Genomic DNA, 57,124 nt, shown 5'->3' with positions numbered 1-57,124 from the left:
CAGCTGCGGGTAGAATCGCTCCAGGGCCACCCGCAGCGCCCGGTCCAGCGCGTTGACCGGGCCGTTGCCCTCCGCCGTGGCGACGATCCGCTCGCCCTTCGCCCACAGCTTGACCGTGGCCTCGTTGGCGTGGGTGCCGTCCGGCCGGTCCTCGACGATCGCGCGCCAGGACTCGGTGCGGAAGTACTTGCGGGCGCGGCCCTCGACCTCGGCGCGCAGCAGCAGCTCGAAGGAGGCGTCGGCGGCCTCGTAGGTGTACCCGGAGAGCTCGCGCTCCTTGACCCGCTCCACCACGCGGGCGACCAGCGCGCGGTCCCCGCCGAGGTCGACGCCGAGCTCCTTGCCCTTGAGCTCGATGGAGGCCCGGCCGGCCATGTCGGAGACGAGCATCCGCATGGTGTTGCCGACGCGCTCGGGGTCGATGTGCTGGTACAGGTCCGGGTCGACCTTGATGGCGGAGGCGTGCAGGCCCGCCTTGTGCGCGAAGGCGGAGACGCCGACGTAGGGCTGGTGGGTGGAGGGGGTGAGGTTCACGACCTCGGCGATGGCGTGCGAGATGCGGGTCATCTCGGCGAGCGCCCCCTCGGGCAGGACCCGGCGCCCGTACTTGATCTCCAGCGCGGCGACCACCGGGAAGAGGTTGGCGTTGCCGACTCGCTCGCCGTAGCCGTTGGCGGTGCACTGGACGTGGGTGGCGCCGGCGTCGACGGCGGCCAGGGTGTTGGCGACGGCGCAGCCGGTGTCGTCCTGGGCGTGGATGCCGAGGCGGGCCCCGGTGTCGGCGAGGACGGTGGAGACGACCGCGGTGATCTGCGCGGGCAGCATGCCGCCGTTGGTGTCACAGAGGATCACCACGTCGGCGCCGGCCTCGTGGGCGGTGCGCACGACGGACTTGGCGTACTCGGCGTTGGCCCGGTAGCCGTCGAAGAAGTGCTCGCAGTCGACGAAGACGCGGCGGCCCTGGGCGAACAGGTAGGAGACGGTGTCGCTGACCATGGCGAGGTTCTCGTCCAGGGTGGTGCGCAGGGCGAGTTCGACGTGGCGGTCGTGCGACTTGGCGACGAGGGTGATCACCGGGGCTCCGGACTCCAGCAGGGCCCGCACCTGCGGGTCCTCGGCGGCCGAGCCGCCGGCGCGCCGGGTCGCGCCGAAGGCGACGAGCTGGGCGTGCTTGAAGTCGATCTCGGTGCGGGCCCGGGCGAAGAACTCGGTGTCGCGGGGGTTGGCGCCGGGCCAGCCGCCCTCGATGAAGCCCACTCCGAACTCGTCCAGGTGCCGGGCGATCGTCAGCTTGTCCGCGACGGTGAGGTTGATGCCCTCACGCTGGGCGCCGTCGCGCAGGGTGGTGTCGAAGACGTGGAAGCCGTCGCCGGGTCCCTGCGCGGGCGCTGTCGCCTCGGTCGTCGTCATGCTGTCTGACTCCTGTCGGATGAGTGGTTCCGGATGCCCGGGCCCCACTGCCCCCATCATGCGCGCGCACCGCCGTCCCGGCAGGAATGGGGGCCGGTAAACGAAAAGACCCCTCGCGGGTGCGAGAGGTCTGCGCGCGGGTCTGGGGCACGGTGGCCGCCGCCGCGGAGGTCGTCCACGGTTCAGCGGTCACTGCGGACCGGCGCGCTGCTGCCGATAATCATGAGCTGAGCAAGCACGTCCGCAGTGTGTCACAGGGGGCCTCCGCCCGGCCGGGCCGTCTCACGATACGAGAGACTGGTCCAGGAATTCCGAGACGTGGGCCAGGATGTCCGCCCGCCCGATCCCGGGCAGGCCGACGGCGACCTGGATGCTGAACCCGTCGAGCAGGGCCCGCAGCCGGGCCGCGTACCGGTCGGGGTCCACCGGGCGGAACTCGCCGCGCGAGACGCCCTCGGCGAGGAGGGCCACCAGGTCGCGGTGCCAGGCCCCCTCGATGGCGGCCTGCCGGTCGCGTTCGGCCGGGCCGGCGTTCTGCGAGCGGTTCCAGACCTCCAGCCACAGCGTCCAGTGCGGGTCACGGGCCTCGTCGGGGACGTAGAGGTCCACGTACGCCTGCAGCCGCTCGCGGGCCGTGCCGCGGCGGCCGAGCAGCGACCGCCGCTCGGCGCCCAGGGCCGCCTCGCTCCACTCCAGCGTCTGCAGCAGGAGCTCGTCCTTGCTGCCGAAGTAATAGAGGAGGTGGCCGCTGCTCATGCCGACCTGGCGGCCGAGGCCGGCCATGGTCAGCCCGTCCAGGCCGCGCTCGGCGATCGTGGCCATGGCGGCGGCGAGGACCTCCTCGCGCGGCGGCGCGTTCTTCCGTGCCGCGCGTACTCCACCGGCCGCCATGGTCCACTCCTCGTCGATCGGCCTCGGCTCACACCTTCGGCTGCTGCTGGGTGATGCAGTGGATACCGCCACCCCCGGCGAAAATCGTACGTGCGTCAACGAGGGTCACGGTCCGCTCCGGGAACAGAGCGCGGAAGATCTCCGCGGCCTCCTCGTCGCGCGGGTCGTCGAACGCGCACAGCACCACGCCGCCGTTGCAGAGGTAGTGGTTGATGTACGAGTAGTCCACCCACTCGCCGTCCTCCTCCAGCACGGTCGGCGCCGGGATCTCCACGACCTCCAGCCGGCGGCCCTGCGCGTCGGTGGCGGCGCGCAGGAGGGCGGCGATGGTCTTGCAGCGCTCGTGGTCCGGGTGGGCCGGGTCGGGCTGGGTGTGGACCATGACCACGCCGGGCCGGGCGAAGGCGGCCACGATGTCGACGTGGCCCTGGGTGCCGTAGGTGCCGTAGTCGCCGGCCAGGCCGTACGGGAGCCAGATCGCCTTGGTGGTGCCGAGGTGGGCGTGGATCTCGGCCTCGACCTGCTCGCGGGTCCAGCCGGGGTTGCGGCCCTGGCCGAGCTGCACGGTGTCGGTGAGGAGCACGGTGCCCTCGCCGTCGACGTGGATGGCGCCGCCCTCGTTGACCAGGGAGGTGCTGTACGTACGGGTGCCGGCCAGGTCCGAGACGTGGCGGGCGATCTTGGAGTCGTGCTCCCAGCTGGCCCACTCCTGGGCGCCCCAGCCGTTGAAGGTCCAGTCGACGGCCGCCAGGCCGCCCCGGCCGTCGGTGACGAAGGTCGGGCCGATGTCGCGCATCCAGGCGTCGTCGAGCTCGCGCTCGACGACGGTGAGCTCGTGTCCGGCGCCGGCCCCGGCGATGGCGCGGGCGCCGTCGGCGTCGCCCGGGGAGACCACGAGGGTCAGGGGCTCGTACGCGCGCACGGCGCGGGCGACGGCGCCCCAGGCCTCGCGGGCCTCGGCGAGCTCCTGCTCGTCGGTGAAGGTCGCATTGGGGCTGGGCCAGGCCATCCAGGTCCGCTCGTGGGGCGTCCACTCGGCGGGCATCCGGAATCCGTCGGCAACGGGCTTGGTCATGGGAGGGTCCTTAAAGGCTGGGCCGGCCGGGAAGTCGTGCCGGTCGGAGGCTGGGCCGGTTCAGAGGCAGTGCCGGATCAGAGGAAGTACAGGCGGTTGAGGGAGACCGATTCGGCCGCTTCGGAGCGCAGCGGGTCCCCGTCGAGGGTGACCAGGCCGCTGCGCGCGTCCACGTCGACCGCGCCCACCCGGGAGTTGAGCAGGAGGTCCGCGGGGCCGATGCCACGGGTGCCGCGGACGGCGACGCGGCGGCGCCTGGTCGGCATCGCGTCGCTGCCCAGGGCCGCTGCGGCGGCGGAGACGAAGGCGACGGAGATGTCGGCGGCGGTGGCCCCGTACGAGCCGAACTGGGGGCCGAGGACCAGCGGTTCGCAGGTGTCGGTGGCGGCGTTGGGGTCGCCGGTGACCCCGTACGCCGGGAAGCCGGACTTCAGGACGAGCTGCGGCTTGGCGCCGAAGAACTGCGGGCGCCACAGCACGATGTCGGCGAGCTTGCCGACCTCGATGGAGCCGATCTCGTGGGCCAGGCCGTGGGCGATGGCCGGGTTGATGGTCAGCTTGGCCATGTAGCGCAGCACGCGGGCGTTGTCGTCGCCCTCGCCGTCGCCCTCCAGCGGGCCGAGCTCGCCCTTCATCTTGGCGGCCATGGCGAAGGTGCGCCGGATGGTCTCCCCGGCCCGGCCCATGCCCTGGGCGTCGGAGGAGGTGATGCCGATCGCGCCGAGGTCGTGCAGGACGTCCTCCGCGCCCATGGTGCCGGCGCGGATGCGGTCGCGGGCCATGGCCGCATCGCCGGGCAGGTCCGGCTTGAGGTCGTGGACGGAGACGATCATGCCGTAGTGCTCGGCGACCGCGTCCCGGCCGAAGGGCAGGGTCGGGTTGGTGGAGGAGCCGATCACGTTCGGCACGCCCGCCATCTTCAGCACGTTCGGCACGTGCCCGCCGCCGCAGCCCTCGATGTGGAAGGCGTGGATGGTCCGGCCCTCCAGGACGCGCAGGGTGTCCTCGACGGAGAGGCACTCGTTCAGGCCGTCCGAGTGCAGGGCCACCTGCACGTCGTGCTCCTCAGCCACCCGCAGGGCGGTGTCCAGCGCGCGGGTGTGCGCGCCCATGTCCTCGTGGACCTTGAAGCCGGAGGCACCGCCCTCGGCCAGCGCCTCCACCAGCGGGGCCGAGTCGGAGGAGGAGCCGCGCGCGAGGAAGCCGATGTTGACGGGCCAGGCGTCGAAGGCGTTGAAGGCGTGCTTCAGGGCCCAGGGGGAGTTGACGCCGACGCCCCAGACGGGGCCGAACTCCTGGCCGATGATCGTGGTGACGCCCGCGGCGAGCGAGGCCTCCATGACGCGCGGGGAGAGCAGGTGGACGTGGGTGTCGACGGCGCCGGCGGTGGCGATGAGGCCCTCGCCGGAGACGATGGACGTGCCGGTGCCGACGACGACGTCGACGCCGTCGAGTGTGTCGGGGTTGCCCGCCCGGCCGATCGCGTGGATGCGGCCCTCGCGGATGCCGATGGACACCTTCTTGATGCCGAGGACGGCGTCGATGACCAGGACGTTGCTGATCACCACGTCGCAGGTCTCGCGGACCGCCGCGGCCTTCAGGTGCAGTCCGTCGCGGGCGGTCTTGCCGAACCCGGCCAGGAACTCGTCGCCGGGCTTCTGGGCGTCGTGCTCGACGCGGACGGTGAGCCCGGAGTCGCCGAGCCGGACGCGGTCGCCGGCGCGGGGGCCGAAGACGGCGGCGTACTCGTGCGGGTCGATGTGCCGGCTGCCCGGCGCGCAGTGGTCGCTGTGCTTGGTCTGCCTGCTCACGCCCGGTCTCCTTCCGTGCTGGTCGGGCTGGTCGGGCTGGTCTCGGTGCCGAGGTAGCCGCAAACCGCGGCGCGGCGCAGGGCCTCCTCCTTGGCCCCGGGGGCGTCGAGCGGGCCGTCGACCAGTCCGGCGAAGCCGATGGCGATGCGGTCGCCGCCGATGGGGACGAGGCCGACCTCGCCCTCGCCGTGCGGGTCGAAGCGCACCGAGGAGCCGGCCGGGACGCACAGGCGCATGCCGTAGGCCGCGGCCCGGTCGAAGTCGAGGCGGGGGTTCGCCTCGAAGAAGTGGAAGTGGGAGGTGACGCTCACCGGCACGGCGGCCGTGTTGCGCACCCGCAGGGTCACGGCCGGCTCGGGCTGGGGGGCGCCGGGGCCGGGCACGACCGCGCCGGGGGCGTCCTCGCCCAGCGGGACGGCGCCGCGGATCGGGGCCGAGACCACCGCGAGCCGGGAGCCGTCGTCGAAGACGGCCTCCACGTGCACCTCGGTGACCACGTCCGCCACGCCGGGCAGGACGTCGTCGGGGCCCAGCACGCTGCGGGCCTCCTCGATCGCCTCGGCCAGGCGCTTGCCGTCGCGTGCCGCCTCGCAGACCGTGTCCGCGATCAGCGCCGTGGCCTCGGGGACGTTGAGCCGCAGCCCGCGGGCCCGCCGGGCCCGGGCCAGTTCCGCGGCGCTGCGCAGCAGCAGCCGGTCGCGCTCCGTTGGGGTCAGCCGCACGCCGATCCACCACCTCTTGAGTCGATGGGTTAGAGCATCACTCTAACTCTTCATTTCTCGGCAATGAAGCATTGACCTCGCACCAGGGCTTAGGTCACATTGAGTGTCGCTCAAACAAAAACGGAACTACATCTTCCGCCTGCCAAGGGAGCCCCCTATGCCCATCGAACAGCGCGGAGTCGACACGATCCCGGAGGACGAGCGGACGAGCAGCCCCAAGGACCTGCTGTCGATCCTGCTCGGCTCCAACCTCTGTCTCGGCGTGATCGTGTTCGGCTGGCTGCCCCCGTCCTTCGGCCTCGGCCTGTGGCCCTCGGTGACCGCCGTCCTGGCCGGGACCCTCGTCGGCATCGCCTTCACCGCGCCGCTGGCACTGGTCTCCCTGCGCACCGCCACCAACCTGTCGACCTCCAGCGGCGCCCAGTTCGGCGTACGCGGCCGGCTCGTGGGCTCGGTGGTGGGCCTGCTGCTCGCCCTCGGGTACACCGCGCTCACGCTGTGGATCGGCGGCGACGTGATGGTCGGCACCCTCGCCCGGCTCGTCGGACTGCCGGACACCGGCCTGACCCACGCCGTGATGTACGGCGTGCTGGCCGCGTTCACCGTGATCGGGGCCGTGTTCGGCTACCGGCTGCTGCTGCGGATGAGCAAGGCGCTCTCCCTCGGCATGGTGGTCCTGCTGGGCATCGGCGTCTACGCCTACGCCCCCGGCTTCACCACCGCCGCCCCGCCGGACACCTCGTACCTGCTCGGCTCCTTCTGGCCGACCTGGATCCTCGCCGCCGTCGCCGCCGGGCTCAGCGGGCCCGTCGCCTTCATCACCCTGCTCGGCGACTACACGCGCTACGTCTCCCCCCGCCGCCACAGCCCCCGCAAGGTCTACTGGGCCACCTGTCTCGGCCTGCTGGCCGGCCTGCTGGTCCCGCAGCTCTTCGGCACCTACACCGCCCTCGCCGCGCGGGCCGGCGCCGACTACGCCGGGCCGCTCGTGCAGGCCTCGCCCTTCTGGTACCTCCTCCCGCTGCTGGTCGCCGCCGCGGCCGGCTCGGTGGGCAACGCCGGCCTGATGCTCTACTCCATGGGCCTCGACCTGGACGCCATCGTGCCGAAGGCCACCCGTACGAAGGCCACCGTCATCGCCGCGGCCGTCGCCACCGCCTTCGTCTTCTTCGGCTCCTTCGAGTGGGACGTGCAGTCGGCGATGACCTCCTTCGTCCTGCTGCTGACCGCCATCGGCACGCCCTGGGCCGTGATCACCCTGATCGGCTACGTGCGCTGCCGCGGCGAGTACGACGCCGATGCGCTCCAGGTGTTCAACCGTCGGGCCCGCGGCGGCGTCTACTGGTACAGCGGCGGGTGGAACCTGCGCGCCACCGCCTCCTGGGCGGCCGGTGCGGCGGTCGGCCTCGCCGCGGTGTCGACCCCGCTGTACGAGGGCCCGCTGCTGGCCCTCACCGGCGGAGTGGACTGCAGCTTCATCCTGTCGGGGCTGGTCGGCGGTGCCGTGTACGCGGCGCTGACGGTGCGGTCGCAGGCGCCCTCCGCCGAAGCGGTGGCCGCCGAGCCGGCGGAGCGGACAACGGTGGCGGTCGGACAGTAGGCCGCAAGGAACGGCACGGGGAGACGTCGTGGAAGAGCTCGCAGAAGTGGCGGCGAAGATCGTCAAGGGGGTCGCGGGCCTGGCCTCCATGGTGGGCGACGGCCTGTCGGCCGTGAGCGGCCCGGACGGCCCCGCCCAGGGGCGTCAGAAGGAGGACGACGAGGCGGGCGGGGAGCGCTGACCACGCTCCCGTCCCCCGCCCGCAACGGCCGAAGGCCCCCGCGCTGCTGCGCGGGGGCCTTCGGGTGTTGCGTGGGGGGTGCGCCCTAGCCGAGCGGGTGCATCCAGCCGTGGGTGTCGGCGCGGTGGCCGGTCTGGAGGTCCAGCAGCGCCTTGCGCAGCTTCATGGTGACCTCGCCGGGCTCGCCGTTGCCCTGGGTCCAGTTCGCGCGCTCGGACTTGACCGAGCCGACCGGGGTGATGACGGCGGCCGTGCCGCAGGCGAACACCTCGGTCAGGGTGCCGTTCTCGTTGTCGCGCTTCCAGTCCTCGGTGGAGATGCGCCCCTCCTCGGCGGTGTAGCCGAGGTCGCGGGCGATGGTGAGGAGCGAGTCGCGGGTGATGCCGGGCAGCAGCGATCCGGTCAGCTCCGGGGTGACGATGCGGTCGCCGTACACGAAGTACAGGTTCATCCCGCCCATCTCCTCGATCCAGCGGTGCTCGACGGCGTCGAGCCAGACCACCTGGTCGCAGCCGTGCTCGGCGGCCTGCGCCTGGGCGACGAGCGAGGCCGCGTAGTTGCCGCCGGTCTTGGCGGCGCCCGTGCCGCCCTTGACGGCGCGGACGTACTCCTCGGAGAGCCAGACGGAGACCGGCTTGACGCCGCCGGGGAAGTACGCGCCGGCCGGCGAGGCGATGACCATGAAGAGGAACTCGTTGGCCGGGCGGACGCCGAGGCCGACCTCGGAGGCGAACATGAACGGCCGCAGGTAGAGCGAGGCCTCGCCGGAGGACGGCACCCAGGCGCTGTCCTGCTTGATGAGCGCGTCGCAGGCCTCGATGAACAGCTCGGTCGGCAGCTCCGGCATCGCCATGCGACGGGCGGAGGCCTGGAAGCGCTCGGCGTTGGCCTGCGGACGGAAGGTGGCGACGGTGCCGTCGGGCTGGCGGTAGGCCTTGAGCCCCTCGAAGATCGTCTGCGCGTAGTGCAGGGTCATGTTCGCCGGGTCGATCGACAGCGGCGCGTACGGGACCAGCTCGGCGTCGTGCCAGCCCCGTCCCTCGGTCCACTTGATCGTGACCATGTGGTCGGTGAAGTGGCGGCCGAAGCCGGGGCTGGCCAGGATCGCCTCGCGCTCCGCATCGGACAGCGGGTTCGAGGAGGGCTTGAGCTCGATCGTGGGCATCGTCATGAGTGCTTGTCCTTCACCGGTTGTGTATGACGGACCGCGCTCACGGCGTACCAGGACGTCCGAGCTTCCCCGCATTCCGCGGTCTCGCGTTCGATTATCGCCCGCGCGATCGCTTCGGTGAAGCGGGGAGTTTGCGGCCCAGGGGAGATGGTGGCACCCGGGGCCGCACAGGAAAAGCCGCCGGGTGCGGTGATCGCGCGACCCGGCGGCTTCCTGGGGTGGAGCTGCCGGGTCAGCCGGCTACTCGTGCGGCGAGCGCGTCGCCGATCTGATCGGTGGTGCGGAAGGTGCCGTCGCGCTCCGCGAGGTCGGCCGAGACGGCGTCCTCGATGCGGGCGGCCCGGTCCTCGTGGCCGAGGTGGCGCAGGAGCAGGGCGACCGAGAGGATCGTGGCGGTCGGGTCGGCCTTGCCGGTGCCGGCGATGTCCGGGGCCGAGCCGTGGACGGGCTCGAACATGGACGGGAAGGCGCCGGTGGGGTTGATGTTCCCGGAGGCGGCCAGGCCGATCCCGCCGGTCACGGCGGCGGCGAGGTCCGTGAGGATGTCGCCGAAGAGGTTGTCGGTGACGATGACGTCGAAGCGCTCGGGCTGCGTGACGAAGAAGATCGTCGCGGCGTCGACGTGCAGGTAGTCGGTGGTGACCTCGGGGTACTCCCGGCCGACCTTGTCGAAGATGTTCTTCCACATGTGGCCCGCGTAGACGAGGACGTTGTTCTTGTGGACCAGCGTCAGCTTCTTGCGCGGGCGGGCGTTGGCGCGCTCGTACGCGTCCCGCACGACGCGCTCGACGCCGTATGCCGTGTTGATGCTGACCTCGGTGGCCACCTCGGCCGGGGTGCCGGTGCGCAGGGAGCCGCCGTTGCCGGTGTACGGGCCCTCGGTGCCCTCGCGGACCACCACGAAATCGATCTCCGGGCGGCCGGCCAGCGGGGTGGCCGTGTTGGGGAAGAGCTTCGAGGGGCGCAGATTGATGAAGTGGTCGAAGGCGAAGCGGAGCTTCAGCAGCAGGCCGCGCTCCAGCACGCCGGACGGGACCGAGGGGTCGCCGATGGCGCCGAGCAGGATCGCGTCGTGCTGCTTGAGGGACTCGAGCTCGGCGTCCGGGAGGGTCTCGCCGGTGCGGTGCCAGCGCCGGGCGCCGAGGTCGTACTCCTTGGTCTCCAGCTTCACATCCTGGGGCAGGACCGCGGTAAGGACCTTGAGGCCCTGAGCCACGACTTCCTGGCCGATGCCATCACCGGGGATCACTGCGAGATTGATGCTGGTCGACATGTCGGAACCGTACTCCGTGTCCCAGCCCGTAGACATATGACGTCCACCATGTGGACCAATGCTGCGGGCTGGGCTGGTGCGGGAGGGGGCGGGAGGGCGGCGGGAGAGGGTTCGGCGGCGGCTCAGTGGCCGGTCGCGCCGCCGTTGTCGCGGCGGTCCAGGGCGCGCTGCAGCGCGGCGGCAGCGTTCTTGCGGTCGGCCTCGCCGGCGGAGGAGCGGCGGACGCGGCGCGGTGCGGCGGGGGAGGTCTTGGTCATGGTGATCGACTCCTTGAGATCACGGCGTGGCGGGGCCACGGATGAGGGGTTCCTTCAAGGCGCCGGAAGGGGCGGGAGCGCTGCGCCGCAGGGGTTGCCTGCGCGGGGCGCGCGTCATCGGCCGCCATTCGCCGGATCAGCGAGACGTTCGGCTCCTACAAAGCTAGGACAGGTCCCGCTGTATGTCTCCGCAATTACTCGGACTTCCTACTATCTGAGACGCGCCGCCCGCCCGGGAGCCCGCGGCGCGACTCCGCTATCGGGCCTGCTCGGAGCGGAGTTCCCTGATCAGGGCCCGTACGGCGAGGGTGGCGGCGGATTCCGGGGTGGTGACGTATCCCACCTGCCTCACCGGCCCCGCAGGGCCCAAATCGGTGATGTCGACCGCGTCGCCGGCCTCGCGCAGCGACAGCTCCGGCATGATCGCCATGCCCAGGCCCCGCCCGACCATCGTCAGGACCATCCCGTCGTCCTCCGCCTTGACGGTGGCGCACGGGATCCAGTCCTGGGCCCGCCACCAGGCGCGGGTGTACGAGCCGCAGTTCTCGTCCCAGTCCAGCAGCGGCAGCGACTTCGGGTCGGGGTGCCCGGCCGGGTGGACCAGGGCGTACGACTCCCGTGCGAGGACCCCGGTCAGCACGCCCGGCGGCAGGCCCGTGCCGTCCGCGTTCAGGGTGGCGATGCCGAGGTCGGCCCGGCCGGCGGCCACCTCTCCTGCGGCGCCGGCGCCCAACTCGCGCACCACCCGCACCTCCGGGCGGATGCCCGGGTGCCGGGCGGTGAGCCGCTCCAGGGCGGGCGGCAGCAGGTGCAGGGCCGCACTGCGGAACGCCGCGATGCGCAGCACGCCCTCCGGGGCGTCCCGGCCGGCGGCGCGCGCCTCGGCGCCGAGGACCTCGTACAGCCTGAGGATCCGGCGGCCGAGGGCGACGGCCCGCTCCCCCGCCGGGGTGGGCGCGGCGCCGGAGCGGCCGCGCTCGAAGAGGACCGCGCCGAGCTTGGCCTCGCTGCCGCGCACCGAGTGCGAGACGGCGGACTGGGTCACGCCGAGGCGGGCGGCCGCGGCGGAGAAGCCGCCGGCCTCGGCGACGGCGACCAGGACCCGCAGTTCCTGCGGGGCGAGTTCGGTCGGTCCTGCGGCTGCCATCGGGGCGTTCACCTCGGTCTATGAGCGGTGTTCATGGGTCGGCGCGTTCCATGAGCCAAACCCCCTGCCCGGCCCCCGGATTCCTTCCTACCGTCTCGATCATGACCGAGAACACCGCTGTCGCCGTCCACCTGACCGCCCGCCCCGCCGGCTTCCCCGACCCCGCCGGCTTCGCCCTCGTCCGCACGCCCGTCCCCTCCCCCGCCCCCGGCACCGCCCTGGTGCAGAACCTGCTGCTCTCCGTGGACCCGTACCACCGCGGGCTGATGGACGGCGGCGAGGGCGGCTTCGCGCTCCACGCCCCGATGGAGGGCCGGGCCGTGGGCCGCGTCATCGCCTCCCGCGACCCGGGTCTGCAGGAGGGCGACCTGGTCTTCCACCGCGCGGGCTGGCGCACGCACGCGCTCGTCACCCTGGGCGCGGACGGCACCCGCAGGCTCCGCGGCCACGAAGGGGTCCCGCTGGAGGCGTACCTGAGCATCCTCGGCGGCACCGGCCTGACCGCGTACGCCGCCCTCACCCGGACCGCGCGCCTGCGCGCGGGCGAGGACCTGTTCGTCTCGGCCGCGGCCGGCGGCGTCGGCACGGCCACCGGCCACATCGCGCGGCTGCTGGGCGCCCGCCGGATCGTGGGCAGCGCCGGCTCGGCGGCGAAGGTCCGCCACCTGACGGAGGTGCTGGGCTTCGACGCGGCCTTCGACTACCACGACGGGCCGGTCGCCGAGCAGCTCGCGAAGGCCGCGCCCGACGGGATCGACGTGTACGTGGACAACGTGGGCGGGGACCACCTGGAGGGCGCGATCGAGGGGCTGCGGGAGTTCGGGCGGATCGCGTGGGTCGGCGGGATCTCGATGTACAACGGCGACCGCTCGCCGGCCGCGCCGCGCAACCTCTTCGAGGTCGTCCACAAGTCGCTCCGCCTGGAAGGGGTATTGGTCCGTCATCACACCAATCTCCAGGACGAGCTGGAGGACTTCCTGGTCCCCCACCTGCGCAGCGGGCGCGTGGGCACCGACACCACCGTTGTCCAGGGCATCGAGCACACCGTGGACGCCTTCCTGGGCATGCTGCGGGGGGAGAACCTGGGCAAGATGCTGGTCCGCCTGGACGCCTGATTCCGGCCACCCGGATGTTCACGGACTTCTTACTGCACGGGCGTAGACCTTTGGCCCGGTGCCCGTCACGCTGTCCGCCGATGTGCCGCAGGGGCACGGGAGTTGGAGGCGGGAAGCCAGTGACACCGATCAGCCGCAGGGGCTTCGTGGGAATCGGCGCCGGGCTGGTGGCCGGGGCGGCCCTGCCCGCGGCCGCGCCGGCCACGGCGGCAGCGGCCGCCGCGACCGGCACCCTCACCGACGTGAAACACGTGGTGATCCTGATGCAGGAGAACCGCAGCTTCGACCACTACTTCGGCAGGCTGAAGGGGGTCCGCGGCTTCGGCGACCGGGCCGCCGGCAACATCCCGGGCGGCTGGGGCACCTTCAACCAGCCCGACTGGGTCGGCCGCCGGTACCCGTGGAAGCTCAGCGCGACGCCTCCGGCGGGCGGCGCGGACGGCGCGACCCTCGCCCAGTGCAACGGCGACCTGCCGCACAGCTGGTCCTCGCAGCACGCCGCCTGGAACAACGGCCGGATGGACAACTGGGTCATGGGCGTCGGCAACCACCGCACCCTCGGCTACCTGGACCGCGGGGACATCCCCTTCCACTACGGCCTCGCCGACAACTACACCATCTGCGATGCCTACTTCTGCTCCACACTGAGCGCAACCGGCCCCAACCGGACGTTCCTGTGGAGCGGCACGGTCGACGCCTCCAGCAAGGACGGCGGCGACGAGTCCGGGCTGACCTGGGAGACGTACGCCGAGGCCCTCCAGCGCGCCGGCATGACGTGGAAGGTCTACCAGAACGCCCAGGACAACTACGGCGACAACGGCCTGGCCTACTTCCGCACGTTCACCGACGCCGCCCCCGGCGACCCGCTGTGGGACCGGGGCATGGCCTCGGTTCCGAAGGCCACGGGATCCACCCCGGACGACATCGCGGCCGCCATCCGCGCCGACGCCGTCGCCGGAACCCTGCCGCAGGTCTCCTGGGTGGTGGCCAACCAGGCCTTCTCCGAGCACCCGTACGCCCCGCCCGGCGACGGCGCGCACTTCGTGGACCTGGTCTACCGGGCGCTGGCCGCGAACCCGGAGGTCTTCGACTCCACCGTCCTGTTCCTCAACTACGACGAGAACGACGGCTTCTTCGACCACGTCCCGCCGCCGGTTGCCCCGCCGGGCACCCCCGGCGAGTACATCGACGGCGTGCCGATCGGACTCGGCTTCCGGGTGCCGATGCTGGTCATGTCCCCCTGGACGCGCGGCGGATGGGTCAGCTCGGAGGTCTTCGACCACACCTCGGTGCTCCGCTTCATGGAGACCTGGACCACGGCGCTGGGCACGCCCGCCCTGTGCCCGAACATCAGCGCCTGGCGCCGCAGGGTCGTGGGCGACCTGACGGGCGTCTTCGACTTCGCGCACCCCGTGTACGGGGTCCCCGCCGGGCTCCCGTCGACCGCCAAGGTCATCGGGCAGGCGACCTGCGGCCCGCTGCCCAACCCGGTGCCGCAGGACAACGCGCTTGCGGCCCAGGAGCCCGGGACGCGGCCCGCGCGGGCCCTGCCGTACCAGGTGAACGGCAACCTCGACCGCTTCGAGTTCGGCGCGGCCGGGAAGATCCTGGCCTGGTTCTCGATGACCAACCAGGGCCCGGAGGCCAAGCGGGCCGCGCACTTCTCGATCCACCCGCACCAGTACCGGGACACGGCAGCCTGGCAGTACACGGTCGACCCGGGCGGCACGGCGAGCGACTGGTTCAGCATCGGCCTCGGCAGCGGATCGGGGAAGTACGACATCTCGATGTACGGCCCGAACCGGTTCCTGCGGCGCTTCATCGGCGACGCCACCAAGGCGGGCAGGGCGATCGAGGTCGCCTCCCGCTACGCCGTGGAGGCGGGCACCGGCAAAACGGCGATCTGGTTCAGGATGACCAACAGCTCGGCCTCCGCCGTCACCTTCACGATCCGCTCCAACGCCTACCGCACGGACGGGCCGTGGACGTACACCGTCCCGGCAAACTCCTCCCGCGAGGACTGGTTCAACGCCGTCGCCTACACCAAGGGCTGGTACGACTTCACGGTCCTGGCCGACATCGACGGCACCTGGTCGCGCCGCTACACGGGCCACATCGAAACGGGCGCCCCCAGCACCAGCGGAAGCTAGGGCCCGGCTACAGCACGTCCCCGTCGCGCCAGTCGAACCACAGCCCCTCGGCGGGATCCGGCAGGGTCCCGCCGGGAGGCGCCCACACGTAGGCGGAGCCCTCCTCCTCGGGCAGCGCCACCGGCCCGGCCGGCGAGAGCGCCCCGATCCGCCCGCCCCACACGGTCCAGCCGCGGGCGGCGTACAGGCCGGCACCCGCCTCGGAGGCGGAGAGCGCGCCGAGCACGTACGCCCCGGCGACCACCTCCTCCAGGGCGGCCATCACCTGCCCGGCCAGCCCGCGGCCGCGCCGGTCCGCGCGGACGGCGACGGCTTCCACGTACCCGGTGCGCAGCGCCCGGCCGCGGTGCACGACGCGCCGCTGCACGACGCTGCCGTGCGCGAGGAGGCCGGACCCGTCCCGCACGAGGACGTGCATCCCGCCGAGGGCGTGCTCGAAGTCCTCCGCGCCGAAGTCCCCTTCGAAGGCGCCGACGAGGAGCCGCCGCACCTCGCCGAGCTCCGCGCCGCCGAGCGCACTGGTGTGCCGGACCACGATCTCCATCCGCCGACGGTATCAACGCCCCCGCAACCGCGCTTCGAGCCGCCGCAGCGCCCGCGCCTGCATGCCCGCGGCCCGCGGGTAGGCTCCGGCGTCCAGACCTGCGGCCGCCTCCCGGGCGAGCGCGTGCGCGGTGGTGCCGAGCCCGGCGAGGTAGGTGTCGATCGCGGCGCTGTCGTACGGGCGGCCCTGCGCGGCGTGCATCGCGCGCACCCGCGGCTCGCTGAGCGCATGGTCGTCGGCCACCTCCTCGGGGCTCGCGCCCGCCAGGCGCAGCAGCACGAGCGCGATGATGCCGGTGCGGTCGCGGCCCAGGCCGCAGTGGAAGGCCACCCCGCCGGGCGGCGCCTCGGCGACCGCGGTGGCGACGGCCGCGACGCGGTCGGGGAAGCGGTGCAGGAATGGCCGGAAATAGGCGGGTGTCGCGAAGCCCGGGGTGCCCCACCAGTGGTCTCAGAAGTCGCGGTGCTCGATGCCGTCGAGCGGGATGCGGACGGTGGTCAGGCCCGGCGGACGCGGGGCTCGGTCCGCCTGGACCTCGTCGTCGTTGCGCAGGTCGACGACGGTGCGGATGCCGTGGGCGGCCAGGCTGGTCCAGCCGCGGGCGGTGAGCCGGTCGAGGGCGTCGGCGCGGACCGCCGCGCCGGGCGCGATCCCGCCCGGGCCGCCCGGCTCGCGCACGTTGAAACAGCCTTCCCACTCCAGGAAACGACCGGTGCTCGTCACCGCCATTACCCCCCTGTTGACACAGAACGGACAACCGGGCAGGACGCCCCGCTGGCCCGCGCGGTTCCCCCGTCGGCACACTCGGCCCATGTCGCCTACCGCCTTGCAGTGGACCCCGACCCACGGCGAGCCGTACCGGCCCGTCGCCTACCGGCCGGCGCGCATGCCGAGCAGCGAATCCCTGGCCCGCTCCGCCGCGTTGCGCACGCGGATGGACGAGCGGCGCACCGTTCGCGCCTTCTCCTCCGACCCCGTACCCGAGCAGGCGGTCCGCGACGCCATCGCCTGCGCCGCGACCGCACCCTCCGGGGCCCACCAGCAGCCGTGGACGTTCGTCCTGGTCAAGGACCCGGCCGTACGGCAGCGGATCCGGGCCGCGGCCGAGCAGGAGGAGCGGACCTCCTACGACGGCCGGCTCGGCGACGAGTGGCTCCAGGCTCTGCGCCCCCTCGGCACGGACGCGGTCAAGGCCCACCTCACCGACGCCCCGGCCCTGATCGTCGTCTTCCAGCAGCGGTACTGGCTGGGCCCCGACGGCACCAAGCGCAAGCACTACTACGTCGACGAGTCGGTGGGCATCGCGGCCGGCATGCTCCTGACCGCCCTGCACCTGTCCGGCCTCGCCGCCCTGGTCCACACCCCGAGCCCGATGCGCTTCCTCTCGCAGGTCCTCGGCCGCCCGCAGAACGAGAAGGCCTTCGCCGTCATCCCGGTCGGCTACCCGTCCGACGACTGCACGGTCCCGAACCTCGTCCGCAAGTCCCTGGACCAGGTCCTGGTCGAGGTCTAGGGGGCGGGCGGCGCGGTCCCGTCCGGCTGCTCCGCCTGCCCGCCGATCCCGTGCAGCGCCCCGGCGAGACGAAGCCCGATCCGGACCCTGTCCTGCGGTGTACAGGTCTCCATGGCGGCCCGGACCTGCCGCAGGATCAGCCAGTCGCGCACCACCTTGGCCACACCCAGCACCGCCGCCGTCACACACGCCACCGACAGCATCAGCGGTACCTCGCACGATTCGCCTCGGTGATCGACTCGGCGGTGATCGAGGACGCCCCCGCATCGCAGGATCCCAGGGCGCGCACCACCACGTAGGCGTCCTCGAGGGCGATGGTTCCGCGCGCCCGCGGTTTCGCCTTCGCCGGGTCCAGGGGGACTCCGGCCGGTGGGGGTGCTGCCAGCCCGCTCCTGCGCAGCTTCCGTTCCACCTCGTCCCGGTCCCTGCCACAGCACCATTCGATGACGAGGTCGGAGTAGCCGTGGCTGTAGGCGTTGGCCCAACCGTGGGCGGCTCCGGCCTCGTTGACCACCAGCGGACGCCTCAGCAGCCGACTGAGCATGATGTCCCGCAACAGCGGCCGCGGGACACCGCGCCCGCTGCGCCAGAGGGTCAGTTCCTCTGCTTCCGTCCGGTCGAGAGACGCGGGCTTGCCGCGCCACAGCTCCGTCAGCAGCTCCGTGTCCTGCGGAAGGCGTGGTGTCCAGCCCGGGTCCGGGTGGGTGAGCCGGATCCGCGCAGGGCTCCCCACGTCCTCGAGCAGCCATTCCCCGGCACGGCCGACCAGCCTCAGTCCGGGAACGCCGCGCAGGCCGCCGTATCCGCGGTCGAAGGCGGGCAGCAGTTCCGCGACGACGCGGTGGGCCATCTCCGGATGGAGCTCCAACACCAACCCGTCCGGGGTGGGCACAGCACCCGTCACGCCGAGAACGGCCCCGTCGATCTGCTCGTCGCGCAGGGCGTTGGCGAGTACGTTGACGACCCGCGCCTCGAAGGCCCGCTGGGCCGTGGTGCGCGCGTCCGGAACGGGCTGGTGGCGTGTGATCAGGCCGTCTGCGGCCCACTGGGCGCACCGGGTGTAGCGGATCCCCGTCGCCCTGGCACAGAGGGTCGCGGTCCGGTGTCGATTGCTGCCGTGCGTGGACATACGTCTCCCCGAAGCCCCGTCCCGGCACGGCGCACAGAGGTTTCGTACATCCGGACAAGCTGCACAGTCACATGTACGGGAACTCGTGAGAGCCCTTTCCCCCCTCGGGTTACCGGGCCCGAGTCTGTGGAGCGTGTCTCCGTACCAACACCCCCGAGCGTAGCAGGGGTTGGGGCTCCCGGCTGTCCACTGTGAGGCCTCGGGGAAGATCGAAAACAGGAGGTTGCCGTGCTGCGGATCCGGTACGAGGTGCCCGGGGGCCGCGGGGTGTTGTTCCGGAGGACGTGGCGGTGCCGGAGCCGGAGCCCGGGGAGGTGCTCGTCAGGGTCGAGGCCGTCGGCGTCACCCTGCCCGTGGTGCGCAAGGTGCGGGAGGGCGGGGAGGCGATACCGCTCGGCGGGGAGGTCGCCGGGACCGCCGCCCCGTTCGTCTCGGCCGTGCCCGAGGGGGCCGGCTGCGTGGAGGCCGTCGCCCTGGTGCGCAGCGGGCTCGTCGCCCGCGGCGCCGTGGCGGCCGGGCAGGTCCGGGCCGGCGAGTCGGTGCTGGTCACGGCCGCCGCGAGTGGGGTCGGCAGCCTCGCGGTGCAGCTGGCCCGGGCCGAGGGGGCGGGGCGCGTGGTCGCCGCCGTCTCCCGCCGGGACAAGGCGGACTTCGTACGGAGCCTCGGCGCCGACGAGGTGGTGGTGTACGACGGGACCGAGGGCTGGGGCGCGCCCTACGACGTGGTCCTCGAAGTGGAGACCGCCCCCGCTCCGGGCTTGGGGGTACCGGAGCGGGGGCGGGGTTCGGCGGGGCGGTCAGCCCCTGTGGGGGGTCAGCCCATGTGCGGGTAGCCGTACTCGGTCGGCGGGACCAGCGTCTCCTTGATGGAGCGCGTCGAGACCCAGCGGGTCAGGTTGCTGGCGGCGCCGGCCTTGTCGTTGGTGCCCGAGGCGCGGCCGCCGCCGAAGGGCTGCTGGCCGACGACGGCGCCGGTGGACTTGTCGTTGATGTAGAAGTTGCCCGCGGCGAAGCGGAGCTTGTCCATCGCGTGCGCGGCCGCGTAGCGGTCGCCGGCGATGACCGAGCCGGTCAGGGCGTACGCCGAGACGGACTCCATCTGCGCGAGCATCTCGTCGAACTTCTCGTCCTCGTAGACGTACACGGCGAGGATCGGGCCGAAGTACTCGGTCGTGAAGACCTCGTTCTCCGGGTCGGTGCACTCGATGACGGTCGGGCGCACGAAGTAGCCCTCGGAGTCGTCGTACGTGCCGCCGGCGACGATGGTGCAGGTCGGGTCGGCCTTGGCGCGGTCGATCGCGGCCTTGTTCTTGGCGAAGGAGCGCTCGTCGATGACGGCGCCGATGAAGTTGGTCAGGTCGCGGACGTCACCCATGGTGATGCCGTCGACCTCGGCCGCGAACTGCTCCCTGAAGCCGTCGTTCCAGATGGAGGCCGGGATGTAGGCGCGGGAGGAGGCCGAGCACTTCTGGCCCTGGAACTCGAAGGAGCCGCGGGTCAGGGCGGTCTTCAGGACGGCGCGGTCCGCGGAGGGGTGCGCGACGACGAAGTCCTTGCCGCCGGTCTCGCCGACCAGGCGCGGGTAGGACTTGTACTTCTCGATGTTGTTGCCGACCGTCTTCCACAGGTACTGGAAGGTCTTGGTCGAGCCGGTGAAGTGGATGCCGGCGAGCTCGGGGTGGTTCAGGGCCACCTCGGAGACGGCGATGCCGTCGCCCGTCACCAGGTTGATGACGCCCTTGGGCAGGCCGGCCTCCTCCAGGAGCTCCATGAGGAGGACCGCGGAGTGGGTCTGCGTCGGGGACGGCTTCCACACGACCACGTTGCCCATGAGGGCGGGGGCGGTCGGCAGGTTGCCGGCGATGGCGGTGAAGTTGAAGGGGGTGATCGCGTAGACGAAGCCCTCGAGGGGGCGGTGGTCGCTGCGGTTCCACACGCCGGCGGAGTTCGCGACCGGCTGCTCGGCCAGGATCTGGCGGGCGAAGTGGACGTTGAAGCGCCAGAAGTCGACGAGCTCGCACGGGGTGTCGATCTCGGCCTGCTGGGCGGTCTTCGACTGGCCGAGCATGGTGGAGGCGGCCATCTTCTCGCGCCACGGGCCGGCCAGCAGCTCGGCGGCGCGCAGGATGATCGCGGCGCGGTCGTCGAAGGACATGGCGCGCCAGGCGGGGGCGGCGGCCAGGGCGGCGTCGATCGCCTCCTGGGCGTCGGCCTGGGTGGCGTTGGCGTAGGTGCCGATCACCGACTTGTGGTCGTGCGGCTGGACCACGTCGAAGCGCTCGCCGCCGCCCATCCGCTTGACGCCGTTGATCGTCATCGGCAGGTCGATCGGGTTCTCGGACAGCTGCTTGAGCTGCTGCTCGAGACGCGCGCGCTCGGCGCTGCCGGGGGCGTAGGTGTGGACCGGCTCGTTGACCGGGGCGGGGACCTGGGTCACAGCATCCATGGGGCTGGTAACTCCTTGACCTAGTTCTTGGTGATCATCGAGCGGAGGAAGAAGAGCAGGTTCGCGGGCTTCTCCGCGAGGCGGCGCATGAAGTAGCCGTACCAGTCGGTTCCGTACGCGGTGTAGACGCGCATGCGGTGGCCCTCGGCGGCCAGGCGCAGGTGCTCCTCGCTGCGGATGCCGTAGAGCATCTGGAACTCGTACTCGTCCAGCTTGCGCCCGGCCTTGCGGGCGAGCTCCTGCCCGATGGCGATCAGACGCGGGTCGTGGGACCCGATCATCGGGTAGCCGGCGCCTTCCATCAGGACCTTCAGGATGCGGACGTACGCCTTGTCGATCTCGGCCTTGTCCTGGTACGCGACCTCGGCGGGCTCCTTGTAGGCGCCCTTGACGATGCGCACGCGGCTGCCGGCGGCGGCCAGGCGCCGGGCATCGGCCTCGGTGCGGAAGAGGTACGCCTGGATCACGCAGCCGGTCTGCGGGAAGTCGCGGCGCAGCTCCTCGTGGATGGCGAACATCGAGTCGAGGGTGGTGTGGTCCTCGGCGTCGAGGGTGACGGTGGTGCCGATGGCGGCGGCGGCCTCGACGACCGGGCGGACGTTGGCGAGGGCGAGCTCGTGGCCGCCCTCCAGCGCCTGGCCGAACATCGACAGCTTGACCGACATCTCGGCCTTCTCGCCCAGGCCGAGGTCCTTCAGGCGGCCGATGAGCTCCAGGTAGGCGTCGCGGGCGGCGTGGGACTGCTCCACGGTGGTGATGTCCTCGCCCACCACGTCGAGGGTGACCTCCAGGCCCTTGGCGGCGAGGTCCTCGACGATGGGGATGACCTGGTCGACCGTCTCGCCGGGGATGAAGCGGGTCACCACGGGCTTGGTCACCGGGGCGGCAGAGACGATTCGGCGCATCTTGTCGCTGCGCGAGGCGGCGAGGATCGCGGGACCCAGCACGGGGACCTCCAACAGGTGGCAGAAGCAGTCACACGGTCACCGCGGGGGTGGGCGGAAGCCGTAGGGAAAACGCATGTAAAACCACCGTGAAATTTAAGGATGGCCTCGATCCTCTGCCATCGACAGCTGTCACGCATCCGTGTCCCGGATCTCATACAGGTGTCTGAAGACCGGGTGTGCGGGTGGGAGAATGTGCGGGTGAAGGGCGATTACCAGGACCTCGTGGACGAGATCTCGGCGCTGCTGGGCGCCCCGGCAACGCTGGAGAACCGGGACTTCCGGCTGATCGCCTTCGGCGCGCACGACAGCGACGACGACCTCGCCATGGATCCGGTGCGCACCCGCTCGATCCTGACCCGGCAGTCGACGGCCGCGGTGCGGGCCTGGTTCGAGGGCTTCGGCATCGCGCGCGCCACCGGCCCGGTACGGATCCCGGCGGCCCCGGAGGCAGGGGTGTTCCGGGGACGGCTGTGCCTGCCGGTGCGCCACCGGGGGATCGTGCAGGGCTACGTGTGGCTGCTGGACCAGGAGCCCGGGCCGGGGCCGCAGGCGCTGGCCGCGGCGATGGAGGTGGCCGACCGGATCGGGGTGCTGCTGGCCGAGGAGGCGAAGGCGGGGGCCGACCTGTCGCGGGAGTTCCTCGCGGCGCTCACGGCCGGGCGGGGCTGGCAGCAGGACATGGCGGTGGCCTCGCTGCGGGCGGCGCTCGGCGCCGCGGCCTCGGACGGGCTGCACGCGGTGGTGTGCGTGGCGCCGTGGCCCGGGGAGGCTCCCGCGTCGGTGCCGGGAGCGGCGGCGGTGTGCGTGGTTCCGGGCGCGGGCGGCGGGGGCGCGGCCTCCGGGCCGGATGCCGCCGGGGAGGACGGGGCCGGGGGGCCGGGCGGCTCCGGGCCGGCGGGTGCGGGCGGCGGGGCGGCGCTCGCCCTGCTGGTCAGGCTCCGCTCGGCGGACGTCCTCGCCCCGGCCGAGACGGTGGCGGCCCGGCTGCTCGGGGCCCCGGGGGGTACGGGATCCGGGCAGGGCCCCGGTGCCGTACCCGGCGCGGGGCCTGGCGCGGCCTCCGGCCCGGCGGCGGGGGCACGGCCCGGGACGGGACCGGGGGCAGGGTCGGGCGCGGGCTCCCGTACGGCGTCCGGGACGGCGGCCGCGGCAACGGCCCGTACGGCGCCCCGGCCCGCGGCGGCTCGGGCGCCGGCCGCCGGCATCGCCGAGCCGGGCCGGGGCCTCGGCGGCCTCGGCGCCGCCTGGCTCCAGGCCTCGGCGGCGGCGCGTGCGGCGGCGGCCCAGCCGCGGCTCGGCCCGGTGGCACGCTGGTCGGCGATCGGTCCGTACCGGATGCTGTCGGCACTGGCGGCGGCCGACCCGGCGCAGGATCCGGCGGCGCGCGCCCTGCTCGCCCCGGCCCAGCGGGAACTGGCCCGCACGGCCGAGGTGTTCCTGGACTGCGCGGGGCAGGCGGGCCGGGCCGCGGCGGCGCTGGGCGTCCACCGGCAGACCCTGTACTACCGGCTGGGCCGGGTGGAGCAGCTGACCGGCCTGGACCTCGACGAGGGCGAGGACCGCCTGCTGCTCCACATGGCCCTCAAGGCGGCCCGTCTGCAGGCGGCCGACGCGAGCGGCGGCTGACGCGAGGGGCGGCGGGCGGCCCGGCGGCGGCTCAGGCGGCAACGGCTCAGCGGCAAGGCAACGACTCGGTACCCGCCATCGCCTCAGCGGCGGCGCCGGCCGCCACCTCGCCCTCAGGCCTCGTTCTTGCGCAGGCCCTCGGCGATGCGCCGCAGCCCCTCGGTCAGCTCCTCGGCCGTGATCGCCCCCTCGGGGTTGGACAGCCACTGCGCCATCACACCGGTCAGCAGCGCCTGGTACACCCCGCCGAGCGTGCGCACGTCGCGCTCGTCGAGCTCGTCCTCCGGGATCCCGGTGAACATCGAGGCGAGCCCCCTGCGCCCCTCCGGCTCCGCGGCCAGCAGCATCTCCCGAAGCTGGGGCAGCCGGTCCCGGTCGAGGACGATCTCCATGCTGGCCGCCCACATCGGCGCCGACTCGGCCTGACGGCTGATCACGCCGTCCCAGACCGACCGGAACCGCTCCAGCGAGCCGCCCTCGCCCGCGACCTCCGGCCGGAAGGCGTCGCCCCATTCCTGGGCCAGCTCCACGTAGGCCTGTGTCAGCAGGGCGTCCTTCGAGCCGTAGTGATAGCCGATGGACGCCAGGTTCGCGCCCGAGGCGTTGACGATGTCCCGCGCGGTCGTGCGCGCGAAACCCTTCTCGACCAGGCACTTCTTGGCGCCTTCGAGCAGATCTTCACGGTGTCCCATGCCCGACACAGTATCAAGACGACCGTCATAGACAGCAGTCCCATACAGTCGTTCTATACAGTGGTTATGACGTCTGTACCTTGCTTCTCATGACGAAATCCGCCGCACGTCCCGCCGGCCGCCGGGAATGGATCGCCTTCACCGTCCTCCTGCTGCCCCTGCTCCTGGGCGCGGGCACGTTGACCAGGAAGACCGAGCCCCACCAGAAGTGGTCCAGCATGATCCCGCGGTGGCCATCGGCGCCGCCGCCCCCGCCGCCGCGGCCCTGGCCCGCACGATCGACCGCGCCCACGTCGTCGCCGGCGGCTTCGTCCTCGCCGCGTCCGGGTTCGTCCTGATTCCCTGGGCGGCGCGGTCGCCGGCGCCCGGCGGCTCGGCGGCCCCGCGGGCGAGCAGCTGCTGGCCCTGGCCCGCGAGGCCTTCGTCCACGGCATGCAGGACGCAGCCCTCGGCGGCGCCGCCCTGCTGCTGGCCACGGCCGTGCTCGCCGCGGCGTTGCTCCGCCGGAGCGCGGGCCGCCTCCCGGCCGGGGCCACGGCCGCGGCGCCCGCCCTCACCGGGGCCGACTGCTGAGCGGCCCCGCCGGGCGGCCGGCGGAGCCCGTACGGACCGCACGCACCACGCAGACACGGCAAGGGCCCGGGGAAGCAGTTCCCCGGGCCCTTGCCGTCGTGCCATGTGCTGCGGTGCGGCGGCGGTCAGCCGACCAGGTTCACCGAGCGGGCCGAGGTGGCGCCGATCTCCTCCGCGATGTCCGTGAGCACGGACTGCGGGACGGTGTCGTCCACGGTGAGGACGGCGAGCGCCTCGCCGTGCTCCTCCGCCCGGGCCACCTGCATGCCCGCGATGTTCAGGCCGCCCTCGCCGAGGATCCGGCCGACGGTGCCGACCACGCCGGGGCGGTCGGTGTAGCGCAGGACGACCATGTGGTCGGCCAGGGCCAGGTCCACGTCGTACGCGCCGACGCCGACGATCTTCTGGAGGTGCTTGGGGCCGGCCAGGGTGCCGGAGACCGCCACTTCCTGACCGTCCGACAGGGTGCCGCGCACGGTGACCACGTTGCGGTGGTCCGGCGACTCGGAGCTGGTGGTCAGGCGCACCTCGACACCGCGCTCCTGGGCGAACAGCGGCGCGTTGACGTAGGAGACCGTCTCGTCGACGACGTCCTCGAAGACACCCTTGAGCGCGGAGAGCTCCAGCACCTTGACGTCGTGCTGGGTGATCTCGCCGCAGACCTCCACGTCGAGGCGGACCGCGACCTCGCCCGCGAGGGCGGTGAAGATGCGGCCGAGCTTCTCGGCGAGCGGCAGGCCGGGGCGCACGTCCTCGGCGATGACGCCGCCCTGGACGTTCACGGCGTCCGGCACGAGCTCGCCGGCGAGCGCGAGGCGCACGGACTTGGCGACGGCGATTCCGGCCTTCTCCTGGGCCTCGTCGGTGGACGCGCCCAGGTGCGGGGTGCAGACGACCTGGTCGAGCTCGAAGAGCGGGGAGTCCGTGCAGGGCTCCTTGGCGTACACGTCGAGGCCGGCGCCGGCGACGCGGCCCTCCTTCAGCGCGGAGAACAGCGCGGCCTCGTCGACGATCCCGCCGCGCGCGGCGTTGACGATGCGGACGGACGGCTTCACCTTGTGCAGGGCCTCGTGGCCGATGAGACCGATGGTCTCCGGCGTCTTCGGCAGGTGCACGGTGATGAAGTCGGCCACCTCCAGCAGCTCGTCCAGCGAGAGCATCTTGACGCCCATCTGGGCGGCGCGCGCGGGCTGCACGTAGGGGTCGTAGGCCACGACCTTCATGCCGAAGGCCGACATGCGCTGGGCGACCAGCACGCCGATGCGGCCGAGGCCGACGACGCCGAGGGTCTTCTCGCTGAGCTCGACGCCCGTGTACTTGCTGCGCTTCCACTCGCCGTTCTTCAGGGCGGTGTTGGCCTGCGGGATGTGGCGGGCGGTCGCGATGAGCAGGCCGCAGGCGAGCTCGGCCGCCGTGACGATGTTGGAGGTCGGGGCGTTCACGACCATCACGCCGGCCTTGGTGGCGGCGGAGACGTCGACGTTGTCGAGGCCGACGCCGGCGCGGGCGACGACCTTCAGCTTCCGGGCGGCGGCGATGGCCTCCGCGTCGACCTTGGTCGCCGAGCGCACCAGGATGGCGTCGACGTCGGCGATCGCGGGGATCAGCTCCGCGCGGTCGGCGCCGTTGCAGTGCCGGATCTCGAAGTCCGGGCCGAGCGCCTCGACGGTGGCGGGCGACAGCTCTTCGGCGATGAGTACGACAGGTTTCGAGCTCACGTGGGTCCTCACAAGTCCAGTGCGGACGGCCGTCCCGACGGCCGCAGGCGGTGGAGGGGGTAGCCGCGTGGAAGACGCACGACACTGTGGGCCTGACGCGTTGTGTTCAGCAGTGTAGTGGCGGATCGAGGTCGGGATTCCGCCTGTCCGGAAGGATCACCCGTCCGGGGTTGGCCGGGGTGGACAAGCCGTACTACGAGACGTCTGTATTCCGGCTCGCCGGGGATGCGGCGCGGGGCCGGGACGGTGCGTCCCGGCCCCGCGAGGCGATCAGCTCTCTTCGCTGTCGACCCAGCTCATCAGCTTGCGCAGCTTCTTGCCGGTGGTCTCCAGCAGGTGGGCCTCGTCGGCCTTCTTGTACTCGTTGTACTTCGGCAGGCCGGCCTTGTACTCGGCCATCCAGGTGTTGGCGAACTCGCCGCTCTGGATCTCGGCGAGGACCTTCTTCATCTCGGCCTTGGTGGCGTCGGTGATGATGCGGGGGCCGGTGATGTAGTCGCCCCACTCGGCGGTCTCGGAGACCGACCAGCGCATCTTCTCCAGGCCGCCCTCGTACATGAGGTCCACGATGAGCTTCAGCTCGTGCAGGCACTCGAAGTACGCGATCTCCGGCTGGTAGCCGGCCTCGGTCAGGGTCTCGAAACCGGCCTTGACCAGGGCGGAGGCGCCACCGCAGAGGACGGCCTGCTCACCGAACAGGTCGGTCTCGGTCTCCTCGGTGAAGGTGGTCTTGATGACACCGGCGCGGGTGCCGCCGATGCCGGCCGCGTACGACAGGGCCAGGGCGAAGGCGTTGCCCGAGAAGTCCTGCTCGACGGCGGCGATGCACGGGACGCCGCGGCCCTCCTCGTACTGGCGGCGGACCAGGTGGCCCGGGCCCTTCGGGGCGACGAGGGCGACGTCCACGTTGGCCGGGGGCTTGATGAAGCCGTAGCGGACGTTGAAGCCGTGGCCGAAGAAGAGCGCGTCGCCCTCCTGCAGGTGGTCCTTGATGGACTCCTCGTAGATCTCGGCCTGCAGCGGGTCCGGAGTGAGGATCATGATGACGTTGGCCCAGGCGGCGGCCTCCGACACGGAGACGACCTTCAGGCCCTGCTCCTCGGCCTTGGCCTTGGACTTCGAGCCCTCCTTCAGGCCGACGACGACGTCGACGCCGGAGTCACGCAGCGACAGCGCGTGGGCGTGGCCCTGGCTGCCGTAGCCGATGACCGCGACCTTGCGGCCCTGGATGATGGACAGGTCGGCGTCGTTCTCGTAGAACAGCTCGGCCACTGGGATATCTCCTTGGTGCGCTGGTGTTGCTCCCACCGTACGGCGGGGAACGTGGACGAAGTTTCGTGGTCTCGCGATGCGAGAGGCAAAGAGGCGCGGGCGCGCGGCGCGGTCAGGCGCTGCGGTCGAGCGCGCGCAGGCTGCGGTCCGTGATGGACCGGCCGCCGCGCCCGATGGCGATCGTGCCCGACTGGACGAGCTCCTTGATGCCGAACGGCTCCAGCATCTTGAGCATGGCGCCGAGCTTGTCGGCGCCGCCGGTGGCCTCGATGGTGACGGCCTCCGGGGAGACGTCGACCGTCTTGGCGCGGAACAGCTGGACGATCTCGATGATCTGTGAGCGGGTCTCGTTGTCGGCGCGGACCTTCACCAGGACGAGCTCGCGCTCGATGGCGTTCGAGGGCTCCAGCTCGACGATCTTGAGCACGTTGACCAGCTTGTTGAGCTGCTTGGTCACCTGCTCCAGCGGGAGGTCCTCGACGTTCACGACGATGGTGATGCGGGAGATGTCGGGGTGCTCGGTGACGCCGACCGCGAGGGAGTCGATGTTGAACCCGCGGCGGGAGAACAGGGCGGCGATCCGGGCGAGGATGCCGGGCGTGTTCTCGACCAGGACGGAGAGCGTGTGCTTGGACATGTGAGGCGTTCTCTCTCTCGGCTCTTCCGGCTCAGTCGTCTTCGCTGTCGCCGAAGTCGGGACGGACGCCCCGGGCTGCCATGACCTCGTCGTTGGAGGTGCCGGCGGCGACCATCGGCCACACCATGGCGTCCTCGTGGACGATGAAGTCGATCACGACGGTGCGGTCGTTGATCGCGTTGGCCTCGGCGATGACCTTGTCCAGGTCGGCGGGGTCCTCGCAGCGCAGCGCCACGCACCCCATGGCCTCGGACAGCTTGACGAAGTCCGGGACGCGGGTGCCCTTGCGGGGAGCGGTGGACTCGCCGAGCTGGGAGCCGACCGTGTCGTGGCCCGTTTCGTCGGCGTGCAGGACGGTGTTGGAGTACCGCTGGTTGTAGAACAGGGTCTGCCACTGGCGGACCATGCCCAGCGCGCCGTTGTTGATGATCGCGACCTTGATCGGGATGTTGTTCAGCGCGCAGGTGACCAGCTCCTGGTTGGTCATCTGGAAGCAGCCGTCGCCGTCGATCGCCCAGACGGCGCGCTCGGGCATGCCGACCTTGGCGCCCATCGCGGCGGGGACCGCGTAGCCCATGGTTCCGGCTCCGCCGGAGTTGAGCCAGGTGCGGGGCTCCTCGTAGTCGATGAAGTGCGAGGCCCACATCTGGTGCTGGCCGACGCCGGCCGCGAAGATGGTGTGCTCCGGGGCCAGTTCGCCGATGCGCTGGATGACCTGCTGCGGCGAGAGCATCCCGTCCTCGGGGGTCTCGTAGCCGAGCGGGTAGGTGTCGCGCCAGCGGTTGAGGTCCTTCCACCAGGCGGAGTAGTCGCCGGCGTTGCCGTCGTTGTGCTCGGCCTGGATCGCCTGGACCAGGTCGGCGATGACCTCGCGGGCGTCGCCGACGATCGGGACGTCGACCTCGCGGTTCTTGCCGATCTCGGCCGGGTCGATGTCCGCGTGGATGACCTTGGCGTACGGGGCGAAGCTGTCGAGCTTGCCGGTGACGCGGTCGTCGAAGCGGGTGCCGAGCGCGATCAGCAGGTCCGACTTCTGCAGGGCGGTGACGGCCGTGACCGCGCCGTGCATGCCCGGCATGCCGACGTGCAGCGGGTGGCTGTCGGGGAAGGAGCCCAGGGCCATCAGGGTGGTGGTGACCGGGACGCCGGTCAGCTCGGCCAGCACCTTCAGCTCGGCGGTCGCGCCGGACTTCATGACGCCGCCGCCGACGTACAGGACGGGGCGCTTGGCCGCGCAGATGAGCTTGGCGGCCTCGCGGATCTGCTTGGCGTGCGGCTTGGTGACCGGCCGGTAGCCCGGGAGGTCCAGGGCGGGCGGCCACGAGAAGGTGGTCTTCGCCTGCAGGGCGTCCTTGGCGATGTCGACCAGGACCGGGCCCGGACGGCCGGTGGCGGCGATGTGGAACGCCTCGGCGATCGTCTTGGGGATGTCCTCGGCCTTGGTGACCAGGAAGTTGTGCTTGGTGATCGGCATGGTGATGCCGACGATGTCCGCCTCCTGGAAGGCGTCGGTGCCGATCGCCTTGGAGGAGACCTGGCCGGTGATGGCGACGAGCGGCACGGAGTCCATGTGCGCGTCGGCGATCGGGGTGACCAGGTTGGTGGCGCCCGGGCCGGAGGTGGCCATACAGACGCCCACCTTCCCGGTGGCCTGCGCGTAGCCGGTCGCGGCGTGGCCGGCGCCCTGCTCGTGCCGGACCAGGATGTGGCGCACCTTGGTGCTGTCCATCATCGGGTCGTACGCCGGGAGGATGGCTCCGCCCGGAATGCCGAAGACGGTGTCGCACCCCACCTCTTCGAGAGAGCGGATGAGGGACTGGGCACCCGTGACGTGCTCAACTGCGGCGGGCTGCTGTCCGCCGGAACGGGGCCGCGGCTGCGGATGCTGGGCCCCGGAGGCCTGCTCGGTCATCGGCATTCTCTTCTCGAAGCTGAGGGTTTTACGAGGTTTCGAAGGTGTGCCAGTGCAACAAAAAACCCCTCGTGCCGGATGGCAAGCGAGGGGAGCGCGTCGGGTGCACGGAGCGGGGACATGGAGGTCCCGACTTCAGCCGACGCGCTTTCCAAGTACGAGAATTCGGGTGCGCATGGCACTGACCCTCCCTCCGGCGGGAGGGGGATGTCAAGTGGGTGGGACGGGCGTCTCATTATGTGAGCCTCTGGGGATGGCCATCGAGCCCCCGGACGAACCTCCGGCCAAGGCGGGCTGGACCGCCCCGCCCGGTACTGGGAACGTACCGCGCACGAGCGCCCGCCGCAGCCTGTATTCGTCGAGCGGGCCGGAAAACGCCGCCCCCTGGCCGTGGGTGCACCCCATAGAGCGCAGGGCCATCGCCTGCTCGGGCAGGTCCACCCCCTCGGCGACCGACTGCATGCCCAGATCGTTTGCAATGCGCAAGAGACCGGCGGTGATCTTGCGGAGGCGGGCGGACTCCACCACGCCCTCGACCAGGCCGCGGTCCAGCTTCAGGACGTCCACCGGGAGCCGGCGCAGGGCGCCGATGCCCGCCTCCCCGCCGCCGAAGCCGTCGAGGGCGATCAGGACGCCCAGCCGGCGCAGGGCGGCCAGGCGCCGCTCCAGCTCCTCGGAGGGGACTCCCGGGTCGCTGTCGGCCAGCTCGATCATCAGCGAGCCGGGGGGCAGCCCGTGGCGCTTGAGCAGGGCCTCCACGGAGGCCGGGGGTACGGCCCGCTCCAGCAGGCGCCGGGCGCCGATCCGGACAGCGACCGGTACGTCGTGCCCGGCCCGGTGCCGCTCGGCCGCCTGGCTGACGGCCTCCTCCAGGAGCCGGTTCCCGAGCTCCACGGCCCACAGGGGGCCCGCAGCCGGGCCCGCGGCGCGGCCCGGGGGTGCCTGCTGCCCGGCCGCGGGGCCCTCTCCGTACGCGGAGACCCGGAGGAATTCGGCGGGGGTGAACAGGATGCCCTGCGCCGAGCACCAGCGGGGCTGGACCGCCACGGCCGTGACCTCCCCGGTCTCCAGGGAGACCACGGGCTGGTGCAGCAGGGCGAACCTCCCGTCGTGCAGCGGGCTGCGCAGCCGGCCGGTCAGCTCCGCCCGGCGCACGACCTCGGCCTGCATCTGGGGGGCGTACAGCTCGACGCGGTCCTTGCCGCCGGCCTTGGCCCGGTACATCGCGAGATCCGCATTGCGCATCAGGTCCGAGGGGGTGATGCCGGGGTCGGCGAAGGCGACGCCGATGCTGGCGGCGACCCGGACCTCGCTGCCGCCGATCCGGTACGGCCGGGAGAGGGTGGTGCGCAGCCGGTCCGCGATCTCGTGGACCTGGTACTCGCGGGCGCTGCGGTCGCGGCTGCCGTCGCCGATGATGAGGGCCGCGAACTCGTCCCCTCCGAGGCGGGCGGCGGTGTCCCCGGCGCGGACGGAGTCCTGGAGCCGGCGCGCGGCCTCGACCAGCAGCTCGTCGCCGGCCTGGTGGCCGAGGGTGTCGTTGACCGCCTTGAATCCGTCGAGGTCGATGAAGAGCACGGCGGTGCTGTGGTCCCCGGCGCGCCGGCCGCTCAGGGCCTGGCGCACCCGGCGGGTGAACAGGGCGCGGTTGGGCAGGTCGGTGAGCGGGTCGTGCTCGGCGCTGTGCTGGAGCTGCGCCTGCAGGCGGACCCGTTCGGTGACGTCGCGGCTGTTGAGGATGAGACCGCCCTGGTGGCGGTTGACGGTGGACTCGACGTTCAGCCATTCGCCGCTGCCCGACTTGAAGCGGCACTCGATGCGGGTGGTCGGCTCCTCGGCGGGCGGCGCGGCGAGGAAGCGGCGCACCTCGTGGACCACCCGGCCCAGGTCGTGCGGGTGGATCAGGGCGGCGAGCTCGGTCCCGACGAGCTCCTCGGCCTCCCGCCCGTAGACCCCGGCGGCGGCCGGGCTGACGTAGCGCAGGGTCCCGGTGGGTGCGGCGATCATGATGACGTCGCTGGAGCCCTGGACCAGGGAGCGGAAGTGGTTCTCCTTCTGCGCCAGCTCCTGGGTGAGCGCGATGTTGTCGATGAGCATGATGCCCTGCCGGATGACGAGGGCGAGGACGACGGTGCAGCCGGTGAAGACGACGACCCGGTCGACCTTCCGGCCGTCCACCACGTTGTAGAGGATCCCCAGGGTGCAGACCGCGGCGGCGAGGTACGGCGTGAGCGCGGGCAGCGACCCGGTGATCGGGCGGCTGACCGCCCGGTCGGGGTGGGCAGGGGCCGGGGGCCGGCCGGGGGCGCCGGGACCTGCCGCCAGCCGCCGCGCGCCCCAGGGTGCGTACGCGAGGAGCAGCGAGCCGGCGAACCAGCCGGCGTCGAGCAGCTGCCCGGACTGGTAGCCGGCGCTCAGCAGCGGCGAGGTGAACAGGGCGTCGCTGAGCACGGTCAGGGCGAGCGCGGCGATGGCCGTGTTGACGGCCGAGCGGTTGACCTCGGAGCGCCGGAAGTGCAGGACGAGCACCATGGAGACGAGCGCGATGTCCAGCAGCGGGTAGGCGAGGGAGAAGGCGGCGCGTGGGACGCTGCCGGGGGCGCCCGACTGGGCGGTCCGCGCGGCGTTGGCCAGCGCCAGGCTCCAGGACAGGGTCAGCAGGGAGCCGCCGATCAGCCAGGAGTCGAGGACCAGGCAGACCCAGCCGGCCCGGGTGACGGGGCGTTTGGCGAGGACGAGCAGGCCGACGATGGCGGGCGGGGCGAAGCAGAGGAAGGCGAAGTCGGCGAGGGAGGGCTTGGGCAGGGGCTCGCCGAGCACCACCTCGTACCAGCCCCAGATGGCGTTGCCGCAGGCCGCCATGAGGGAGGAGAAGGCGAACAGCAGCCAGGCCGGGCGCTCGCGGCTGTCGATCGCCCGCGCGTACGAGTAGCAGGAGACGGCGGCGAGCAGCGCGGCGGCGCTGAGCCCGAAATCGCCCATGACCTCGGCGAGCTCCTGGGAGCCCCAGCCTAAGGCGGCGCCGATGGCGTACCCGGCGCTGGCGAGGGCGAGGAACAGCTGCATCAGCAGGCTCCTGCCGCCCTGGCAGACGGGCGGCCGGGTCAGCAGGGCCGCGCCCGGCGCACTCACCGGTCCCCCTCGCTGGCTGGTTCCGGCGCTCCCCATCCTCGCCTCCGGCGGCTGTGCCGCATCGGATCCTTCGTCCATTGGCCGTGCATCGCCCGTCGCCCCCCAAAGTGTCCGATCACTCCCCAGCGCCAGACGTTCGTGGCGCAGCCCCTTGTTCCGGACGATACACCACTTTCGTCACTCAGGGACATAGATGCTGTACTCTGCGTGACCACCTGGGGAGTTGTTGCCACTGAGTGCATCCGGACGGATGCGGAGGGTGCTCACTCCGGTGCGGACGGCTGTCCGAGCGGGCGGGCGCCGGCGCCTCAGTCGGTGATCAGCACGGTGTTCTCGAGGGGTTCCCCGGCGGCGAACCGGGCCAGCTGACGGGCCACCAGGCGCTTGGCGCGTGGCGCGAACGCACTGCTGCTGCCCCCCACGTGAGGCGTGATCAGCACGTGCGGAGCATGCCACAGCGGGTGTCCGGCGGGCAGCGGTTCGGGGTCGGTGACGTCGAGCGCGGCGCGCAGCCGGCCCGCCTGGAGCTCGGCGAGGAGGGCATCGGTGTCGACGACGGGGCCGCGCGCCACGTTCACGAGGAGCGCGCCGTCCTTCATGCGGGCGAGGAAGTCCGCGCCGGCCAGGGCGCGCGTGTCCTCGGTCAGCGGCGTGGAGAGGATCACCACGTCGGCTTCGGGCAGGAGGCGGGGCAGTTCGGCGAGGGAGTGGACCGGGCCGCGCATGGTGGTGCGCGCCGAGCGTGCGACCCGCACGACCCGCGCGCACTCGAAGGGCGCGAGCCGGTCCTCGACGGCTGCCCCGATGGCTCCGTAGCCGACGATGAGGACGGACTTGTCCGCGAGGGCGTCGTAGAACCCGCCCCGCCACTGCTCGCGGTCCTGGCCGCGGACCATGCCGGGGATCCCGCGCAGCGAGGCCAGGACGAGGGTGAGCGCGAGCTCGGCGGTGCTCGCCTCGTGGACGCCGCGGGCGTTGCACAGCCGGACGCCGGGGCGCAGCAGGTCGAGGCCGCCGAGGACGTGGTCGACGCCCGCGGTGAGCGTCTGGACGACCTCCACTTCGGGCATGGCCGCCAGCGGGCGCAGCGTGACCTCGGGCGACTTCATGTAGGGGGTGACGTAGAAGGCGCAGGCGGCCGGGTCGGCGGGGAACTCGTCCTCGCCGTCCCAGTGGCGGTAGTGGAAGGAGTCGGGGAGGCCCTCGACCTCCCCGGCGGGGAACGGGAGCCAGACGTCCGCGGTCTTTGAAGTCATGATCACGAGGCTATGCCAAGGGATCCTTGATCAACCCGTTAGTTTGAGGGCCTGACGTGGAGGGGGACGCACGGGTGGAGCGCAGGTCGATCGGGGCGGGGGCGCTGTCGGTGGGCGCCGTCGGGCTCGGGTGCATGCCGATGAGCTGGGCGTACGCGCCCTCGCGGCGGCGCGGCGAGGATGCGATGGCCGCGGTGCACACGGCGCTGGACCTGGGGGCGAACCTGCTCGACACGGCGGACCTGTACGGGCCGTTCACCAACGAGCTGCTGCTGGGGCGGGTGCTGCGGGAGCGGCGCGCCGAGGCGTTCGTGTCGGCCAAGGTCGGGCTGCGGGCGGGCGAGCAGCACGTGGTGGCCTGCGGCCGGCCGGAGTACCTGCGGCGGGCCTGCGACGCCTCGCTGCGGCGGCTGCGGACGGACGTGATCGACCTGTACCAGCTGCACCGGGTGGACCCGGAGGTCCCGGTGGAGGAGACCTGGGGGGCGATGGCGGAGCTGGTGGCCGCCGGGAAGGTGCGGGCGCTGGGGTTCTGCGCGCTGGGCGCGGGCGCCGGGCCGGGTGCGGGGCGGCGCGGGGACGGGGGGTACGGCACGACCCTGCGCCATCTGGAGCGGGTGCAGCAGGTGTTCCCGGTGAGCGCGGTGCAGGCGGAGCTGTCGGTGTGGTCGCCGGAGGCGGCGCGGCTGCTGCTGCCGTGGTGCGCGGCGCGCGGGGTGGGGTTCCTGGCGGCGATGCCGCTGGGCAGCGGGTTCCTGACCGGGACGCTCACGCCCGGTGAGGGGTTCGAGTGGGAGGACGTGCGGGCCCGGCATCCGCGGTTCACGGCGGAGTCGATGGCGCAGAACCAGGTGCTGGTGGCGGGGCTGCGGCGGGTGGCCCGGCGGCACGGTCCCCGGGTGACGGCGGCGCAGGTGGCGCTGGCGTGGGTACTGGCCCAGGGGTCGCAGGTGGTGCCGGTGCCGGGGGCCCGGCGGGCGTGCTGGGCGGCGGAGAACGCGGGGGCGGTGCAGGTGCGGCTGACGCCGGAGGACCTGGCGGAGATCGAGGAGCTGCCGGCGGCGGTGGGGGCCTGGGACTGACCCGGGCCACAACCACTCGATCGAGTGTACGAGTGGCGGAACTTCGGGTGCGGCGGCAGGTGTTGAAGCGGGTGGAGGGCACCGATCGCGGGGACGACCGCAGGACCGGAGGGGAGCAGGGCGATGCGACGGGGACGGGTGCGGGAGCAGGCGGACCGGCAGGTGCGCGGGCAGGGCCGGATGCGCGTTCCGGCGGTGCGGGGGCGGTCCTTCGGGCCGGGGCCGGTGAGGGGTGCGGGCGGTCGCGGGGCGTACGGGTGGCCGGGCGCCCGGTCGCGCGGGGTGCTGGCTGCGGTGGCGCTGGCCGGGTGCGGTGCCCTGCTGGTGGCCGGGTGCGGGCCGGCGGGGCCGCCGGGTACGGCGTCGGGCGGTTCGCCGCCCGCCGCGCAGAGCGGTGCGGCGGCGTCCCCGGGCGGCCCGTCCGGGTCCGCCCGGCCGTCCGGGCCGCCGGCGCCGCCCGCCAAGGGGTCCGTGGAGGTGACGGGCGAGATCGCCCGCGGCCTCGAGTCGCCGTGGGGCGTGGCCCCGCTGCCGGACGGGGACCTGCTGGTCGGCTCGCGGGACCGGGGCACGATCAGCAGGGTGGCGGTCGCCACCGGGCAGGTGACGCCGATCGGGAGGGTGCCGGGGGTGGACCCGGGCGGTGAGGGCGGGCTGCTGGGGCTGGCGCTGTCGCCCTCGTTCGCCTCGGACCGGATGGTGTACGCGTACTTCACGACCGAGTCCGACAACCGGATCGCCCGGATGCGGTACGACGAGCACCGGGATCCGGGACAGCAGCTGGGCGCCCCGGACACCGTGCTGCGCGGCATCCCCAAGGGGGTGATCCACAACGGCGGGCGGATCGCGTTCGGCCCGGACCGGATGCTGTACGCGGGAACCGGCGAGACGGGGAACACGGCGCTCGCCCAGGACCGGAAGTCACTGGGCGGCAAGATCCTGCGGATGACCCCCGACGGGCAGCCGGCGCACGGCAATCCGGAACCGGACTCGGTCGTCTACTCGTACGGGCACCGCAATGTGCAGGGGCTCGCCTGGGACGGCGAGAAGCGGCTGTGGGCGGCCGAGTTCGGCCAGCACACCTGGGACGAGCTGAACCTGATCGAGCCCGGCGGGAACTACGGCTGGCCCGAGGCCGAGGGCACGGCCGGCAGACCCGGCTACCGCGACCCGGTGGCCGTGTGGAAGACCGACGAGGCGTCGCCGAGCGGGATCGCCTGGGCCCAGGGCTCGGTGTGGATGGCCGCGCTCAAGGGAGAGCGGCTGTGGCGGATCCCGCTCGCGGGGGCGAAGCCGGCGGCCGAGCCGGAGGCCTTCCTGCAGGGCCGGTACGGCCGGCTGCGCACGGTGGTCGCGCTGGGCGGGGACAAGCTGCTGCTGGTCACCAGCGAGACCGACGGCCGCGGCTCACCGCAGCCGGGCGACGACCGGATCCTGACCCTGACGGTGCGGTGACCGAGACGGCCCCGGGGCGGGGCGGAAGGCGCGGTGGCGCGGTGTTCAACATGATCGAGGAGCTGTTCAACCCGGGGCGCAGGCACACCGACGAGGAGCGCAAGCGGCTGGAGCTGTCCCGGACCGACGTCGGCGACGGCGATCCGGGACGGGGTCCGATAGACCTGGACTCCGGCAAGGTGCTCATACGCCTCGAGGAGCAGCCCCCACCGCAGGAGTGACGGGCCCGAACAGCCGCAGCCGGTGGGCGAGGGCGGCCGCTTCGCCGCGGCCTGCGACGCCCAGCTTGGCCAGGATGTTGGACACGTGCACGCTGGCCGTCTTCGGGGAGATGAAGAGCTCCTCGGCGATCAGGCGGTTGCTGTGGCCGGCGGCGACCAGGCGCAGGACGTCGCGCTCGCGGCTGGTCAGTCCCAGGGCCTCGGCCGGGTCGGTGTCGGGTGCGGGCAGGGCTGCGGGGTCGTCCGCGGTGGTGAGCGGGAGCCGGGCGCGCTGCGCCAGCAGGGCCAGGTCCTCGCGCAGCCGGCGGGCGCCGAGCTGCTCGGCCGCGGCGTGGGCGTCGCGGAGCAGGGCGGCCGCGGGCTCCCGGTCCTTGCCGGCGGCCAGCAGCGCCTCGGCGAGCCGGTGGCGGGCGCGCGCCAGCAGGTAGGGGCGCTCCAGCGGGCGGACGGCCTCCTCCACGGCGGCCCAGTCGGCGACGGTGTCCCGTGCCTCGGCGCGCAGCAGCTCGGCGCGGAGGAACTCGGCGTGGGCGGTCCACAGCGGCACCGGCGTGACGAGGCTCCCGGCGGCGTCGCGCAGCACGGCCAGGGCGGCGGCGCGGCCGGCGTCGGCCGCCGGCAGGCCGCGGGAGTCCGCCTCGGCGGAGGCCGCGGCGAGCAGCAGCGGCCAGGCGTAGCGGTGGTGGCCGAGCGGGAATCCGTGGTCGACGGCGGCGGCGACCTCCGTGCGGACGTCGGCGATGCGGCCTTCGCCGGCGGCCACGCCGACGGCGAGGCGGAAGAGGGGTATGCGGTGCTGGGGTTGGGGGTCGTGGGTGCCGAAGTTCTCGATCGCGGCGGCGAGCTGGGCGGCGGCCTCGGCGAGTTCGCCGCGGGCCAGGGCCAGGTAGGCCAGCCGTGCGGAGGCCGCTCCGCGGGGGGCCGCGCTCTGGCCCACCTGCAGGGCGCGCCGGGCGGCCGCGGCGGCCTCGTCCCAGCGGCCGAGGCCGTACAGGCTCTCGGCCATGTTGCCCATGATCCATGCCTCGCTGTCCAGCAGGCGTGAGGTCTTGACCAGCCGGGCGCCCTGTTCGGCGGTGTCCACGGCCTCCAGGGACCGGCCGAGGCTCTCCAGTTGGGAGGAGAGGTTGATGTGAGCACGGCCCACCAGCATGAAGAGGCCGAGTTCGGCGGCCCGCTCCTTGACCGCGTGCATCTCGGCGAAACCGCGCTCGGGGTCGCCGGCGTCGGTGAGCATGCAGCCCACCGTGATCCGGGCGTTGAGCTCGATCTCCTCTGCCCCGACCATGCGGGCGTAGGCGACGGCGCGTTCGGCCGCGGCGAGGTTGCCGGGGCCGGGGTCGTGCAGCATGCCCCAGGTCGCGGCCCGGACCAGGACCTCGGCGTGCACCTGGGACGGGGGCAGCCCCTTGACGAGCTCCTGGGCCTTGGCGAGCTCCTCCCAGCCGTCCCCGCGGGCCAGGCTGGAGACCAGCCGCGACCGCTCGGTCCAGAACCAGGCGGCCCGCAGCGGGTCCTGGTCCTCCTGGAGCAGGCGCAGCGCCGTCTTGGTGATCTTCAGGGCGCGTTCGCGTTCGCCGCCGAAGCGGGCGGCGACGACGGCCTCGGCGAGCAGGTCGAGGCGCTGGAGCGGGGTGGTGGCCGGGTCGCAGCCGCAGGGCGGGTACACGTCGGTGTAGTCGGCGGGGCGCAGCCCCTGGCGCACCTCTTCGGGCGCGCTCTCCCACAGGTCCAGCGCCCGGTCCAGCAGCCGCAGCTGCTCCGAGTAGGCGTGCCGGCGGCGGGCGGCCACCGAGGCGGCGAGCACCGCGGGCAGGGCCTTGGCGGTGTCATGGGCGTAGTACCAGTAGCTGGCCAGGCGGATGGTCCGCTCCCCGGCCCGGATGAGGGTGTCGTCGGCCTCCAGGGCCTCGGCGTAGCGGCGGTTGACGCGGGAGCGCTCGCCGGGGAGCAGGTCGTCGCTGACGGCCTCGCGGACGAGGGAGTGGCGGAAGCGGTAGCCGTCGCCGTCGGAGGTGGCGAGGAGGATGTTGGCGCCGACCGCCGCCCGCAGCGCCTCGATCAGCTCGTCCTCGCTGAGCCCTGCGACGGCCCGCAGGAGCGGGTACTCGACGGTGGAGCCGCCCTCGGCGACGATGCGGACCACGCGCTGTGCGGCTTCGGGGAGTACCTCGACGCGAACCAGCAGCAGGTCGCGGAGGGACTCGGTGAGCCCGGCGCGGCAGCCGCTCTCCCGGCAGGCGGCGAGTTCCTCGACGAAGAAGGCGTTGCCGTCGGAGCGCTCGAAGACGGAGTCCACGAAGGCCTCGTCGGGCTGCTCGGCGAGGATCCCGGCGAGCTGGCGGCGCACCTCGGCCCGGTTGAAGCGGGGCAGTTCGATGCGCCGGACGGTGCGCAGCCGGTCCAGTTCCGCGAGGAGCGGGCGCAGCGGGTGGCGGCGGTGGACGTCGTCGGCCCGGTAGGTGGCGACGAGGACGAGCCGGCCGCCGGTGAGGCTGCGGAAGAGGTAGGACAGCAGGTGCCGGGTGGAGGTGTCGGCCCAGTGCAGGTCCTCCAGGACCAGGACGACGGTGCGGTCGGCGGCGAGCCGCTCCAGCATCCGGACCGTCAGTTCGAAGAGCCGGGCGGTGCTCTCCTCGTCGTGGGGGCCGCGCGGGGTCTCGCCGAGCTCGGGCAGGATGCGGGCCAGCTCGTCCTCCTGGCCGGCGGCCGCGGCGGCCAACTCCTGCGGGAGCAGCCGGTGCAGGGTGCGCAGGGCCGTCGAGAACGGGGCGAAGGGAAGCCCCTCCGCCCCGATCTCCACGCAGCCGCCGACGGCCACCACGGCACCGCGCCGGGCGGCCTCGCCGAGGAACTCCTCCGTGAGGCGGGTCTTGCCGACTCCGGCCTCTCCCCCGACGAGCAGCGCCTGCGGCTCCCCGCCGGCGGCGCGCGCCAGCGCGTCGGTGAGTACGGCCAGTTCGTCGGCTCGGCCGACGAACACCGGGCTGACAGATCTGCTCTCCACGCCGCCGAGCATCGCACAGGAGGCCTGGTCGGCGGCACCGGGATTCCGTGCGCTCGCGCTCACGCGTCGGTCCGCGCCGCTCGCGCCGCGATTCAGGCGGCGCGGGTGAAGGAGCTGCGGCTGCGCCTCACCGGCCCTTCGGGTTCCTGGCTGTGCGTGAGGAGGCGGTGCGCCTTCTTCGCGGCCCGGGCCAGGCGGTACTCCTCGGCCTCGCGGATGAGGTCGGCGCGGCGGAGGGTGGCCAGCTCGTACTCGAACATCTCGTTCTCCTCGGTGGTGTTTCTCGGGCACCTCGCCCGATGTGCCCCCAGCCTCGCGCCCCAGGGGGTACGGCCACATCGGGCGCATGCCGCATGTGTGCGGGCGGGGGGTCCTTAGACCGGCCCCCAGTGACACGGGCCCCGGCCCGCAGGTGCTTAGGACGCCCCCCTAGGCGCCCTTGACCACCCGCCGGGGCGGCGGGCCACAGCGCGCCCCGGGGCCGTGGGGGGCCGCTGCGCGGAGCCGTTCCCCCAGCCCGCCCCTTCCCGAAACCGGGCTCCGCCCGGACCCGTTCCACGCCACGGGCCGGCGTCGCAACCCCATGGGGATACGGGGCAGCCCGCACCTGCACCGGGAGGCAACCGCGACGCACCCCCGCACCCACCGGACCGCCGGAGCGCAGCCCCGGGGTGCCCGCGCCGGAGCCGCGCGGAGCCGGCAGCGGGTGCGGGGACCCGCCCCGCACCGGGCTCGGGGTGCAGGGCAGCGCATACGCGGCGCAGCCCCGTGGGTGGGGAGCGCACCGCACGACGGGCCTGGGCGAAGCCCCAGAGGGAGGCCGGCGCGCAGCCCCAGGGAGGCGGGGCGGACCCCGGGGGGGCGGGGCGCGGAGCCCCACAGGACCGGGACCGAGCCGTGGGGTGAGGGGGCGTCGCAGCCTCAGCGGGCGGGGCGCAGCCCCGGGGGGCGGGGCGCAGCCCCGGGTGACGGGGCGCAGCCCGTGACGCGCAGCCCCGGGTGACGGTGCGCAGCCCGTGACGGGGCACACCCCTCGCGTGGCGAACCACAGCCCGCCGGGCCACGCGGCACAGCCCCCGCGGGGCCACGCACAGCCCGCCGGGCAACGCGGCACAGCCCCCGCGGGGCCACGCACAGCCCGGCCGGTGGGCAGCCCCAGGGGGCGCCCCCCGGGGGCCGGGGCGGAGCCCCGGTTTCGGGAAGGGGTGGGGAGGGGACTGCTCCGCGCAGCGGCCCCTGGGCCCGCCCGGCTCCGGCCACTGGCCCGGCCTTGGCACCGCGCCCGGCAGCTGGGGAAGCGGCAGCCACCGGGGGCGGCCCGGCCGGCCGCGGGCGGCGGGCGCGGGGCCGCCGCCCGGCGATCGCGTCGGCGGGTCGGGCAGTGGCGGGCACCGTGCAGCGGGGCCGAGCGGTCAGGCGGTGGCCGCCGTGTGGCCGGGTCAGGCGGTCGGGGGTGCGGGCCATTCGGGGGCGAGGACGGACCAGACCTCGGTGTCCTGGCGGACGCCGCGGTGGAGGTAGTTCTGCCGCAGGACGCCCTCACGGGTCATGCCGAGCCGCTCGGCGACGGCGAGGCTCGGCTTGTTGGCGGCGGAGGCGTACCACTCGACGCGGTGCATGCCGCGCTCGTGGAAGGCCCAGTCGATCAGGATCCGGCAGGCCTTGGTCACCAGGCCCCGGCCGGCGGCCGCCGGCTCCAGCCAGCAGCCCACCTCGCAGGTGCCGCCCGCGGCATCGAAGGTGCGGAACAGGACGCCGCCGACGAGGGTCCCGCCGACCCGGATGCCGTAGATGCGCCCGCCGTCGGCGGCCGCCTTCTGCGCGTACGCGGACAGGAAGCTGCGTGCCGATTCCAGGTCAGTGACCACGTCCGGCAGGACGATGTGCTGTCCGATGTACTCCCGGCCCCGGTCCATGTGGGTCAGGAACTCCTCGGCGTGTCGGGGCTCCAGGGGGAACAGCCGGGCGTCGTCGGCGAGGGCTATGGAGAACATGCGGCTACGTCCTTGGGGCTCGTGCGGCGGTGTGCCGGATCACCGGGAGGGGGCAGCCGGCTCGGCGCCGTCCTCGCTCGTGGCGGGCTGCGTGCCGATCCGCTGCGCGGGAAGTGTCGCATGCGGGCGGCGTTCGGGAGGCTCGATGCTGATCCTGGGCAGGCGCCGGTCCAGCCAGGCCGGCAGCCACCAGTTCGCGCCGCCGAGCAGGTGCATCAGGGCGGGGACGAGCAGGGTGCGCAGGACGAAGGCGTCGAGGGCGACGGCCGCGGCGAGCCCGATGCCGAACATCGCGATGATCCGGTCGCCGCTCAGCACGAAGGCCAGGAAGACGGAGATCATGATGACGGCCGCCGAGTTGATCACGCGGCTGGTCTCGGCGAGGCCGACGCGGACGGCCCGCCGGTTGTCGCCGGTCTCCAGCCACTCCTCGTACATCCGGCTGACGAGGAACACCTGGTAGTCCATGGAGAGCCCGAACAGGACCGAGACCATGATCACCGGCAGGAAGGGTTCGATCGGCCCGGCGCTGCCCAGGCCCAGCGCCTCGCTGCCCCAGCCCCACTGGAAGATCGCGACGACGACGCCGAAGGAGGAGGCGACGGCCGCCACGTTCATGGCGGCGGCCTTGAGCGGGACGCCGATGGAGCGGAAGGCGAGCAGCAGCAGGACGCAGCCGAGGGCGATGACCACCCCGACGAAGAGGGGGAGTTTGCCGACGATGACGTCGGCGAAGTCGTCGTAGCCGGCGGTCACGCCGCCGACGTGGACGTCCATGGTGCTGCCGTGGCGGGCCCGCGGGATGACCTCCTCGCGCAGGGTGGAGACCAGCTCGCTGGTGGCCCTGGACTGCGGGGACGAGTCGGGTACGACGGTCACGACGGCGGTGTCGCCGCTGCGGTTGAAGACGGCCGGGCCGGCGGAGGCGACGTGCTCGGTGGCGCGCAGCGCCTCGGCCAGGCGCTCGACGGCGATCCGGTCGCCGGCTCCGTCGAGGCGGGCCACCACGGTCAGCGGGCCGTTCACGCCGGGGCCGAAGCCGTCGGCGAGCAGGTCGTACGCCTGCCGGGTGGTGGAGGTCTCGGGGTTGTTGCCCTGGTCGGAGGTGCCCAGGTGCAGCGAGAGGGTGGGCAGGGCCAGGCCCGCCATGACGAGGGCGGCCAGGGCGCCGAGCAGCTTGGGGTGCCGCTCGACGAAGGCCGACCAGCGGGCGGCGAAGCCGGTCGGCAGCTCGGGCTGCGGGCCGTCGGCGGCGAGCCTGCGGCGCTCGCGGCGCGACAGGGCGCGGCCGGCGATGTACGACAGGAGCGCGGGCAGCAGCGTCACCGAGGCGGCGACGGTGAGGACCACGGTGAGGGAGGCGGCGATGGCCACGCCGCCGAGGAAGTTCAGGCGGAGCACCAGCATGCCGAGCAGGGCGATGCAGACGGTGGCTCCGGCGAAGACGACGGCCCGGCCGGTGGTGGCGACCGCCTGCTCGGCGGCCTCGGCCACGGCGAGGCCGCGTTTGAGGCCCTTGCGGTGGCGGGTGACGATGAACAGGGCGTAGTCGATGCCGACGCCGAGGCCGATGAGGGTGCCGAGCATGGGCGCGAAGTCGGCGACCGCCATGGCGTGCCCGAGCAGGGTGATGCCGAAGTAGGCGGTGCCCACGCTGACCAGGGCGGTCGCGATGGGCAGCAGGCTCGCGGCGAGGGAGCCGAAGGCGAGGAAGAGGACGAGGGCCGCGACGGCCACGCCGATGACCTCGGCGAGGTGGGCGGTGGGCGCCTCGGTCAGGCCGATGGCGCGGCCGCCGAGTTCGACGCGCAGGCCGTCCGTCTCGGTGGCCGGGTTCTTCGCGGCGTCGACCACGGCCTGGGCCTGCGCCTTGGGTACGGAGTCGGCCTGCCGGTCGAAGGTGACCACGGCGTAGGCGGTGCGCCCGTCGGCGCTGATCTGCGCGGCGCTCTCGGGGCCCGGGCCGTAGGGGCCGGCGACGGAGCCGACGCCGGGGAGCCGGGCGACGGTGTCGAGGGCCCGCGTCATGCGCTGCCGGACCTCGGGGGTGCGGGCGCTCTGGTGCTCGGGGGTGCGCCAGACGATGGTGTCGGTGTCGCCGCCCTGGCCGTGGAAGCCCGCGCGCAGGAGGGCGAGGGCCCGGCCGGACTCGGTGCCGGGGACCTCGTAGTCGTTGGAGAAGGCCGCTTTGGCGGTGGCGGCGGAAGCGGCGGTCCCGCCGAGGGCGAGCAGCCAGAGCAGGACGACCACCAGGCGGTGGCGGATGCACCACCGTGCGATTGCTGCCAACGGACGTGCTCCCTGGTGGTTCGGCTCTTTACCGGGAGGCGGCCCGACGCAAAGAACGCTGGAACTCGTGCAGGCCGGCCGAGGGCCCCGGAGGGTCGCCCCGGGTCCCGGTCAAGAGGGTCTGCACCGCCACGATCGCAGCGTTTCGTGATCGTTGGCCCGTTTCGTGTGCATCATCACAGGAACGGGTGCGTGCGTACGCCCCCGGGTCAGCCGGCGGGCGGGCCGCTCGGCTCGTCGATCCGGTAGCCGGGGACGGAGGGCCAGCGGACCGTCAGGACGACCGACTCCTCCTCCGCGTACCAGGAGTGGTCCGTGCCGCGGCCCCACACCACGTAGTCGCCCTGCTCGTCGAGGACGACGCTGCGGCCGGGGAACTCCATCCGGAAGCGCCCGCTGATCAGGACCAGCAGGGCGGTGCGCTCCTCACCGGTCGTCCACTGGGCGCGCGCGTCGCCCTTCGGGTGGACGCCCCACTTGATCTCCACGTCCTTGCTGTGGCGCGGGTCGTCCGCGTCCTTGAAGTGGCCGAGGAGCCAGCCGCGGTCGGTGGCGGCGTCGGGGGCGGCCTTGCCGATGTAGAGGGAGTCGTCGTTCACGGGGTGAGGCTAATGCAGTTGCGCGGCCGCGCCGTCCGGTGATCAGCTGCGGCCGATGAACACCGACGAACTGCGAGAGATCCGGGCGGAGTACGACCGCGAGGTGCGCCGGGAGGCCAGGCCGGACGAGGCCGGGGCCCGGGTGGAGCGCGCGGGGGCCGTCGTACGCCAGTCCGCGCCCGGGCCCGGATGGAACGGCGTGCTCTGGTCGGACCTGGACGGGGCCACCGCGGACGCCGAGATCGCGGCGCAGGTGGCGTACTTCCGGGAGCGCGGGGCGGCCGACTTCGAGTGGAAGCTGTACGGCCACGACCGGCCGGCGGACCTCGGCGCGCGGCTGCGGGCGGCGGGCTTCGTGCCGGAGCCGGCCGAGACCGTGATGGTGGGGCGGGTCGAGGAGCTCGCCGCGCTGCCGGTGGAGCCACCGGAGGGGATCACCCTGCGCACGGTGACGGACGAGGCGGGCGTGGACCTCATGATGCAGGTCCACGCGGGCGCCTTCGGGACCCACCGCCCCCGCATCCGCCACCTGCTGCTCACCCTGCTGCGGGAGGAGCCGGAGACGATCGCGGCGGTGGTGGCGACGGCCGGCGACACCCCGGTGAGCGCGGCCCGCATGGAGATGCGGCCGGGCTGCTCCTTCGCCGGGCTCTGGGGCGGCGGCACGCTGCCGCAGTGGCGGGGCAGGGGCATCTACCGCCTGCTGGTGGCCCACCGGGCCCGGATCGCGGCCGAGCGGGGCATCCGGTACCTGAACGTGGACGCCTCCGAGGACAGCCGCCCGATCCTGGAGCGCCTCGGCTTCGCGGTGCTGGGCACGACGGAGCCGTACGTGTGGCGGGCGGACGGCGGCGGGCCCGGCGCGCCGTAGCCCCTTCCGCGACGACGCGGCACCCCCCGACACGGCACCGCCCGAGCCGGCACCGCAGCACCTCCCGCCGCGGCACCCGCCGCACCCCCGACGCAACACCTCCGCACGCCCCACGCCCCACGCCCCCGGCAGCACCTCACGAGAACGAGAGCGAGGACCATCCATGGAGCGCACCCCGCCGCCCCTGACCGGAAACGAGCGCGAGACCCTGCGCGCGTTCCTCGACTACCACCGGGCCACCCTCGCCTGGAAGTGCGAGGGGCTCGGCGACGAGGAGCTGCGCCGCGCCTCGATGCCGCCCTCCACGCTGAGCCTGCTGGGCCTGGTCCGGCACATGGCCGAGGTGGAGCGCCACTGGTTCCGCCGCATCCTGGGCGGCGAGGACGTGGCGCACCTGTGGTCGGACACCCACGACTTCCAGGCCGCCTACGACGCCACGGGCGCCACCCGCGAGGAGGCCTTCGCCGCCTGGCGGGCGGAGGTCGAGCACAGCCGGCGGATCGAGGCGGCGGCGGCCTCCCTCGACGTGACGGCGCACGTGCCGTCCTGTAAGGAGGACGCCTCGATGCGGCTGATCATGCTGCACATGATCCACGAGTACGCCCGCCACAACGGCCACGCGGACTTCCTCCGCGAGGCCGTCGACGGGGCCACGGGCGCCTGACCCTCCCTCCCCACCCCCTATAGTTAGGAAAGCCTTACCTAAACGCCTGGGGACTGGGGAAGAGTGTGAGCCTTGTGAGCGACGGGGACGACTGGGAGCTGTACCGGGACGGCTGGGGCATCCCGCACCTGCGCGCCCCCGACGCGCTCCGCCTGGCCTACGCCCAGGGCCGTGTCACGGCGCTGGACCGCGCCTGGCAGCTCGAGGTCGAACGCCACCGCTCCCAGGGTTCCAGTGCCGCCTTCCTCGGCCCCGAGGCGGTCGCCTGGGACCGGTTCGCCCGGCAGAGCCGCCTCGACGACACGGCCCGCCGCTGCCACGAGGCGCTCGATCCGCAGACCGCCGCATGGGTCGGCGCCTACGTGGACGGCGTCAACGACGGCCTGGCAGCCGGCGCCGCCCGCGACGAGCGCTTCACCCGCACCGGCCACACGCCCGTCCCCTGGGAGCCGTGGGTTCCGCTCGGCATCTGGATCGCCACCCACATCCTGTTCGCCGGCTTCGCCACCAAGCTGTGGCGCGGGCGCGTCGCCCGCGTCCTCGGGGAGGAGGCCGCCACCCTCTTCGCCACCGACGGCCCCGGCACCGCCGGCAGCAACGGCTGGCTCGTCCCGGGCGACCGGACCGCCACCGGCTCGGCGATCATCGCGGGCGACCCCCACCGGTTCATCGAGGACCCGGGCGTCTACCAGCAGATCCGCCTGTCCTGCCCGGAGTTCGACGTCCTGGGCCTCGCCGTGCCCGGCGTCCCCGGCCTCGGCCACTTCGGGCACACCGGCGGCGCGGCCTGGGCGATCACCAATGCCATGGCCGACTACCAGGACCTGTACGTCGAGCAGCTGCGCACCGCTGCGGACGGCGCGGCCGTCGAGGCCCTGGGCCCCGACGGCAGCTGGGAGCCCGTCCACCGGCACACCGAGACCATCGAGGTCGCCGGCGCCGAGCCCGTCGAGGTCGAGGTCCTGGAGACCGCCCGCGGCCCGGTGATCACCCGCGCGGCCGCCGCAGCCGGTGCCGCGGAAGCCGGTGCCGCCGCAGCCGGTGCCGCGGATGCGGACGCCGCCGACCAGACCCTCTCCCTGCGCTACCCGCCCCGCGTCCGGCGCGACCTCGGCTTCGCCGTCCTGCCCGCGCTGCTGCGCGCCCGCACCGTCGCCGACATCGACCGCGCCCTCGACGGCTGGGCCGAGCCCGTCAACGTGGTCCACGCGGCCGACTCCGAGGGCGGCCTGCTGCACCGCGTCGCCGGCAAGGTCCCGCTGCGCGATCCGGCCAACCGGCTGCGCCCGGTGCCCGCCTGGGACGCCCGCCACGCCTGGCGGGGCTGGGCCGAGACCCCGGCCGAGCCGGTGCAGGGCTTCGCCGTCATGGCCAACGCGCGCGGGATCGCCTCGCCGCTCGGGGTGGAGTTCGCGCCCCCGCACCGCGCCGACCGGATCCGCGCGCTGCTGTCCGGCTCCGCGAATTGGTCGCCGAAGGCGATGGCCGGCGTCCACCGGGACACCTACTTGGCCTCGGCCGAGCCGCTGCTCGCCCTGCTGCCCCCGATGGCGGACCTCTCCCCCGCCGCGCAGGCGCTGCGCGCCCGGCTGCTCGCCTGGGACCGGCACATGGAGGCGGACAGCGCCGAGGCGACGCTCTTCGCGGCGCTGCGCACCGCGACCGTCCGCCGCTTCGCCGCCGACCCCGCGCTCGCCGGCCTCGCGGCCGCACCGGCCGGGCCCGAGGTGTTCCACCCCTGGCTGTACCTGCTGCCGCGCGTCGGCTACGCCCTGGAGCACCTGCTCACCACCGGCCTGCTGCCCGGTCTCGACCGGGCGGCGCACGTACGCGCCGCCCTGGAGGAGACGGCCTCGGCGGACCTCCCCGACACGCCGTGGTCCCGGGTGCACCGCCTCGCCCCGTGGTCGGCCCTGCCGGACACGGCGGCCGAGTGGCCCGGCCTCGGCGGCGACCACGACTGCGTGAACGCCACCTCCTCCGTCCCCGGCTTCACCGATCTGTGCGCCCGCGCCTCGGCCGCCCGCTACGTCTGGGACCTGGCCTGCCGCGAGGACAGCCTCTGGGTCGTCCCGCTCGGCGCGGACGGCGTCACCGGCTCCGCCCACCACCGCGACCAGCTCCCGCTGTGGGCGCGGTGCGAACTCGTCCCGGTCGTCACCGACTGGACCCTGCTCACCAAGGACCCCGTATGACCACCACGGCCTCCGCCACGGCCTCCGCCACGGCCTCCGCCACGGCCTCCGCCCCCGCCCCGGCTCCCGCCCCCGCCGCGTCCGCTCGCCGGCCCGTGTTCACGCAGTCCGTCGAGGGCTTCGGCACCGTCACCTTCACCCCCGTCGACCCGGCCGCCGACTCCGCCCTGATCCACAGCTGGGTCACCGAGGAGCGCGCCCGCTTCTGGGGCATGGCCGGGGCCGACCGCGCCCTCGTCCAGGAGATCTACGAGGACGTCGACCGCCGCACCACCCACCACGCCTTCCTCGCGCGCCGCGACGGCATCCCGGTCGCGCTCTTCCAGACCTACGACTGCGCCGAGGACCGGGTCGGCGAGTGCTACGAGGTGCAGCCCGGCGACACCGGCGTGCACCTGCTGATCGGCCCGGCGCAGGGTGCGTCCGAACCCGGCTTCAGCGCCCGGCTGATCGGGGCCTTCCTCGCCTTCGTGCTCGCCGACGGGGCCACGCGCCGCATCGTCGCCGAGCCGGACGCCCGCAACGGCAAGGCCCTCGCCCGCCTGGAGCGGACCGGCTTCACCCTCGGCCCGGAGGTCGAGCTCCCGGAGATCGACCTGCCCGAGGTGTACCTCCCGGCGAAGCGGGCCCGCCTCGCCTTCCTCAGCGCGCCCGGGAGCCGGTGACGGGCTTCGCCCACTCGGCCGGGCGCTCGGCGAACGGAGGTGCCCGGTGGGCAGCCCCGCGACCTCGGCGCCCGGAAGCCGCCTCCGGCGGCCCCGCCGCCCGCCTGGGTCGCGATCCGTCGGCGAAAGGCAGAGTGGCCCGCACCCGACATCCGGTGCGGGCCACTCTCCTGCAGGACGGTCCGTCGGACCGGTCGGATCAGCCCTCGGAGACGCCGAGCTTCTCCAGGATCAGCTCCTTGACGCGGGCCGCGTCGGCCTGGCCGCGGGTGGCCTTCATGACCGCGCCGACCAGGGCGCCGACCGCCGCGACCTTGCCGCCGCGGATCTTGTCGGCGATCGCCGCGTTGCCCGCGATGGCCTCGTCCACGGCCGTGCCCAGCGCGCCCTCGTCCGAGACGACCTTCAGACCGCGCTTCTCGACGACCTCGTCCGGGGTGCCCTCGCCGGCGAGCACGCCCTCGATGACCTGGCGGGCCAGCTTGTCGTTGAGCGAGCCGTCCGCGACCAGGGCCGCCACCCGGGCCACCTGGGCCGGGGTGATCGGCAGCTCGTCCACGGAGACGCCCTGCTCGTTGGCGTTGCGGGCCAGCTCGCCCATCCACCACTTGCGGGCGGCAGCCGAGTCGGCGCCCTCCTCGATGGTGGCGACGATGGACTCCACCGCACCCGCGTTGAGGATGGACTGCATGTCGTGCTCGCTGACGCCCCACTCCTCGCGGAGGCGGTTGCGGCGCACGCGCGGCATCTCGGGCAGGCCGGCGCGCAGCTCCTCGACCCACTCGCGGGCCGGGGCCACGGGGACGAGGTCGGGCTCCGGGAAGTACCGGTAGTCCTCGGCGTTGTCCTTGATGCGGCCGGAGGTGGTGGAGCCGTCGTCCTCGTGGAAGTGGCGGGTCTCCTGCACGATCGTGCCGCCGGACGACAGCACGGCCGCGTGGCGCTGGATCTCGAAGCGGGCGGCGCGCTCGACGGACCGCAGGGAGTTGACGTTCTTCGTCTCCGAGCGGGTGCCGAACTCCTTGGTGCCGTGCGGGCGCAGCGACAGGTTCACGTCGCAGCGCATCTGGCCCTTGTCCATCCGGGCCTCGGAGACGCCGAGTGCCTTGATGACCTCGCGCAGCTCCGCGACGTACGCCTTGGCGACCTCGGGGGCCCGCTCGCCGGCGCCCTCGATGGGCTTGGTGACGATCTCGATGAGCGGGATGCCGGCGCGGTTGTAGTCCAGCAGGGAGTGGGACGCGCCGTGGATGCGGCCGGTGGCGCCGCCGACGTGCAGCGACTTGCCGGTGTCCTCCTCCATGTGGGCGCGCTCGATCTCCACGCGGAAGACCTCGCCGTCCTCCAGCTGCACGTCGAGCCAGCCGTTGAAGGCGATGGGCTCGTCGTACTGGGAGGTCTGGAAGTTCTTCGGCATGTCCGGATAGAAGTAGTTCTTCCGGGCGAAGCGGCACCACTCGGCGATCTCGCAGTTCAGCGCGAGGCCGATCTTGATCGCGGACTCGACGCCGATCGCGTTGACGACCGGCAGCGAGCCGGGCAGGCCGAGGCAGGTGGGGCAGGTCTGCGTGTTGGGCTCGGAGCCCAGCTCGGTGGAGCAGCCGCAGAACATCTTGGTCTTGGTGCCGAGCTCGACATGGACCTCCAGGCCCATGACGGGGTCGTACGACGCGAGGGCTTCCTCGTACGACAGCAGTTCGGTGACGGTCACAGTGAAACTTCCTTCTCAGCCCAGCAGGACGTCGTCGTCACCGAAGCGCTTGAGCTCGCGGTACAGGATCGCGAGGCCGGTGACGATGGCGGCGGCGGACACAACGGCGTCGATGAGCTGAAGCGTGTCGTTCTCGGTGCGGGCCTTGCGGGCCTGCTTGATCACGCTGATGGCACCGAAGGCGGTGGTGCCGATCGACAGGTAGGTACCGGACTTGGACTTCTTGAAGCCCTTGGCCTTGGTCAGTGCACTCACAGCGACGGAGCCTCCTCAAGCAGCGGGTGGCCCCAGCGCTCGACGAAGGCGGCCTCGACGGCGGCACCGACCTTGTACAGGCGGTCGTCCTTCATCGCCGGGGCGATGATCTGCAGTCCCACGGGCAGGCCGTCCTCCGGCGCCAGGCCGCAGGGCAGCGACATGGCGGCGTTGCCGGCCAGGTTGGTCGGGATGGTGCACAGGTCGGCGAGGTACATCGCCAGCGGGTCGTCGGTGCGCTCGCCGATCGCGAAGGCGGTGGTCGGGGTCGTCGGGGAGACGATCACGTCGACCTGCTCGAAGGCCTTCTCGAAGTCCCGGGTGATCAGCGTGCGGACCTTCTGGGCCGAGCCGTAGTACGCGTCGTAGTAGCCGGAGCTGAGCGCGTACGTGCCGAGGATGATGCGGCGCTTGACCTCGTCGCCGAAGCCGGCCTCGCGGGTGAGGGCGGTGACGTCCTCGGCGGAGCGGGTGCCGTCGTCGCCGACGCGCAGGCCGTAGCGCATGGCGTCGAAGCGGGCCAGGTTCGAGGAGCACTCGGACGGCGCGATCAGGTAGTACGCGGCCATCGCGAGGTCGAAGGAGGGGCAGTCCAGCTCGACGATCTCGGCGCCCAGCTCCTTGAGGAGCTCCACGGACTCGTTGAAGCGCTGCACGACGCCGGCCTGGTAGCCCTCGCCGGCGAACTGCTTGACCACGCCGACGCGCATGCCGGCGACGGAGCCGTTGCGGGCCGCCTCGACGACCGGGGGGACCGGCGCGTCGATGGAGGTGGAGTCCAGCGGGTCGTGGCCGGCGATCACCTCGTGCAGCAGGGCCGCGTCCAGGACCGTACGGGCGCACGGGCCGCCCTGGTCGAGGGAGGAGGAGAAGGCCACCATGCCGTAGCGGGAGACGCCGCCGTACGTGGGCTTGACGCCGACGGTGCCGGTGACGGCGGCGGGCTGGCGGATGGAGCCGCCGGTGTCCGTGCCGATGGCCAGGGGCGCCTGGAAGGCGGCCAGGGCGGCCGCGGAGCCGCCGCCGGAGCCGCCGGGGATGCGGGTGAGGTCCCACGGGTTGCCGGTGGGCCCGTACGCGCTGTTCTCGGTGGAGGAGCCCATGGCGAACTCGTCCATGTTGGTCTTGCCGAGGATGACGACGTCGGCCTCCTTCAGCTTGCGCGTCAGGGTGGCGTCGTACGGCGGGATCCAGCCTTCGAGGATCTTCGAACCGACGGTGGTCGGGACCCCGACGGTGGTGAAGATGTCCTTGAGGGCGAGCGGCACGCCGGCCAGCGGCCCGAGCTCCTCGCCCCGCTCGCGCTTGGCGTCGACGGCGCGCGCCTGGGCGAGGGCGCCCTCGCGATCGACGTACAGGAAGGCGTGGACCTTCTCGTCGGTCGCCTCGATGCGCGCCAGGTGGGCCTCGGTGACCTCGACGGCCGTGAGCTCGCCCGAGGCGATCTTCTCGGCGGTCTCGGCGGCCGTGAGCTTGATGATGTGGGTGTCGGCCATGGTGATTAGTCCTCCCCCAGGATCTGCGGCACCTTGAAACGCTGCTGCTCCTGGGCAGGAGCGCCGGAGAGCGCCTGCTCGGGGGTGAGCGACGGTCGGACCTCGTCCGGGCGCATGACGTTGGTCAGCGGCAGCGGGTGCGAGGTCGGCGGGACGTCTTGGTCGGCGACCTCGGACACGCGGGCGACCGCGCCGATGATGTCGTCGAGCTGTCCGGCGAAGTGGTCGAGCTCTTCGCCGGACAGTTCCATACGTGCCAGCCGAGCGAGGTGGGCGACCTCCTCGCGCGAAATGCCAGGCATGCAGCGATCCTCTGGGGGTGGTGAGTGTGTGGTTTCGTGTCCAATCCTAGGGGGCCGGGCCCCGGACACACGAAACCGTTTCCCGCCGGACCGCCGCGGGAGCGCTGCACCGAGCCTTCGGGGCGCCGCCCCCGCCGGCGGCTACTGGGCCGGGGAGTCCGCCTTGGCGGGGGCCGCCGACAGCTCGGCGCTGATGTCCGCCGGGCGGCGCCAGCCGCGCTCGCCGCGGGCCAGCAGCCAGGCCGTGGCCTCCTGCGGGGGCATGGCGGCGGCGACGAGCCAGCCCTGGACGGCGTCGCAGCCGAGGTCGCGCAGCCGCTCCCAGGTCTCGTCGTCCTCCACTCCCTCCGCGACGACCAGAAGGCCGAGGGAGTGGGCGAGGTCGACGGTGCAGCGGACGATCTCGGCGTCCTGGGCGTCGACGGCGAGCCGTGCCACGAACGAGCGGTCGATCTTCAGCTCGCTGACCGGCAGGCGGCGCAGGTGGACCAGGGAGGAGTAGCCGGTGCCGAAGTCGTCGAGCGACATCTTCACGCCGTGCCCGGTCAGGCCCGCCATGGTGTCCGCGGCGCGCTGCGGGTCCTCCAGCAGCACGTGTTCCGTTATCTCCAGCTGGAGCCCGCTGGCCGGGACGCCGTGCCGGGCGAGCCGGGCCGCGACCGCGCCGGCGAAGCCGGGGGTGTGGACGTCGCGCGGCGAGACGTTGACGGCGACCGGGACCTTCAGGCCCTGGGCGCGCCAGCGGGCCACCTGGGCGAGGGCGGTCTCCAGGACGTACTCGGTCAGGTGGGGCATCAGCCCCGAGGTCTCGGCGATCGCGATGAACTCGTCCGGTGAGACCCGCCCGCGCTCGGGGTGGACCCAGCGCACGAGGGCCTCCAGACCGGCCACCTGGCCGTCGAAGCGGACCTTGGGCTGGTAGTGGAGCTCCACCTCCCCGGCGTCCAGGGCCCGGCGCAGGTCGCCGAGGAGGCCGAGGCGGTCGGGGGTGTTGCTGTCGCGCTTGGACTCGTACACCTCGACGCCGGTGCGGTCCCGCTTGGCCTGGTACATGGCGACGTCGGCGCGGCGCAGCAGCCCCTCGGCGTCCAGGGCGTGGTCGGGGAAGACGGCGAGGCCGGCGCTGGCCTCGAGCACGAGGGTGAGGCCGTCCAGGTCCAGGGGCGAGCTGAGCTCCGCGACCAGGTGGCGGGCGACGCGCTGGGCGCTGGTGGTGGAGTCGGCGACGGGCAGGAGGACGGCGAACTCGTCGCCGCCGAGGCGGGCGGCCTCGGCGTCCTCGGGCAGGGCCTGGCGGAGCCGGTCGGCGATCTGGAGCAGGAGCCGGTCGCCCGCGAGGTGGCCGAGCGTGTCGTTCACGGCGCGGAAGCGGTCCAGGTCGATCAGCACGAGAGCCGACCGGGTGCCGGAACGTTCTGCCTCGTCCAGGGCGGACCAGGTCCGCTCCAGGAGCCACTGCCGGTTCGGCAGGCCGGTGAGCGGGTCGCGCAGCTGCTCCTCGGCGCGGGCCCGGGCGATCCACAGGGTGGAGTCCAGGGCGATCAGGGGCACGGCGAACAGCGGCAGCAGCACCGGCTGGGTGACGGCGACGACGCAGATCAGCGGGGCGATGCCGAGGAGGGCGACGGCGACTAAGGCCTGGCGCAGCAGCGCGGTGCGGGCGGCGGTGGGCAGCCCGCCGCCGCGCGGCGTGAGCGCGACCCACAGCAGCAGCCGGGTGACCAGCAGGTAGGCGACGGCGACGAGGATGACCTCGGGGGCGGCTTCGAGTCCCCACTCGGTGGGCTTCCACGGCGCCTCGACGGTGGGGGCCACGCCGAACGCGGCGAGGACGAGGGCCCCCGCGCCGATGCCGAGGATGTCGGTGGCCCCGTGCAGCAGCCCCTGGCGCCAGCGCTGCCGGCGGGCGGCCCCGACGAGCGAGACCACGGCCAGCGAGACGAGTCCGGCGGGCACCCAGCCGTAGAGGATGAGCACGCCGAGGGTGAGGGCGGCGCCCGATCCGGTGCCGCCCCACCAGCGGTCCCGGCCGAGGGCGACCAGGTGGCCGACGATGATGCCGGTCAGCAGGGCGAGGGCCCAGCCGACCGCGCCGCCGGGGAACAGCGCATGACGGTCGCTCAGTGCGGAGACGATGCCGACGGCGAGGACCACGGCGGACAGGCCGACCACGGTGGCGGGCAGCACGGTGCGCTGTGTCGCCCCTGCCGGCCCCGCTCCCGTCTGGAGCGGGAGGACGTCCGCTGTCCTGGCGCCCAGGACGCCGAGCCGGCCCGTCCGCATGGGCGGGATCTCCCCGCCGAAATCAGGTGACGGGTCGGCGCTCTCGGTCGGTTTCATGCCCGTCCCTCTCACAGCCGGCAATGCCGATGCCACGCGATGGCCCCGATGTCATGCCATCACGGCTGGAATCGCATCCCGCAGCCGTGCACGACAGGCGCACCCCTCAACAGTAGGACGCGAGAGGCTCCCAGGGGCAGCGGTCGGCGGCGGTTGCCCGAATGCGACCCAGCCATCCTCATCAGTACGGTATCCGCCGAACAGGTGAGTTGGGACCAGGACCCCCGGGTCACCCATCCGATGATCCGACAGGTCGCCACCCGGCGAACAGCCCTGTACCGGCCGTTTGCCACCGGTTGTTGCGCCGGGCGTGCGCCCGCCCGTACGGGCGGGCGCCACGCATCCGTTCGCCGTTGCCGCGTCCGCGCCGGACGCCCGTGCGGGTGCTATTCGGCCGCGGGCGCGCCCTCGACCGGCAGGGCCGCCTCGCGCGCCGCGTCGGGGCCCTGCTCCAGCAGGACCGCGAAGCCCGCGTCGTCGAGGATCGGCAGCTTCAGCTGCACCGCCTTGTCGTACTTCGAGCCGGGGTTGTCGCCGACCACGACGAACGAGGTCTTCTTGGAGACCGACCCCGTCACCTTGGCGCCCCGGCTCTGCAGGGCCTCCTTCGCGCCGTCGCGGGTGTGGCTCTGCAGCGTGCCCGTGACGACGACCGTGAGGCCCTCCAGCGGCCGCTCGCCCTCCGCCTCGCCGGAACCTTCCTCCTCCAGCCGGACGCCGGCCTCCCGCCACTTGCGCAGGATCTCCTGGTGCCAGTCGACCGCGAACCACTCCTTGACCGCCGCCGCGATGATCGGGCCGACGCCCTCGGTCGCGGCCAGCTCCTCCTCGGTGGCCTGTTCGATCCGGTCGATGGAGCGGAAGGCGCGCGCCAGGGTCTCGGCCGCGACGGGGCCCACGTGGCGGATCGACAGGCCGTTGATGAAGCGGGCCAGCGGCCGCTCCTTGGCCGCGGCGATGTTCTCCAGCATGGCCAGGGCGTTCTTCTTCGGCTCGCCCTTCTGGTTGGCGAAGACCCGGACGATCTTCTCCTCGCCGGTCTTCGGGTCTCGCTTGGGCAGGCCGCTGTCGGCGTCCAGGACGTACGCCTTGATCGGCAGCAGCTGCTCGATGGTGAGGCCGAACAGGTCGCCCTCGTCGCGCATCGGCGGCTCGGCCGGCTCCAGCGGGTTGGTGAGCGCGGCCGCCGCGACGGCGCCGAAGTTCTCGATGTCCAGGCACTGGCGGCCGGCCAGGTAGAACAGCCGCTCGCGCAACTGGGCGGGGCACGTCTGCCCGTTGGGGCAGCGCAGGTCGATGTCCCCCTCCTTCATCGCCCGCAGCGGCGTCCCGCACTCGGGGCACTCGGCCGGCATCACGAACTCGCGCTCGCTGCCGTCGCGCAGGTCGACGACCGGGCCGAGGATCTCCGGGATGACGTCGCCGGCCTTGCGCAGGACGACGGTGTCGCCGATGAGGACGCCCTTGGCCTTGACGACCTCCTGGTTGTGCAGGGTGGCGAACTCGACCTCGGACCCGGCCACCGTCACCGGCTCCACCTGCGCGTACGGGGTCACGCGCCCGGTGCGGCCGACGCCGACCTTGATGTCCACCAGCTTGGTGTTGACCTCTTCCGGGGCGTACTTCCAGGCGATGGCCCAGCGCGGGGCGCGCGCCGTGGAGCCCAGCCGGCCCTGCAGCGGGATCTCGTCGAGCTTGACGACCACGCCGTCGATCTCGTGCTCCACGGAGTGGCGGTGCTCGCCGAAGTACGCGATGAACTCGCGGACCTCGGCGAG

The 57,124-nt window shown here is 73.2% G+C and carries 45 protein-coding genes and 3 pseudogenes (2 of these 48 cut by a window edge); 15 read left to right on the top strand and 33 right to left on the bottom strand.

From position 1 onward, the window contains the following. The 5 genes from cimA to ureA all read right to left on the bottom strand — a co-directional run. Positions 1-1,410, bottom strand: the 5' portion of a protein-coding gene (gene cimA, locus AB0953_RS24660) for a citramalate synthase (RefSeq protein WP_366861717.1). Its footprint begins 213 nt before the window's first position; the window shows 1,410 of its 1,623 coding nt (coding positions 1-1,410); its start codon is at positions 1,408-1,410; the stop codon falls past the left edge of the window. A gap of 282 nt (positions 1,411-1,692) precedes the next feature. Beyond that, positions 1,693-2,301 (bottom strand): TetR/AcrR family transcriptional regulator, encoded by a 609-nt coding sequence (locus AB0953_RS24655; protein WP_366861716.1) that lies wholly within the window; start codon positions 2,299-2,301, stop codon positions 1,693-1,695. Between the two features lie 28 nt (positions 2,302-2,329). After that, complete coding sequence (locus AB0953_RS24650) at positions 2,330-3,376, bottom strand: agmatine deiminase family protein (RefSeq protein ID WP_366861715.1); 1,047 nt, start codon at positions 3,374-3,376, stop codon at positions 2,330-2,332. A gap of 77 nt (positions 3,377-3,453) precedes the next feature. Further along, entirely contained in the window at positions 3,454-5,187 is a 1,734-nt protein-coding gene (locus AB0953_RS24645; RefSeq protein ID WP_366861714.1) for an urease subunit alpha, read from the bottom strand. Further along, positions 5,184-5,909: an urease subunit gamma gene (ureA, locus tag AB0953_RS24640; RefSeq protein ID WP_366861713.1), complete on the bottom strand. Its 726-nt coding sequence runs from the start codon at positions 5,907-5,909 to the stop codon at positions 5,184-5,186. The genes AB0953_RS24645 and ureA overlap by 4 nt, the downstream gene beginning before the upstream one ends. A 157-nt stretch (positions 5,910-6,066) precedes the next feature. Between ureA and AB0953_RS24635 the strand changes: the two genes are divergently transcribed. Together AB0953_RS24635 and AB0953_RS24630 are read left to right on the top strand one after the other, a co-directional pair. Further along, positions 6,067-7,509, top strand: a complete 1,443-nt coding sequence (locus AB0953_RS24635) for a cytosine permease (protein WP_366861712.1) — start codon at positions 6,067-6,069, stop codon at positions 7,507-7,509. Positions 7,510-7,537: 28 nt separating this feature from the next. After that, complete coding sequence (locus AB0953_RS24630; protein WP_366861711.1) at positions 7,538-7,690, top strand: hypothetical protein; 153 nt, start codon at positions 7,538-7,540, stop codon at positions 7,688-7,690. Positions 7,691-7,775: 85 nt separating this feature from the next. On the opposite strand, the gene AB0953_RS24625 is transcribed toward AB0953_RS24630, so the two are convergent. The 4 genes from AB0953_RS24625 to AB0953_RS24610 form a co-directional block, all read right to left on the bottom strand. Continuing rightward, positions 7,776-8,861: a branched-chain amino acid aminotransferase gene (locus tag AB0953_RS24625; RefSeq protein WP_366861710.1), complete on the bottom strand. Its 1,086-nt coding sequence runs from the start codon at positions 8,859-8,861 to the stop codon at positions 7,776-7,778. A gap of 232 nt (positions 8,862-9,093) precedes the next feature. Beyond that, positions 9,094-10,134, bottom strand: a complete 1,041-nt coding sequence (locus AB0953_RS24620; RefSeq protein ID WP_366861709.1) for a 3-isopropylmalate dehydrogenase — start codon at positions 10,132-10,134, stop codon at positions 9,094-9,096. A 122-nt stretch (positions 10,135-10,256) separates the two neighbouring features. Further along, positions 10,257-10,391: a hypothetical protein gene (locus AB0953_RS24615; RefSeq protein WP_366861708.1), complete on the bottom strand. Its 135-nt coding sequence runs from the start codon at positions 10,389-10,391 to the stop codon at positions 10,257-10,259. 256 nt (positions 10,392-10,647) lie between these two features. Next, positions 10,648-11,538 carry a LysR family transcriptional regulator gene (locus AB0953_RS24610; RefSeq protein ID WP_366861707.1) on the bottom strand — a complete coding sequence of 297 codons (891 nt, stop codon included), beginning with the start codon at positions 11,536-11,538 and terminating at the stop codon, positions 10,648-10,650. A gap of 101 nt (positions 11,539-11,639) precedes the next feature. Between AB0953_RS24610 and AB0953_RS24605 the strand changes: the two genes are divergently transcribed. Both AB0953_RS24605 and AB0953_RS24600 read left to right on the top strand, forming a co-directional pair. Continuing rightward, positions 11,640-12,653, top strand: a complete 1,014-nt coding sequence (locus AB0953_RS24605) for an NADP-dependent oxidoreductase (protein WP_366861706.1) — start codon at positions 11,640-11,642, stop codon at positions 12,651-12,653. A gap of 119 nt (positions 12,654-12,772) precedes the next feature. After that, entirely contained in the window at positions 12,773-14,803 is a 2,031-nt protein-coding gene (locus AB0953_RS24600) for a phosphocholine-specific phospholipase C (protein ID WP_366861705.1), read from the top strand. Positions 14,804-14,810: 7 nt separating this feature from the next. Here the strand turns inward: AB0953_RS24600 and AB0953_RS24595 are convergent, their stop codons facing one another. Continuing rightward, positions 14,811-15,347 carry a GNAT family N-acetyltransferase gene (locus tag AB0953_RS24595; RefSeq protein ID WP_366861704.1) on the bottom strand — a complete coding sequence of 179 codons (537 nt, stop codon included), beginning with the start codon at positions 15,345-15,347 and terminating at the stop codon, positions 14,811-14,813. A 12-nt stretch (positions 15,348-15,359) separates the two neighbouring features. Beyond that, positions 15,360-16,070 (bottom strand): annotated as a pseudogene (locus tag AB0953_RS24590) (tyrosine-protein phosphatase). An 88-nt stretch (positions 16,071-16,158) separates the two neighbouring features. On the opposite strand from AB0953_RS24590, the gene AB0953_RS24585 reads away from it, so the two are divergent. Next, complete coding sequence (locus tag AB0953_RS24585) at positions 16,159-16,860, top strand: nitroreductase family protein (RefSeq protein WP_366861703.1); 702 nt, start codon at positions 16,159-16,161, stop codon at positions 16,858-16,860. On the opposite strand, the gene AB0953_RS24580 is transcribed toward AB0953_RS24585, so the two are convergent. Beyond that, the gene (locus tag AB0953_RS24580) at positions 16,857-17,063 is read right to left on the bottom strand and encodes a hypothetical protein (protein ID WP_366861702.1); all 207 of its coding nucleotides are present in this window, start codon (positions 17,061-17,063) and stop codon (positions 16,857-16,859) included. The genes AB0953_RS24585 and AB0953_RS24580 overlap by 4 nt on opposite strands. Further along, the gene (locus AB0953_RS24575) at positions 17,063-17,989 is read right to left on the bottom strand and encodes a hypothetical protein (RefSeq protein ID WP_366861701.1); all 927 of its coding nucleotides are present in this window, start codon (positions 17,987-17,989) and stop codon (positions 17,063-17,065) included. Before AB0953_RS24575 ends, AB0953_RS24580 begins: the two co-directional genes overlap by 1 nt. Positions 17,990-18,217: 228 nt before the next feature. On the opposite strand from AB0953_RS24575, the pseudogene AB0953_RS24570 reads away from it, so the two are divergent. After that, positions 18,218-18,723, top strand: a pseudogene (locus AB0953_RS24570) (zinc-binding dehydrogenase); the annotation flags it as partial. Between the two features lie 80 nt (positions 18,724-18,803). On the opposite strand, the gene pruA reads toward AB0953_RS24570, so the two are convergent. Continuing rightward, entirely contained in the window at positions 18,804-20,435 is a 1,632-nt protein-coding gene (pruA, locus tag AB0953_RS24565; RefSeq protein WP_366861700.1) for an L-glutamate gamma-semialdehyde dehydrogenase, read from the bottom strand. 20 nt (positions 20,436-20,455) lie between these two features. Further along, a complete protein-coding gene (locus AB0953_RS24560) occupies positions 20,456-21,382 on the bottom strand; it encodes a proline dehydrogenase family protein (RefSeq protein ID WP_366861699.1) in 927 nt (308 codons plus the stop codon). A gap of 198 nt (positions 21,383-21,580) precedes the next feature. Here AB0953_RS24560 and AB0953_RS24555 point away from each other — a divergent pair, with 198 nt between their 5' ends. Beyond that, a complete protein-coding gene (locus tag AB0953_RS24555; RefSeq protein WP_366861698.1) occupies positions 21,581-23,008 on the top strand; it encodes a helix-turn-helix domain-containing protein in 1,428 nt (475 codons plus the stop codon). Between the two features lie 113 nt (positions 23,009-23,121). On the opposite strand, the gene AB0953_RS24550 is transcribed toward AB0953_RS24555, so the two are convergent. Next, positions 23,122-23,700 (bottom strand): TetR/AcrR family transcriptional regulator, encoded by a 579-nt coding sequence (locus AB0953_RS24550; protein WP_366861697.1) that lies wholly within the window; start codon positions 23,698-23,700, stop codon positions 23,122-23,124. Positions 23,701-24,132: 432 nt separating this feature from the next. Here AB0953_RS24550 and AB0953_RS24545 point away from each other — a divergent pair, with 432 nt between their 5' ends. Beyond that, positions 24,133-24,273 carry a hypothetical protein gene (locus tag AB0953_RS24545; protein ID WP_366861696.1) on the top strand — a complete coding sequence of 47 codons (141 nt, stop codon included), beginning with the start codon at positions 24,133-24,135 and terminating at the stop codon, positions 24,271-24,273. Positions 24,274-24,398: 125 nt separating this feature from the next. Here AB0953_RS24545 and serA read toward each other — a convergent pair whose 3' ends face one another. From serA to AB0953_RS24515, 6 genes are all read right to left on the bottom strand, one after another. Next, positions 24,399-25,991: a phosphoglycerate dehydrogenase gene (serA, locus tag AB0953_RS24540; protein WP_366861695.1), complete on the bottom strand. Its 1,593-nt coding sequence runs from the start codon at positions 25,989-25,991 to the stop codon at positions 24,399-24,401. Between the two features lie 270 nt (positions 25,992-26,261). Then, complete coding sequence (gene ilvC / locus AB0953_RS24535; RefSeq protein ID WP_366861694.1) at positions 26,262-27,263, bottom strand: ketol-acid reductoisomerase; 1,002 nt, start codon at positions 27,261-27,263, stop codon at positions 26,262-26,264. A 112-nt stretch (positions 27,264-27,375) separates the two neighbouring features. Further along, positions 27,376-27,900: an acetolactate synthase small subunit gene (gene ilvN / locus AB0953_RS24530; RefSeq protein WP_114054307.1), complete on the bottom strand. Its 525-nt coding sequence runs from the start codon at positions 27,898-27,900 to the stop codon at positions 27,376-27,378. A 31-nt stretch (positions 27,901-27,931) separates the two neighbouring features. After that, positions 27,932-29,818: an acetolactate synthase large subunit gene (locus tag AB0953_RS24525; protein WP_366861693.1), complete on the bottom strand. Its 1,887-nt coding sequence runs from the start codon at positions 29,816-29,818 to the stop codon at positions 27,932-27,934. Positions 29,819-30,022: 204 nt separating this feature from the next. Then, on the bottom strand, positions 30,023-32,878 hold the full coding sequence (locus AB0953_RS24520; RefSeq protein WP_366861735.1) for an EAL domain-containing protein: 2,856 nt from the start codon (positions 32,876-32,878) through the stop codon (positions 30,023-30,025). Between the two features lie 374 nt (positions 32,879-33,252). Further along, entirely contained in the window at positions 33,253-34,200 is a 948-nt protein-coding gene (locus tag AB0953_RS24515; RefSeq protein ID WP_366861692.1) for a 2-hydroxyacid dehydrogenase, read from the bottom strand. Between the two features lie 74 nt (positions 34,201-34,274). Here AB0953_RS24515 and AB0953_RS24510 point away from each other — a divergent pair, with 74 nt between their 5' ends. From AB0953_RS24510 to AB0953_RS24500, 3 genes are all read left to right on the top strand, one after another. Beyond that, positions 34,275-35,282, top strand: coding sequence for an aldo/keto reductase (locus AB0953_RS24510; protein WP_366861734.1), 1,008 nt, complete (start codon positions 34,275-34,277; stop codon positions 35,280-35,282). Positions 35,283-35,405: 123 nt separating this feature from the next. Beyond that, positions 35,406-36,737 carry a PQQ-dependent sugar dehydrogenase gene (locus tag AB0953_RS24505; RefSeq protein WP_366861691.1) on the top strand — a complete coding sequence of 444 codons (1,332 nt, stop codon included), beginning with the start codon at positions 35,406-35,408 and terminating at the stop codon, positions 36,735-36,737. A gap of 41 nt (positions 36,738-36,778) precedes the next feature. Then, the gene (locus AB0953_RS24500) at positions 36,779-36,958 is read left to right on the top strand and encodes a DUF6191 domain-containing protein (RefSeq protein ID WP_362166640.1); all 180 of its coding nucleotides are present in this window, start codon (positions 36,779-36,781) and stop codon (positions 36,956-36,958) included. Here AB0953_RS24500 and AB0953_RS24495 read toward each other — a convergent pair. From AB0953_RS24495 to AB0953_RS24475, 5 genes are all read right to left on the bottom strand, one after another. Next, a complete protein-coding gene (locus tag AB0953_RS24495; RefSeq protein ID WP_366861733.1) occupies positions 36,921-39,977 on the bottom strand; it encodes an AAA family ATPase in 3,057 nt (1,018 codons plus the stop codon). The genes AB0953_RS24500 and AB0953_RS24495 overlap by 38 nt on opposite strands. 80 nt (positions 39,978-40,057) lie before the next feature. Further along, positions 40,058-40,225 carry a hypothetical protein gene (locus tag AB0953_RS24490; protein ID WP_366861690.1) on the bottom strand — a complete coding sequence of 56 codons (168 nt, stop codon included), beginning with the start codon at positions 40,223-40,225 and terminating at the stop codon, positions 40,058-40,060. A gap of 1,179 nt (positions 40,226-41,404) precedes the next feature. Then, complete coding sequence (locus tag AB0953_RS24485; RefSeq protein ID WP_366861689.1) at positions 41,405-41,959, bottom strand: GNAT family protein; 555 nt, start codon at positions 41,957-41,959, stop codon at positions 41,405-41,407. A gap of 39 nt (positions 41,960-41,998) precedes the next feature. Next, positions 41,999-44,248: an MMPL family transporter gene (locus tag AB0953_RS24480; protein ID WP_366861687.1), complete on the bottom strand. Its 2,250-nt coding sequence runs from the start codon at positions 44,246-44,248 to the stop codon at positions 41,999-42,001. Between the two features lie 209 nt (positions 44,249-44,457). After that, entirely contained in the window at positions 44,458-44,847 is a 390-nt protein-coding gene (locus AB0953_RS24475; protein ID WP_366861686.1) for a signal peptidase I, read from the bottom strand. A 55-nt stretch (positions 44,848-44,902) separates the two neighbouring features. Here AB0953_RS24475 and AB0953_RS24470 point away from each other — a divergent pair, with 55 nt between their 5' ends. The 4 genes from AB0953_RS24470 (at position 44,903) to AB0953_RS24455 (ending at position 49,242) form a co-directional block, all read left to right on the top strand. Continuing rightward, on the top strand, positions 44,903-45,718 hold the full coding sequence (locus AB0953_RS24470) for a GNAT family N-acetyltransferase (RefSeq protein WP_366861685.1): 816 nt from the start codon (positions 44,903-44,905) through the stop codon (positions 45,716-45,718). 163 nt (positions 45,719-45,881) lie between these two features. Then, positions 45,882-46,382: a DinB family protein gene (locus AB0953_RS24465; RefSeq protein ID WP_366861684.1), complete on the top strand. Its 501-nt coding sequence runs from the start codon at positions 45,882-45,884 to the stop codon at positions 46,380-46,382. A 65-nt stretch (positions 46,383-46,447) separates the two neighbouring features. Then, positions 46,448-48,577, top strand: coding sequence for a penicillin acylase family protein (locus AB0953_RS24460; protein WP_366861683.1), 2,130 nt, complete (start codon positions 46,448-46,450; stop codon positions 48,575-48,577). Beyond that, positions 48,574-49,242, top strand: a complete 669-nt coding sequence (locus AB0953_RS24455; protein ID WP_366861682.1) for a GNAT family N-acetyltransferase — start codon at positions 48,574-48,576, stop codon at positions 49,240-49,242. The genes AB0953_RS24460 and AB0953_RS24455 overlap by 4 nt, the downstream gene beginning before the upstream one ends. Positions 49,243-49,441: 199 nt before the next feature. Here the strand turns inward: AB0953_RS24455 and gatB are convergent, their stop codons facing one another. The 6 genes and pseudogenes from gatB to ligA all read right to left on the bottom strand — a co-directional run. After that, complete coding sequence (gatB, locus tag AB0953_RS24450; protein ID WP_366861681.1) at positions 49,442-50,953, bottom strand: Asp-tRNA(Asn)/Glu-tRNA(Gln) amidotransferase subunit GatB; 1,512 nt, start codon at positions 50,951-50,953, stop codon at positions 49,442-49,444. A gap of 15 nt (positions 50,954-50,968) precedes the next feature. Further along, positions 50,969-51,208, bottom strand: coding sequence for a hypothetical protein (locus AB0953_RS24445; protein ID WP_361918659.1), 240 nt, complete (start codon positions 51,206-51,208; stop codon positions 50,969-50,971). Then, positions 51,205-52,710, bottom strand: coding sequence for an Asp-tRNA(Asn)/Glu-tRNA(Gln) amidotransferase subunit GatA (gatA, locus tag AB0953_RS24440; protein ID WP_366861732.1), 1,506 nt, complete (start codon positions 52,708-52,710; stop codon positions 51,205-51,207). Before gatA ends, AB0953_RS24445 begins: the two co-directional genes overlap by 4 nt. Next, positions 52,710-53,006, bottom strand: a complete 297-nt coding sequence (gene gatC / locus AB0953_RS24435; RefSeq protein ID WP_366861680.1) for an Asp-tRNA(Asn)/Glu-tRNA(Gln) amidotransferase subunit GatC — start codon at positions 53,004-53,006, stop codon at positions 52,710-52,712. The genes gatA and gatC overlap by 1 nt, the downstream gene beginning before the upstream one ends. A 141-nt stretch (positions 53,007-53,147) precedes the next feature. Beyond that, positions 53,148-55,190, bottom strand: a pseudogene (locus AB0953_RS24430) (bifunctional diguanylate cyclase/phosphodiesterase); the annotation flags it as partial. A 542-nt stretch (positions 55,191-55,732) separates the two neighbouring features. Continuing rightward, positions 55,733-57,124, bottom strand: the 3' portion of a protein-coding gene (gene ligA, locus AB0953_RS24425; RefSeq protein WP_366861679.1) for an NAD-dependent DNA ligase LigA. The gene runs 810 nt beyond the window's last position; the window shows 1,392 of its 2,202 coding nt (coding positions 811-2,202); its start codon lies off the right edge, out of view; its stop codon occupies positions 55,733-55,735.

This window comes from Streptomyces sp. NPDC046866 (assembly GCF_040704625.1).
Lineage (GTDB): Bacteria > Actinomycetota > Actinomycetes > Streptomycetales > Streptomycetaceae > Streptomyces.
Note: the sequence above shows the minus strand (reverse complement) of the source record. Positions and strands in the feature narration are given on the sequence as shown.

What these genes read in the sequence shown, in the direction of transcription:
- AB0953_RS24515 (WP_366861692.1), bottom strand. Translation starts at nt 34,200, where the DNA reads ATGACTTCAAAGACCGCGGACGTCTGGCTCCCGTTCCCCGCCGGGGAG.
- AB0953_RS24495 (WP_366861733.1), bottom strand. Translation starts at nt 39,977, where the DNA reads ATGCTCGGCGGCGTGGAGAGCAGATCTGTCAGCCCGGTGTTCGTCGGC.
- AB0953_RS24650 (WP_366861715.1), bottom strand. Translation starts at nt 3,376, where the DNA reads ATGACCAAGCCCGTTGCCGACGGATTCCGGATGCCCGCCGAGTGGACG.
- pruA (WP_366861700.1), bottom strand. Translation starts at nt 20,435, where the DNA reads ATGGATGCTGTGACCCAGGTCCCCGCCCCGGTCAACGAGCCGGTCCAC.
- AB0953_RS24635 (WP_366861712.1), top strand. Translation starts at nt 6,067, where the DNA reads ATGCCCATCGAACAGCGCGGAGTCGACACGATCCCGGAGGACGAGCGG.
- AB0953_RS24455 (WP_366861682.1), top strand. Translation starts at nt 48,574, where the DNA reads ATGACCACCACGGCCTCCGCCACGGCCTCCGCCACGGCCTCCGCCACG.
- gatC (WP_366861680.1), bottom strand. Translation starts at nt 53,006, where the DNA reads ATGCCTGGCATTTCGCGCGAGGAGGTCGCCCACCTCGCTCGGCTGGCA.
- AB0953_RS24575 (WP_366861701.1), bottom strand. Translation starts at nt 17,989, where the DNA reads ATGTCCACGCACGGCAGCAATCGACACCGGACCGCGACCCTCTGTGCC.
- AB0953_RS24595 (WP_366861704.1), bottom strand. Translation starts at nt 15,347, where the DNA reads ATGGAGATCGTGGTCCGGCACACCAGTGCGCTCGGCGGCGCGGAGCTC.
- AB0953_RS24550 (WP_366861697.1), bottom strand. Translation starts at nt 23,700, where the DNA reads ATGGGACACCGTGAAGATCTGCTCGAAGGCGCCAAGAAGTGCCTGGTC.
- AB0953_RS24545 (WP_366861696.1), top strand. Translation starts at nt 24,133, where the DNA reads ATGCAGGACGCAGCCCTCGGCGGCGCCGCCCTGCTGCTGGCCACGGCC.
- AB0953_RS24655 (WP_366861716.1), bottom strand. Translation starts at nt 2,301, where the DNA reads ATGGCGGCCGGTGGAGTACGCGCGGCACGGAAGAACGCGCCGCCGCGC.
- AB0953_RS24610 (WP_366861707.1), bottom strand. Translation starts at nt 11,538, where the DNA reads ATGGCAGCCGCAGGACCGACCGAACTCGCCCCGCAGGAACTGCGGGTC.
- ilvN (WP_114054307.1), bottom strand. Translation starts at nt 27,900, where the DNA reads ATGTCCAAGCACACGCTCTCCGTCCTGGTCGAGAACACGCCCGGCATC.
- AB0953_RS24620 (WP_366861709.1), bottom strand. Translation starts at nt 10,134, where the DNA reads ATGTCGACCAGCATCAATCTCGCAGTGATCCCCGGTGATGGCATCGGC.
- AB0953_RS24525 (WP_366861693.1), bottom strand. Translation starts at nt 29,818, where the DNA reads ATGCCGATGACCGAGCAGGCCTCCGGGGCCCAGCATCCGCAGCCGCGG.
- AB0953_RS24490 (WP_366861690.1), bottom strand. Translation starts at nt 40,225, where the DNA reads ATGTTCGAGTACGAGCTGGCCACCCTCCGCCGCGCCGACCTCATCCGC.
- AB0953_RS24605 (WP_366861706.1), top strand. Translation starts at nt 11,640, where the DNA reads ATGACCGAGAACACCGCTGTCGCCGTCCACCTGACCGCCCGCCCCGCC.
- AB0953_RS24465 (WP_366861684.1), top strand. Translation starts at nt 45,882, where the DNA reads ATGGAGCGCACCCCGCCGCCCCTGACCGGAAACGAGCGCGAGACCCTG.
- AB0953_RS24470 (WP_366861685.1), top strand. Translation starts at nt 44,903, where the DNA reads ATGAACACCGACGAACTGCGAGAGATCCGGGCGGAGTACGACCGCGAG.
- AB0953_RS24505 (WP_366861691.1), top strand. Translation starts at nt 35,406, where the DNA reads ATGCGACGGGGACGGGTGCGGGAGCAGGCGGACCGGCAGGTGCGCGGG.
- AB0953_RS24625 (WP_366861710.1), bottom strand. Translation starts at nt 8,861, where the DNA reads ATGACGATGCCCACGATCGAGCTCAAGCCCTCCTCGAACCCGCTGTCC.
- AB0953_RS24615 (WP_366861708.1), bottom strand. Translation starts at nt 10,391, where the DNA reads ATGACCAAGACCTCCCCCGCCGCACCGCGCCGCGTCCGCCGCTCCTCC.
- AB0953_RS24585 (WP_366861703.1), top strand. Translation starts at nt 16,159, where the DNA reads ATGTCGCCTACCGCCTTGCAGTGGACCCCGACCCACGGCGAGCCGTAC.
- AB0953_RS24485 (WP_366861689.1), bottom strand. Translation starts at nt 41,959, where the DNA reads ATGTTCTCCATAGCCCTCGCCGACGACGCCCGGCTGTTCCCCCTGGAG.
- AB0953_RS24580 (WP_366861702.1), bottom strand. Translation starts at nt 17,063, where the DNA reads ATGCTGTCGGTGGCGTGTGTGACGGCGGCGGTGCTGGGTGTGGCCAAG.
- AB0953_RS24520 (WP_366861735.1), bottom strand. Translation starts at nt 32,878, where the DNA reads ATGCAGCTGTTCCTCGCCCTCGCCAGCGCCGGGTACGCCATCGGCGCC.